This is a genomic window from Nonomuraea guangzhouensis, assembly GCF_019396345.1.
GTDB lineage: Bacteria > Actinomycetota > Actinomycetes > Streptosporangiales > Streptosporangiaceae > Nonomuraea > Nonomuraea guangzhouensis.
Genome location: NZ_JAHKRM010000017.1, coordinates 56,054 through 112,064, shown reverse-complemented (window position 1 = coordinate 112,064; position 56,011 = coordinate 56,054). Strand labels below are relative to the sequence as shown.

58 protein-coding genes and 1 tRNA gene (2 of these 59 cut by a window edge) are annotated in these 56,011 nt (G+C 70.4%); 32 read left to right on the top strand and 27 right to left on the bottom strand.

The window, feature by feature from the left end; genetic code table 11:
* On the top strand, positions 1-31 hold the final stretch of the coding sequence (locus KME78_RS32855; RefSeq protein ID WP_219533285.1) for an AfsR/SARP family transcriptional regulator. Its footprint begins 1,622 nt before the window's first position; the window shows 31 of its 1,653 coding nt (coding positions 1,623-1,653); its start codon lies beyond the left edge, outside the window; the stop codon is at positions 29-31.
* Positions 32-463: 432 nt separating this feature from the next.
* Here the strand turns inward: KME78_RS32855 and KME78_RS32850 are convergent, their stop codons facing one another.
* Complete coding sequence (locus KME78_RS32850) at positions 464-898, bottom strand: DoxX family protein (RefSeq protein ID WP_219533284.1); 435 nt, start codon at positions 896-898, stop codon at positions 464-466.
* Positions 899-1,035: 137 nt separating this feature from the next.
* On the bottom strand, positions 1,036-1,494 hold the full coding sequence (locus tag KME78_RS32845) for a carboxymuconolactone decarboxylase family protein (RefSeq protein WP_219533283.1): 459 nt from the start codon (positions 1,492-1,494) through the stop codon (positions 1,036-1,038).
* A gap of 188 nt (positions 1,495-1,682) precedes the next feature.
* Between KME78_RS32845 and KME78_RS32840 the strand changes: the two genes are divergently transcribed.
* A complete protein-coding gene (locus KME78_RS32840) occupies positions 1,683-2,576 on the top strand; it encodes a LysR family transcriptional regulator (protein ID WP_219533282.1) in 894 nt (297 codons plus the stop codon).
* Between the two features lie 770 nt (positions 2,577-3,346).
* Here KME78_RS32840 and KME78_RS32835 read toward each other — a convergent pair.
* A tRNA-Ile gene (locus KME78_RS32835) sits at positions 3,347-3,420 on the bottom strand.
* A 107-nt stretch (positions 3,421-3,527) separates the two neighbouring features.
* Between KME78_RS32835 and KME78_RS32830 the strand changes: the two genes are divergently transcribed.
* Positions 3,528-4,070 carry a histidine phosphatase family protein gene (locus tag KME78_RS32830; protein ID WP_219533281.1) on the top strand — a complete coding sequence of 181 codons (543 nt, stop codon included), beginning with the start codon at positions 3,528-3,530 and terminating at the stop codon, positions 4,068-4,070.
* Between the two features lie 107 nt (positions 4,071-4,177).
* Here KME78_RS32830 and KME78_RS32825 read toward each other — a convergent pair whose 3' ends face one another.
* Positions 4,178-5,110, bottom strand: coding sequence for a LysR family transcriptional regulator (locus KME78_RS32825; RefSeq protein ID WP_219533280.1), 933 nt, complete (start codon positions 5,108-5,110; stop codon positions 4,178-4,180).
* A gap of 97 nt (positions 5,111-5,207) precedes the next feature.
* On the opposite strand from KME78_RS32825, the gene KME78_RS32820 reads away from it, so the two are divergent.
* A complete protein-coding gene (locus tag KME78_RS32820; RefSeq protein ID WP_219533279.1) occupies positions 5,208-5,432 on the top strand; it encodes a DUF6158 family protein in 225 nt (74 codons plus the stop codon).
* A complete protein-coding gene (locus KME78_RS32815; protein WP_219533278.1) occupies positions 5,432-5,668 on the top strand; it encodes an IclR family transcriptional regulator in 237 nt (78 codons plus the stop codon). The genes KME78_RS32820 and KME78_RS32815 overlap by 1 nt, the downstream gene beginning before the upstream one ends.
* A gap of 54 nt (positions 5,669-5,722) precedes the next feature.
* On the opposite strand, the gene KME78_RS32810 is transcribed toward KME78_RS32815, so the two are convergent.
* Entirely contained in the window at positions 5,723-5,884 is a 162-nt protein-coding gene (locus KME78_RS32810; RefSeq protein ID WP_219533277.1) for a hypothetical protein, read from the bottom strand.
* On the bottom strand, positions 5,881-7,512 hold the full coding sequence (locus tag KME78_RS32805; RefSeq protein WP_219533276.1) for a sodium:solute symporter family protein: 1,632 nt from the start codon (positions 7,510-7,512) through the stop codon (positions 5,881-5,883). Before KME78_RS32805 ends, KME78_RS32810 begins: the two co-directional genes overlap by 4 nt.
* 75 nt (positions 7,513-7,587) lie before the next feature.
* Here KME78_RS32805 and KME78_RS32800 point away from each other — a divergent pair, with 75 nt between their 5' ends.
* A complete protein-coding gene (locus tag KME78_RS32800; RefSeq protein ID WP_219533275.1) occupies positions 7,588-8,367 on the top strand; it encodes a putative hydro-lyase in 780 nt (259 codons plus the stop codon).
* Here KME78_RS32800 and KME78_RS32795 read toward each other — a convergent pair.
* Positions 8,364-8,954, bottom strand: a complete 591-nt coding sequence (locus tag KME78_RS32795; RefSeq protein WP_246652506.1) for a P-loop nucleotide/nucleoside kinase family protein — start codon at positions 8,952-8,954, stop codon at positions 8,364-8,366. The genes KME78_RS32800 and KME78_RS32795 overlap by 4 nt on opposite strands.
* A gap of 88 nt (positions 8,955-9,042) precedes the next feature.
* On the opposite strand from KME78_RS32795, the gene secY reads away from it, so the two are divergent.
* Positions 9,043-10,332 (top strand): preprotein translocase subunit SecY, encoded by a 1,290-nt coding sequence (secY, locus tag KME78_RS32790; protein ID WP_219533274.1) that lies wholly within the window; start codon positions 9,043-9,045, stop codon positions 10,330-10,332.
* Here the strand turns inward: secY and KME78_RS32785 are convergent, their stop codons facing one another.
* The 4 genes from KME78_RS32785 to KME78_RS32770 all read right to left on the bottom strand — a co-directional run bounded on the left by KME78_RS32785 (position 10,333) and on the right by KME78_RS32770 (position 13,895).
* The gene (locus KME78_RS32785; RefSeq protein ID WP_214643784.1) at positions 10,333-10,983 is read right to left on the bottom strand and encodes a response regulator; all 651 of its coding nucleotides are present in this window, start codon (positions 10,981-10,983) and stop codon (positions 10,333-10,335) included.
* Positions 10,984-11,051: 68 nt separating this feature from the next.
* Entirely contained in the window at positions 11,052-12,527 is a 1,476-nt protein-coding gene (locus KME78_RS32780) for a sensor histidine kinase (protein ID WP_219533273.1), read from the bottom strand.
* 48 nt (positions 12,528-12,575) lie between these two features.
* A complete protein-coding gene (locus tag KME78_RS32775) occupies positions 12,576-12,965 on the bottom strand; it encodes a PPOX class F420-dependent oxidoreductase (RefSeq protein ID WP_219533272.1) in 390 nt (129 codons plus the stop codon).
* Positions 12,966-12,998: 33 nt separating this feature from the next.
* A complete protein-coding gene (locus KME78_RS32770; protein WP_246652505.1) occupies positions 12,999-13,895 on the bottom strand; it encodes a phosphotriesterase family protein in 897 nt (298 codons plus the stop codon).
* A gap of 173 nt (positions 13,896-14,068) precedes the next feature.
* On the opposite strand from KME78_RS32770, the gene KME78_RS32765 reads away from it, so the two are divergent.
* Positions 14,069-14,524 (top strand): TIGR02611 family protein, encoded by a 456-nt coding sequence (locus KME78_RS32765; protein ID WP_219533270.1) that lies wholly within the window; start codon positions 14,069-14,071, stop codon positions 14,522-14,524.
* 54 nt (positions 14,525-14,578) lie between these two features.
* Positions 14,579-15,583, top strand: a complete 1,005-nt coding sequence (locus KME78_RS32760) for a TolB-like translocation protein (RefSeq protein WP_219533269.1) — start codon at positions 14,579-14,581, stop codon at positions 15,581-15,583.
* Here KME78_RS32760 and KME78_RS32755 read toward each other — a convergent pair.
* Positions 15,580-15,900 (bottom strand): GroES family chaperonin, encoded by a 321-nt coding sequence (locus KME78_RS32755; protein ID WP_219533268.1) that lies wholly within the window; start codon positions 15,898-15,900, stop codon positions 15,580-15,582. The genes KME78_RS32760 and KME78_RS32755 overlap by 4 nt on opposite strands.
* A gap of 49 nt (positions 15,901-15,949) precedes the next feature.
* Positions 15,950-16,900 carry an endonuclease/exonuclease/phosphatase family protein gene (locus KME78_RS64900; protein ID WP_219533267.1) on the bottom strand — a complete coding sequence of 317 codons (951 nt, stop codon included), beginning with the start codon at positions 16,898-16,900 and terminating at the stop codon, positions 15,950-15,952.
* Positions 16,901-16,966: 66 nt separating this feature from the next.
* Between KME78_RS64900 and KME78_RS32745 the strand changes: the two genes are divergently transcribed.
* Complete coding sequence (locus KME78_RS32745; protein ID WP_219533266.1) at positions 16,967-18,220, top strand: ArgE/DapE family deacylase; 1,254 nt, start codon at positions 16,967-16,969, stop codon at positions 18,218-18,220.
* Here the strand turns inward: KME78_RS32745 and KME78_RS32740 are convergent.
* Together KME78_RS32740 and KME78_RS32735 are read right to left on the bottom strand one after the other, a co-directional pair.
* A complete protein-coding gene (locus KME78_RS32740; RefSeq protein ID WP_219533265.1) occupies positions 18,171-19,466 on the bottom strand; it encodes an FAD-dependent oxidoreductase in 1,296 nt (431 codons plus the stop codon). The genes KME78_RS32745 and KME78_RS32740 overlap by 50 nt on opposite strands.
* Positions 19,467-19,555: 89 nt before the next feature.
* Positions 19,556-19,870, bottom strand: coding sequence for a rhodanese-like domain-containing protein (locus tag KME78_RS32735; protein ID WP_219533264.1), 315 nt, complete (start codon positions 19,868-19,870; stop codon positions 19,556-19,558).
* A gap of 93 nt (positions 19,871-19,963) precedes the next feature.
* Here KME78_RS32735 and KME78_RS32730 point away from each other — a divergent pair, with 93 nt between their 5' ends.
* Positions 19,964-20,539: a TetR/AcrR family transcriptional regulator gene (locus tag KME78_RS32730; protein ID WP_219533263.1), complete on the top strand. Its 576-nt coding sequence runs from the start codon at positions 19,964-19,966 to the stop codon at positions 20,537-20,539.
* Positions 20,540-20,548: 9 nt separating this feature from the next.
* Here KME78_RS32730 and KME78_RS32725 read toward each other — a convergent pair whose 3' ends face one another.
* Genes KME78_RS32725 through KME78_RS32715 form a run of 3 tightly spaced genes read right to left on the bottom strand, consistent with a single transcriptional unit; the run spans position 20,549 to position 23,375 of the window.
* Positions 20,549-21,361, bottom strand: coding sequence for an ABC transporter ATP-binding protein (locus KME78_RS32725; protein WP_219533262.1), 813 nt, complete (start codon positions 21,359-21,361; stop codon positions 20,549-20,551).
* Complete coding sequence (locus tag KME78_RS32720; RefSeq protein WP_219533261.1) at positions 21,361-22,368, bottom strand: FecCD family ABC transporter permease; 1,008 nt, start codon at positions 22,366-22,368, stop codon at positions 21,361-21,363. The genes KME78_RS32725 and KME78_RS32720 overlap by 1 nt, the downstream gene beginning before the upstream one ends.
* The gene (locus tag KME78_RS32715; RefSeq protein WP_308127226.1) at positions 22,365-23,375 is read right to left on the bottom strand and encodes a FecCD family ABC transporter permease; all 1,011 of its coding nucleotides are present in this window, start codon (positions 23,373-23,375) and stop codon (positions 22,365-22,367) included. Before KME78_RS32715 ends, KME78_RS32720 begins: the two co-directional genes overlap by 4 nt.
* 128 nt (positions 23,376-23,503) lie before the next feature.
* On the opposite strand from KME78_RS32715, the gene KME78_RS32710 reads away from it, so the two are divergent.
* Positions 23,504-24,502 (top strand): ABC transporter substrate-binding protein, encoded by a 999-nt coding sequence (locus KME78_RS32710; RefSeq protein WP_219533260.1) that lies wholly within the window; start codon positions 23,504-23,506, stop codon positions 24,500-24,502.
* On the opposite strand, the gene KME78_RS32705 is transcribed toward KME78_RS32710, so the two are convergent.
* Together KME78_RS32705 and KME78_RS32700 are read right to left on the bottom strand one after the other, a co-directional pair.
* Positions 24,486-26,903 carry a helicase-associated domain-containing protein gene (locus tag KME78_RS32705; RefSeq protein ID WP_219533259.1) on the bottom strand — a complete coding sequence of 806 codons (2,418 nt, stop codon included), beginning with the start codon at positions 26,901-26,903 and terminating at the stop codon, positions 24,486-24,488. The genes KME78_RS32710 and KME78_RS32705 overlap by 17 nt on opposite strands.
* Positions 26,904-26,982: 79 nt before the next feature.
* Complete coding sequence (locus KME78_RS32700; RefSeq protein WP_219533258.1) at positions 26,983-27,489, bottom strand: ATP-binding protein; 507 nt, start codon at positions 27,487-27,489, stop codon at positions 26,983-26,985.
* Positions 27,490-27,665: 176 nt separating this feature from the next.
* Here KME78_RS32700 and KME78_RS32695 point away from each other — a divergent pair, with 176 nt between their 5' ends.
* From KME78_RS32695 to KME78_RS32670, 6 genes are all read left to right on the top strand, one after another.
* Positions 27,666-28,532, top strand: a complete 867-nt coding sequence (locus tag KME78_RS32695; protein ID WP_504740167.1) for a Sco1979 family transcriptional regulator — start codon at positions 27,666-27,668, stop codon at positions 28,530-28,532.
* Positions 28,533-28,769, top strand: coding sequence for a DUF397 domain-containing protein (locus tag KME78_RS32690; protein WP_219533257.1), 237 nt, complete (start codon positions 28,533-28,535; stop codon positions 28,767-28,769).
* A gap of 87 nt (positions 28,770-28,856) precedes the next feature.
* A complete protein-coding gene (locus tag KME78_RS32685; RefSeq protein ID WP_219533256.1) occupies positions 28,857-29,114 on the top strand; it encodes a hypothetical protein in 258 nt (85 codons plus the stop codon).
* 47 nt (positions 29,115-29,161) lie between these two features.
* A complete protein-coding gene (locus KME78_RS32680) occupies positions 29,162-29,920 on the top strand; it encodes a hypothetical protein (protein WP_219533255.1) in 759 nt (252 codons plus the stop codon).
* A 21-nt stretch (positions 29,921-29,941) separates the two neighbouring features.
* Positions 29,942-30,829, top strand: coding sequence for a maleylpyruvate isomerase mycothiol-dependent enzyme family protein (locus KME78_RS32675; protein WP_219533254.1), 888 nt, complete (start codon positions 29,942-29,944; stop codon positions 30,827-30,829).
* Positions 30,829-31,095, top strand: coding sequence for an RNA polymerase sigma factor (locus tag KME78_RS32670; protein WP_219533253.1), 267 nt, complete (start codon positions 30,829-30,831; stop codon positions 31,093-31,095). The genes KME78_RS32675 and KME78_RS32670 overlap by 1 nt, the downstream gene beginning before the upstream one ends.
* Before the next feature lie 21 nt (positions 31,096-31,116).
* Here KME78_RS32670 and KME78_RS32665 read toward each other — a convergent pair whose 3' ends face one another.
* Positions 31,117-31,701, bottom strand: a complete 585-nt coding sequence (locus KME78_RS32665; protein ID WP_219533252.1) for a histidine phosphatase family protein — start codon at positions 31,699-31,701, stop codon at positions 31,117-31,119.
* Positions 31,702-31,760: 59 nt separating this feature from the next.
* Between KME78_RS32665 and KME78_RS32660 the strand changes: the two genes are divergently transcribed.
* The gene (locus tag KME78_RS32660) at positions 31,761-32,729 is read left to right on the top strand and encodes a zinc-binding dehydrogenase (RefSeq protein ID WP_219533251.1); all 969 of its coding nucleotides are present in this window, start codon (positions 31,761-31,763) and stop codon (positions 32,727-32,729) included.
* Here KME78_RS32660 and KME78_RS32655 read toward each other — a convergent pair.
* Together KME78_RS32655 and KME78_RS32650 are read right to left on the bottom strand one after the other, a co-directional pair.
* Entirely contained in the window at positions 32,719-33,630 is a 912-nt protein-coding gene (locus KME78_RS32655; RefSeq protein ID WP_308127225.1) for a TIGR03621 family F420-dependent LLM class oxidoreductase, read from the bottom strand. The two genes, KME78_RS32660 and KME78_RS32655, sit on opposite strands and share 11 nt — an antisense overlap.
* A 929-nt stretch (positions 33,631-34,559) precedes the next feature.
* Positions 34,560-35,414 (bottom strand): hypothetical protein, encoded by an 855-nt coding sequence (locus KME78_RS32650; RefSeq protein ID WP_219533249.1) that lies wholly within the window; start codon positions 35,412-35,414, stop codon positions 34,560-34,562.
* Positions 35,415-35,529: 115 nt separating this feature from the next.
* Between KME78_RS32650 and KME78_RS32645 the strand changes: the two genes are divergently transcribed.
* A complete protein-coding gene (locus KME78_RS32645) occupies positions 35,530-39,888 on the top strand; it encodes a cation-translocating P-type ATPase (RefSeq protein ID WP_219533248.1) in 4,359 nt (1,452 codons plus the stop codon).
* Positions 39,889-39,893: 5 nt separating this feature from the next.
* A complete protein-coding gene (locus KME78_RS32640; RefSeq protein WP_219533247.1) occupies positions 39,894-40,067 on the top strand; it encodes a hypothetical protein in 174 nt (57 codons plus the stop codon).
* Between the two features lie 18 nt (positions 40,068-40,085).
* Here KME78_RS32640 and KME78_RS32635 read toward each other — a convergent pair whose 3' ends face one another.
* The 4 genes from KME78_RS32635 to KME78_RS32620 all read right to left on the bottom strand — a co-directional run bounded on the left by KME78_RS32635 (position 40,086) and on the right by KME78_RS32620 (position 44,619).
* On the bottom strand, positions 40,086-41,726 hold the full coding sequence (locus tag KME78_RS32635) for a hypothetical protein (RefSeq protein WP_219533246.1): 1,641 nt from the start codon (positions 41,724-41,726) through the stop codon (positions 40,086-40,088).
* The gene (locus KME78_RS32630; RefSeq protein WP_219533245.1) at positions 41,723-42,808 is read right to left on the bottom strand and encodes an exo-alpha-sialidase; all 1,086 of its coding nucleotides are present in this window, start codon (positions 42,806-42,808) and stop codon (positions 41,723-41,725) included. The genes KME78_RS32635 and KME78_RS32630 overlap by 4 nt, the downstream gene beginning before the upstream one ends.
* A 191-nt stretch (positions 42,809-42,999) precedes the next feature.
* Positions 43,000-43,893, bottom strand: a complete 894-nt coding sequence (locus tag KME78_RS32625) for a dihydrodipicolinate synthase family protein (RefSeq protein ID WP_219533244.1) — start codon at positions 43,891-43,893, stop codon at positions 43,000-43,002.
* A 48-nt stretch (positions 43,894-43,941) separates the two neighbouring features.
* A complete protein-coding gene (locus KME78_RS32620; protein WP_219533243.1) occupies positions 43,942-44,619 on the bottom strand; it encodes a GntR family transcriptional regulator in 678 nt (225 codons plus the stop codon).
* A 167-nt stretch (positions 44,620-44,786) separates the two neighbouring features.
* Between KME78_RS32620 and KME78_RS32615 the strand changes: the two genes are divergently transcribed.
* The 11 genes from KME78_RS32615 to KME78_RS32565 all read left to right on the top strand — a co-directional run.
* Positions 44,787-46,145, top strand: a complete 1,359-nt coding sequence (locus tag KME78_RS32615; RefSeq protein ID WP_219533242.1) for an MFS transporter — start codon at positions 44,787-44,789, stop codon at positions 46,143-46,145.
* A 134-nt stretch (positions 46,146-46,279) separates the two neighbouring features.
* Positions 46,280-47,167 carry a hypothetical protein gene (locus KME78_RS32610; RefSeq protein ID WP_219533241.1) on the top strand — a complete coding sequence of 296 codons (888 nt, stop codon included), beginning with the start codon at positions 46,280-46,282 and terminating at the stop codon, positions 47,165-47,167.
* Between the two features lies 1 nt (position 47,168).
* Positions 47,169-48,872 carry an outer membrane protein assembly factor BamB family protein gene (locus KME78_RS32605; RefSeq protein ID WP_219533240.1) on the top strand — a complete coding sequence of 568 codons (1,704 nt, stop codon included), beginning with the start codon at positions 47,169-47,171 and terminating at the stop codon, positions 48,870-48,872.
* A gap of 72 nt (positions 48,873-48,944) precedes the next feature.
* Positions 48,945-49,493 carry an RNA polymerase sigma factor gene (locus KME78_RS32600; RefSeq protein WP_308127224.1) on the top strand — a complete coding sequence of 183 codons (549 nt, stop codon included), beginning with the start codon at positions 48,945-48,947 and terminating at the stop codon, positions 49,491-49,493.
* Positions 49,486-50,595 carry a hypothetical protein gene (locus tag KME78_RS32595; protein WP_219533238.1) on the top strand — a complete coding sequence of 370 codons (1,110 nt, stop codon included), beginning with the start codon at positions 49,486-49,488 and terminating at the stop codon, positions 50,593-50,595. Before KME78_RS32600 ends, KME78_RS32595 begins: the two co-directional genes overlap by 8 nt.
* Positions 50,596-50,640: 45 nt before the next feature.
* The gene (locus KME78_RS32590; protein WP_219533237.1) at positions 50,641-51,402 is read left to right on the top strand and encodes a phytanoyl-CoA dioxygenase family protein; all 762 of its coding nucleotides are present in this window, start codon (positions 50,641-50,643) and stop codon (positions 51,400-51,402) included.
* Positions 51,403-51,418: 16 nt separating this feature from the next.
* Positions 51,419-52,375 (top strand): phosphotriesterase family protein, encoded by a 957-nt coding sequence (locus tag KME78_RS32585; RefSeq protein ID WP_219533236.1) that lies wholly within the window; start codon positions 51,419-51,421, stop codon positions 52,373-52,375.
* Complete coding sequence (locus tag KME78_RS67395; RefSeq protein ID WP_219533235.1) at positions 52,372-53,574, top strand: cytochrome P450; 1,203 nt, start codon at positions 52,372-52,374, stop codon at positions 53,572-53,574. The genes KME78_RS32585 and KME78_RS67395 overlap by 4 nt, the downstream gene beginning before the upstream one ends.
* Positions 53,571-54,392: an SDR family NAD(P)-dependent oxidoreductase gene (locus KME78_RS32575; RefSeq protein ID WP_219533234.1), complete on the top strand. Its 822-nt coding sequence runs from the start codon at positions 53,571-53,573 to the stop codon at positions 54,390-54,392. The genes KME78_RS67395 and KME78_RS32575 overlap by 4 nt, the downstream gene beginning before the upstream one ends.
* Positions 54,393-54,421: 29 nt before the next feature.
* On the top strand, positions 54,422-55,282 hold the full coding sequence (locus tag KME78_RS32570) for a Gfo/Idh/MocA family protein (RefSeq protein ID WP_219533233.1): 861 nt from the start codon (positions 54,422-54,424) through the stop codon (positions 55,280-55,282).
* A 199-nt stretch (positions 55,283-55,481) separates the two neighbouring features.
* Positions 55,482-56,011, top strand: the 5' portion of a protein-coding gene (locus KME78_RS32565) for an ABC transporter substrate-binding protein (protein ID WP_219533232.1). The gene runs 421 nt beyond the window's last position; the window shows 530 of its 951 coding nt (coding positions 1-530); its start codon is at positions 55,482-55,484; its stop codon lies off the right edge, out of view.

The following is a 56,011-nucleotide window of genomic DNA, read 5'->3' as shown; positions in this document are numbered from 1 at the left end:
TCATGTCCATCGTGGCTGGCGCCGGCGGTGACCCGACCACCGCAGGGTTCACCGCGAGGTGGTCACCGCTGGGCGTCCTTCCGAGGGCGGCCAGTCCGACATGGAAGGCCGCCCGCCATGTCTGGTCCGGGAATCCTGGTCCGGCCTGCGAACCTGATCATCACACCCCGCATGAAGTCATTTCAGCCAGCGAGCGCGTGGCTGGCCGCGTTTGTCATCGGCCTGCCCGCGCTGGGCTTCCTCGCGTTGATCGTCGTGACACGGGGACGGTCGTGGATGCTGTTCTCGCTGCTGTACCAGATACTGTTCGTGCTGGCCTGCCTCGCAGGCGCTTCGGCAGTTGGCACGTGGGCTGAGCGACGCCGAAATCGTCTGGGAACCGGTGACCGAAGAAGGCACGGTGAGGACGCACGTCGCCGGCGTCCTCACCAAGCCAAGCCTACGAGCACGGCCTGACGTAACCTCAAGGATGTGCGCCCGCCTTCGGCTTCTCGCTTCCGCGCGGGCTCAAGAGCTCACTCCATTCCTTGGGCCGTGACGCCCATGCGATGGCCGCCATGATCGTCAGATGTATCGGCGCCGAGATGCTGTTTACGAGCGAATCCTGGCTGACGATGTGCGTGGTGACCGCACCTATCAGGATGACTACCAGGAGCGCGGCGGCCAGGAACCTGAACCGCCTGCGTGGGATGACCAGGAGAACGGCGGCGACCAGTTCCGCCGCCCCGATCACGAAACGGAACCAGGACGGATAGCCCCAGTCCACGAACTTCACCGAATACGCTGGGCCGAAGATCGTCGGACCTGGCCAGAACTTTGTCACCGCACCGATGGCGAACTCCAGGGCCAGGAACAGGTACAGGCCGATCAGTAACCGTTGTCGCCATACGTGGGCCATGTTGCACTCCTTGAGTTGATCGAGAGAACGACGAGTTGCCGCCGGTCACCGGCGTGACACGGTGCGCCAGAAAAGGGTGATGTCAGGCGACGCCGTACCATGTGACTGTTTGTGGCACGCGCGCCGCCTGGCGTGGTTCAGCCCCAGGTGCCGCCGGCCACCTGCCTGGTGGTGGCGTTGAGGCGGTTGAACAGGTTGGTCACAGCGATCATCAGGATCAGGGCCGCGAGCTGCGACTCGTCGTAATGGTCGGCAGCCTCGTCCCAGATCTCGTCGGGGACCGGGTCGGGGCGGTCAGCCAGCCTGGTCGCCGCCTCGGCGAGCGCCAGCGCGGCGCGTTCGGCGTCGGTGAAGTAGGTCGTCTCCCGCCAGGCCGCCACCGCCCAGAGGCGCTCGTCGCTCTCGCCCGCCTTCTTGGCGCTACGGGCGCCGGAGTCCACACACGCGCTACAGCCGTTGATCTGGCTGGCCCGCAGGTGGACCAGCTCCAGCGTCTGCCGCGGTAGGCCGCTGACGAACGTCGCCTTGTACAAGGCCTGAATGGACTGCATTGCGTCCGGCAGGACCGTTGCAGGGCTCTTCATCCGTACTTCCATGACCGCTGTCCTTTCGAGGGTTTGAGTGATCATCGCCTTTTCGCGTGCCCGACCGCGGATATCGCGATCGAGTGGGTCGAAAAGGCGCTTTCGGACAGCCCAAGCCTCCGATACAGCCTCTAGTTGCATCAATGTCAGCCCGCTCAATGTGCGTTAATCTCTGACTTAACGTCCGAAAGGGGGCACTCGTGGAGCTGCGGGACATCCAGATCTTCCTGACGCTGGCCGAGGAGCTGCACTTCGGCCGCACCGCCACCCGGCTGCACATCACACCGGCGCGGGTCAGCCAGGTGATCAAGAAGCAGGAGCGCCGGATCGGCGGCGAGCTCTTCGAGCGCACGAGCCGCGCGGTAAGGCTCACACGCCTGGGCGAACAGCTCCGCAACGACCTGCATCCGATCTACCACGGGCTGAAAGAGAGCATGGAGCGGGCCAGGCTGGCCGCTCAGGGCATCACCCAAGTGCTCCGCATCGGGATGATCCCCAGCAACGCCCACGACCTGCGCCCCTTCTGGGACACCTTCCGTTACCGCCACCCGCACTGGGGCCTGCAGATCCGCCACAACACCTTCGTCAACCCGTTCGGCGCGCTGCGCAAGGCGGAGATCGACATACTGATCGCCTGGCTGCCCGTCGAGGAACCAGACATGACCGTCGGCCCCGTCATCTGCACCGAACCCAAAGTGTTAGCGGTGGCCACCGGCCACGAACTGACCGATCAGCGATCGGTCTCGCTGGAGGCACTCGCTGACTTCGGCGTCCTCGCGTCGGTCATGCCCGTGCCCGACTACTGGGAGGACGCGTTCGTTCCCTTCCACGCACCCAGCGGCCGCCCGATCGAGCGTCTCCCGATCATCAGCAACCTTGACGAGCTGTACACCATCGTCGGCGCCGGCGAGGCCGTCAATTCCCTGGGCAATCACGTCACCCGCTATCACGCCCGCCCCGGCATCACCTACCTGCCCATTCATGATGCCCCGCTTCTCAGATGGGGCCTGATCTGGCGCAGCGAGGCCGAGACCGGCCTCATCCGCGCCTTCGCCCAGGTAGTCCGCGATCTCGGCACTTTTCAGGAATCGTGACCTTAGGGCATCGGCTACGTTTCGCGCGTACGGTTAGCTCGCAGATAGCCCGCAAAACCGAAAGATATTCTTGGGCATTTTGAAAGCGGCATCATCGGCGACAGCGAGATAAGCCAGGCACAGGCGACCCAAAGCACGTCGGTGGCGAATGCATCGCCCGGCTGGGCTTCCAGGAGATCACCACCTACACCCCTCTCGGCCCCTCCGCCGTTGACCTATTTGATCGTGGAGGTGCCGGCGGGCCAACGCCGGTGGGGTGGGTTCCGTATTCCCTTGCGCAGCTTTCATCCGCAGCTCAGCGCCTCGCCGAACACCTGCAGAGCTCCCTGCCGGACACCCAAGTCGTCAAGACACTCGGTGACATCACCACAGCCCGCGGGCCCGAGGCGCTCGCCATGCTCGTGCCTTCCCTCATATGACGCCGCGGCCGCAAACCGTTCGCCCTGACTGTGGCCGCCTGAACCACATCCGACGGGGAATCTGACCAGGTCCCATTTCCTGTTCAGCCGTCCCAGCAGATTGTCACTGATCGACCGGTACACAGCGGAGGAAAGGGGCGCCCGGCTCATGGCCGAGCGCGGCACCGTCCGGTCGGCGGCGCGTGAGGACCTGTTCGGCAGCGCCCGCGTAGGTGGAGTGGCCACCGGGGATCTCCACATCAACACGGTCCGTACACAAGAGCAGCCATGGAGCAATCACTCGCGCTCTTCGGCTCGCGGCGAGTCGGAGAAGAACCGAGAAAACCCCAGGTCGAACGTGGTATTGGAAAGTAGGGCGGGTGGGACTTGAACCCACGACCCACGGATTATGAGTCCGATGCTCTGACCGGCTGAGCTACCGCCCCTTGCAAACATGCATCCTTCCACACCTGAGCCACCATGCCAGCATAGATCGTCCTCGTTCACTCAGCGCGTACGCCAACGGCACTGATCGGCCGGTACCGTCGGTGGCATGGCGGTCAGGCTGATCTACGAGACGCATTCCCTCACGGTCGACAACGAGACGGGCATCGCCACCGGCTGGTTGCCGGGGGAGTTGTCCCAGGCCGGGCGGGAGCTGGCCGTGGAGTTGGGGGTGCGGCGGCGGGACGTGGATGTGGTGTACGCGTCGGATCTGCGGCGGGCGGTGCAGACCGCGGAGGTCGCGTTCAGCGACAAACAGTTCAGAGACGAACAATCGATTCGGCTCGACCCCAGGTTGCGGGAGTGCGACTACGGGATCTACAACGGGCGGCCGGTCACTGAGGTGGCGAGGTTGCGGCGGCGGTTCGTCGATGTGCCGTGGCCAGGGGGGCAGAGCTATCGGCAGGTGGTGGCCGAGACCGCGGCGTTCCTTGAAGAGGTGATGGACAGGTGGCAGGGGTGTTCGGTGCTGGTCATCTCGCACTCGGCCAATCGGTGGGCGCTGCAGAACCTGCTTGAGGGGGCGGAGTTGGCCGAGCTGGTGGATGCTCCGTTCGCCTGGCAGCCGGGGTGGGAGTACACCCTGGCCTAGCCGCCAGGTACCGGGGGGAGCCGTTGGACGCGCTCCCCGGCCCTGTCCGTGCGCCAAGAACTGTCCGTGCGCTAAGAACTGTCCGTGCGCTAAGAACTGTCCGTGTGCTAGGAAGCGGTGCCGAATCCGGGGTTCCGCACCAGCCAGTCCTGGTAGACGGGGCTTCGCCGTACCACTTCGGCGTGTGTCTGTTTGGCCTGTTCCACCACCCAGGTGGCGTCGGAGGCGGCGGGGTGGTGGCCGAGGAGTTGCCGCCAGCGCAGTGGCGCGCCCGCGAGCGGGACCATGGCCAGGCCGGGAGCGGCCTGGTGGGTGGCCTGGCAGAGCGCCACGGCGCGGCCGACCCGCGCGAGGTGCGTGCAGGTCGCCACGTCGGTTTCGTAGATCGTTCCAGGGGTGAAGCCGGCGCGGGCGCAGGCCGTGGCGAAGCAGTCGGCGAAGCAGCCGTCGCCGGGGGTGACGGCCCAGCTTTCCGGTGCGAGTTCGGACAGTTCCAGCTCCTTCTCGCCGGCCAGTGGGTGGGTGTCGGCGACCAGGGTGAAGACCGGGTCGTAGCTGATCGTCTCCCAGCGCAGCGAGCCCATGGGCGTGCCGCCGTCGCCGCAGGCGCCGGTCAGCACGTAGTCGAGCCGGCCGAGCTCGGCCATGGTGGTGAGCTCGTCGGCCGACCATGAGGTGTACGTGCTCACCGTCCGTTCCGCGGCGAGCCGGTCGACGAGGCCGCCGAGTATCGGCCCGTTGGTGGCGCCGATGCGGAAGCCGGGGGAGGGGGCGTGAGCGAACCGTACGGCCTCGTCCTGCAGTTCCTTGGCCGCCGGGAGGAGTACCCGGGCCCGGGCGAGCACCAGCTCGCCGAGCCGGGTGGGCCGGGCGCCGTGCCTGTCGCGCTCGAACAGGGTGCCGCCGAGCACCCTCTCGATGCGTTTGAGCTGTGCGGTGAGGGCCGGTTGCGCCAGCCCGAGCAGGGACGCGGCCTTGCTCACACTTCCCGCGTCCGCGACCGCGCGAACGATCCTGAGGTGCCTGAGCTCAAGGTCCATAACGGGAAGGTAAGGCGGTCATCTCCTTCCGACAATGCCCTTATGTCATGAAATGTGACAGATATTGTCGGGTCTCTTCTGGGGTAGGGGGTAGCCCATGACGACGATGGGAATCGATCCAGCGCAACTCGAGGACGACGACCTGCTGCGTGAGCTGCGGCAACTGCACGCGACACGTACCGACGCCCTGCTGCACGGCTCGGCCGCCGCGTTCGCCCGCCACACCTCGCGGACCAACGAACTGGAGACCGAGTATCTGCGCCGTTACCCGGAACGCGACGTCGACCCGGGCCGGCTCAGGGACGGGGCAAGGCGGCGCTGATGGCCCGAGATCACGACGTGCAGGCACTGTCCGACGTCGACATCCACGTGTACGAGGCGGTCGCCTCGCAGGCGGTCGAGTCCGGCGGTACGGAGCTTCCGGCGCTCGTCCGCGCGACCGGTCTGGAAGAGGACGAGGTACGGCGGAGCCTGGCGACGCTGGTCGAGCAGGGGTACGTCGTGCCGAAAGGAGGGGGGTTCGGCCTGGGCGCCCATACGTTCGGGCTCGATTACTGAAAGTTTCACGACCGGGACAGGGGCGGCGGGCCGACGGGCCGGCCGCCCCCGGCGTCAGATGCGCTTGACGCGGGCCCAGATCACGAAGGCGCCGCCGAAGACCGCCATGGCCAGCCCGGTCCACAGGTTGACCGCCGCCCCCACCACTCCGGCGACGATGAGGATCACCCCGTAGATCAGGAACAGCCCGCCGATCACCATTCTGATGTCACTCACAGGATCGCCCCGTACAGCGCGGCGGCTATGACGATCGCGCCCGTCCCGAGGATCACGGGCGAGCGGTACCACTTCTTGTCACCGGCCATGGCATCGTCCGACAGGTCGACCGCGCTGAGCCCGTACACCAGCCCGCGCAGTTCCTCCTCGGGCTTGGCCGTAGTCACCAGGGTGACCAGCACCGAGACGATCACGTCGACGACGAAGGCCACGCCCGCGCCCCAGAAGCTGGCGTTCAGCTCGGTGCCGAAGTCCAGGATCCCGGCCTTGTACGCGATGTACGAGGCGAACGCCGACCCGATCCCCGCCAGCAGGCCCCAGAAGCCGGCCCACGGCGTCATCCGTTTCCAGAACAGCCCGACGATGAAGGTCGCGAACAGCGGCGCGTTGAAGAACGAGAACAGCGCCTGCAGGTAGTTCATGATGTTGGAGTAGCCGGCCGCGATGAACGCGGTGCCGACGCCCAGCGCGACGCCCGCGACGGTGGCGATCCTGCCCACCCGCAGGTAGTAGTCGTCCGGGCGGTCCTTGGCCAGGTGCGCCTGCCAGATGTCGTTGGTGAACACCGTGTTGAACCCGCTGATGTTGGCCGCCATCCCGGCCATGAACGAGGCCAGCAGCCCGGTCACCGCCACCCCGAGCACACCGTTGGGCAGCAGGCTCCCCATGAGCAGCGGGATCGCGTTGTTGTAGGCCTGGCCCTTGCCCAAGTCCTTGAACAGGACCAGGGCGATCAATCCCGGCAGCACGGTCACCAGCGGGATGAACAGCTTCGGGTAGGCCGCGATGATCGGGGTGAGCCGGGCGGCGTTGGTGTTCCTGGCGGACAAGGCCCGCTGCACCTCGGCGAAGTTCGTGGTCCAGTAGCCGAAGGACAGGATGAAGCCCAGGCCGAACACGATGCCGAGCCAGTGGGCCTCCATCGGGTTCTTGCCGGCGGTGTCGGCCCAGGTGTGCAGCCCGGCCTCGCCGAGCGCGCTCTGCCGTACCTTGTCGAACAGCCCGGAGACGCCGCCCACCTGGTTCAGCCCGATGATGGTCAGCGGGATCAGCCCGGCCAGGATGACGAAGAACTGCAGGACCTCGTTGTAGATCGCCGACGACAGCCCGCCGAGCGTGATGTACGACAGCACGATCACCGCCGCCACCACCACCGACACCGGCAGTGGCCAGCCCAGCAGGGCCTCCATGACCAGCGCGAGCGCGTAGAGGTTGACCCCGGCGATGAGGATCTGGGCCACGGCGAAGGAGATCGCGTTCAGCAGCTGGGTGGCGCCGTTGAAGCGCCGCCCCAGGAACTCGGGGACGCTGCGTACCTTCGAGCGGTAGTAGAACGGCATCATCACGATGCCGAGGAACACCATCGCGGGCACGGCGCCGATCCAGTAGTAGTGCACGGTCATGGCGCCGTACTGCGCGCCGTTGGCGGCCATGCCCAGGATCTCGATCGCACCCAGGTTGGCCGAGACGAAGGCTAAGCCGGTGATCCACGGGGGGAGTCCACGGCCGGCCAGGAAGAAGTCGAGGCTCGAACTGATCCGTCGCTTCGCGGCGAACCCGATGCCGAGCACGGTCGCGAAGTAGATCGCGATGAGCGCGTAGTCGAGGAGGTTCACATCAAGGCGCACGGCGTTCGCTACTACCCCGGTAGATCAAAGTATGCCGAAGATTGCGGGTCCGGTTTCCGGGCGTAATGTCAAAGCGTGGATGTCGCAGACCTGAGCCCGGCGCAGGCGCGGGAGCGCTTCCGCGCGGGCGAGCGGGTGCCGACCGCAGGTTGGTGCAGCGGGTGGACGCAGGCCAACCTGATCGCCGTGCCCAAGGAGCTGGGGTACGAGCTGCTGCTGTTCGCGCACCGCAACGCGCAGGCGTGCCCGGTGCTGGACGTGGGGGAGCCGGGGGCGTGGTCCACCGCGCTGTTCCCCGGCGACCTACGCACCGATCTGCCGGGATACCGCCTCTATCGCGAGGGGAAGGCCGTCGCCGATCTCGACGACGTGGTCGCCGAGTGGCGTGACGATCTCGTGGCGTTCCTCATCGGCTGCAGCTTCACCTTCGAACAGGCGCTGCTGCGGGCCGGGGTGCCGATCAGGCACCTGGACATGGGGACGAACGTGCCGATGTACCGGACGAGCGTGGCGTGCCAGCCGTCCGGCACGCTGTCCGGCCCGCTCGTCGTGTCGATGCGGCCGGTCCCTGCGGCGCTCGTGGACGTCGCGATCGAGGTCACCCGCCGCTACCCGCAGGTGCACGGGGCGCCCGTGCACGTGGGCGACCCGGCCGCGATCGGGATCGCCGACCTCGGCCGTCCCGACTTCGGCGATCCGGTGGAGGTGCGTCCCGGCGAGGTGCCGCTGTTCTGGGCATGCGGGGTGACGCCACAGGCGGTGATCATGGCCAGCGGCGTCGACTTCGCGATCGGCCATCTGCCGGGTCACATGGCCATCCTCGACGCGCGTGACGACGACTATCGAGTGCCTTAAGTGGATATCGGGCTGTTTCGCGGCGGCAGACCCGCCGCCGTGAGCTGCGCGCCGACCGGCGGCGCGCCACGCCGGTTGTCGATCTCCAGGTACGGTACGGCCGGCGGCTCCGACACCCGGATCGCCGCCAGGTAGGCGTCGAACGCCCCCAGCTTGCCCGCGTCCTTCTCGAACCCCCTGGCCACCAGACGCTCGCGCAGGGTCGGGCCGTCGGAGCGGACCCAGATCAGCCTGATCGGCGGGCCACCCAGCTCATCGGCCCACCTGTCCCACAGCTGCGCCGAGTGCACCTGCGTGGTGAACGGGCCGTCGAGCAGCACCGGGCAGCCGTGCTCGCGGATCTGCCTGGCCGTCCTGGTGAGGCCGGTGTACTCGTGCACCTTGATGTGCTCGTCGTACCACGGGCCCTCGCGCTCGCCGTGGTGCCGGCCGTACCCCTGGAGGATCTCGGCGGCGAAGTCGCCGTACACGGTGTCCTTGTCGAGCAGGGCGGGCGTTGGGTCGAGGCGGGCGAGCAGTTCCGCCGCGACGGTGGACTTGCCGGCGCCGGGCGGCCCGCTGATGATCCATAGCGTGCTCATGCTCATGTGATCAGTCTCGCGTACGCGGATTTGCGTACGTGGGTGCCGCTCCTCGGCGGACGACCTCCGGCGGGGGCGCCGACAGACTCGGCTCATGCTGACCGTGCTGTTCAGGGCGTTCCGGGTGCCGGATCTCCGGAAGAAATTGTTGTTCACGCTGGCCGTCATCGGGCTGTTCCGGCTGGGGCAGATCCTGCCGTCGCCGGGGGTGGACGTCGTGGCGGTCCAGCAGTGCCTGGGGTCGGCGCGTGGCGGGTTGTTCGACATGGTTCAGCTGCTCAGCGGGGGCGCGATGCTGAAGCTGTCGGTCTTCGCGCTGGGCGTCATGCCGTACATCACCGCCAGCATCGTGATGCAGCTGCTGGCCGTCGTCGTGCCGCGACTCGAAACACTGAGGAAGGAGGGGCAGGCGGGGCAGGCGAAGATCATCCAGTACACGCGGTACCTGACCGTGGGGCTGGCGGTGCTGAACTCCACCACGGTCGTCGCGCTGGCGCGCGGCGGGCAGCTGCTGCCGGGGTGCGCGCGGCCGCTGCTGCGTGACGAGAGTCTGCTGGGTGTCGCGGTGGTGGTGTTCACCATGGTCGCGGGCACCAGCATGGTGATGTGGCTGGGCGAGCTGGTGACTGACCGGGGGATCGGGAACGGGATGTCGATCCTGATGTTCACCCAGACTGTGGCGTACTTCCCGTCGTACATGTCGACCATCTTCCTGCTCAGCCCGTTCGCCTTCGCCGTGATGCTGGTGACCGGGGTGTTCCTGGTGGCGGCCGTGGTGTTCATGGAACAGGCGCAGCGGCGCATCCCCGTGCAGTACGCCAAGCGGGCGGTGGGGCGGCGCGTGTACGGCGGGACCAGCACCTACATTCCGCTGAAGGTCAACCAGGCGGGCATCGCGCCGGTCATCTTCGCCACGTCGCTGCTGTACCTGCCGACGCTGCTCGCGCCGATGCTGGGTGACGAGGTCGGCGGGTGGCTGTCGCGGAACCTCACCGGCGGGACACACCCGCTCTACATGATGGGATTTTTCCTGCTGATCGTGGGATTCGCGTACTTCTACGTGTCGATCACCTTCAATCCCGTCGAGGTGGCCGACAACATGAAGCGGTACAGCGGGTTCGTGCCCGGGTTGCGCCCGGGCAAGCCGACCTCGACGTACCTGGCGTACGTGCTGTCGCGGCTGACCGCGCCCGGCGCCGTCTACCTGGGGGTGCTGGCGCTGCTGCCGCTGCTGGCCTTCGCGATCCTGCGGGATCCGGGTACGCAGCAGAACTTCCCGTTCGGCGGGACCAGCATCCTGATCATGGTGGGGGTGGGACTCGACACGGTGAAACAGATCGAGGCCCAGCTCCAGCAGCGCAACTACGAAGGCTTCCTCAGATAGTCACGTCGGTACGGCCAGCCCGGCCCGCATGGCGAACACCACCAGCTGGGCGCGGTCGCGGGCGCGCAACTTGACCATGGCCCGGCTGACATGCGTACGGACGGTGTCGGGGCTGATCACCAGCTCCTTGGCGATCTCCTCGTTGGATCTTCCGGTGGCCACCCAGGCGACGAGTTCGCGTTCGCGTGGCGTGAGGGTCTCGAGGCCCTCGACGGGCTCGGTGCCGTGCCGGCCGAACAGGCCGATGACCTTCCTGGTGATCGCGGGCGACAGCAGCGCCTCGCCCGCGGCCACCACCCGGACCGCACCGGCCAGCTCGTCGGGGGCGCTGTCCTTGAGCAGGAACCCGCTGGCGCCGGCCTGGAGCGCGGCGAAGACGTACTCGTCCACCGCGAACGTGGTCACCACCACGATCCTGGTGCCGCTCAGCTCGCGATCACCGGCGATGGCCCGCAGGGTAGCCAGGCCGTCCATGCCGGGCATGCGGATGTCGAGCAGCAGCACGTCGGGCCGGGTACGGCGGATGAGCTGGAGCGCCGCCGCGCCGTCGGCCGCCTCACCGACGCACTCCAGCCCCGGCTCCCGCTCCAGCAGCGCCCTGAGCCCCATCCGCACAACGGCCTGATCATCGGCCACGGCCACCCGGATCACCGGTCCGACGGCCTGCTCGGCTGACGGGTCGGGCTGGGCGGGGGGTGGGGGATCGGAGTATGGCACGGTCACGTCAGGTCTGCCGGGGAGTCGGCGCCGGTGAGGCGATCTGACGCGTCCTGGCGATCTACGGCGCTCTGGGGTGCAACGCTTGGGCGTGCGATGTTCTGGGACGGCACGCTCTGGAATGCGGCGCTCTGGGGCGTGGTGTTCTCGGGGAACGTGGCGAGGACCTGGAAGCCGCCGCCGTCCCGCGGTCCCGCGGTGAAGTGGCCGCCCGCCGCGGCCACCCTGGCCCGCATCCCGGCCAGCCCCCGCCCCTCGACCGTCCCTGACCAGCTGTGCCCTTCGGCCGCCCCACGCCGGCCATGCCCTTCGACCGTCCCTGACCCGCCGTGCCCTTCGGCCGTCCCTGGCCGGCCGACGCCGCGGTCGGCGATCTCCAGGACGAGCCCGGCCGGGTCGCCGGACAGCCGTACGAGCGCTCTGGTCGGCCCGGCGTGGCGCAGCACGTTGGTGAGCGACTCGCGCACCACCCCGTACACGGTCGCGCTGAGGTGGGCGGGCACAGCGGGATCGGCGGGCTCCATATCCACCGGCAGCCCCGCGGCCCGAACCCCGTCGATCAGACTCGGCAGATCGTAGGCACCGGCGCCAAGGCCGTGGGTGCTGTCGCGCGGGTCGAGCCGGTCAAGCGCGGCACGTAGCTGGGTGAGCGCCGTCGTGCTGGTCTCCTTGATCGCCAGCAGCGAGGCACGCGCCTGCTCGGGGTCGTCGTCGAGCGTGATGAGCGCGAGCCCGGCCTGCATGGCGATGGCCGCCAGCCCATGCCCGGCGGCATCGTGCACCTCTCCGGCGATCCGCGCCCGCTCAACGGCGAGCACATCCGCCGGTGATGCGCCTCGTTCGCGGAACGGCCGGCGGACGGCCACATCCTCGTCGTGGAGCGGCTGGACGTCGGTGGCGTCGTTGTCGTGGAGCGGCCCGACCGCGGTGACGGTGCCGTCGTCGCAGAGCGCCCACCCGAGCTCGTCTGCCTGGCCCCCGTCACCCGGTGCGTCACCACGGGAGACGCGGACCGTGCGGGGCGCAGGAGCGACGCTGTGGGCCGGGATGCCCCAGGCCATGGCGGGCGTCGCGCTCCCGAGCGTGCCACCCCGTACGGCGTCCGCGGCCGTGGGCGTGCCACCCCGCAAGACGTCGGCGGTCGCGGACGCGCCACCCCATAAGACATCGGCGGTCGCGGACGTGCCAGCCCGTACGGCGTCGACACCGCCGAGCCTGCCGGCCCCTGCAACGTCGGCGCCGGCAAGCGTGCCGCCCCGTACGGCGTCGGCGGAGACGACCGGTGGCGGCTCGGCCTCCGCGGCGGCGGCGGCCGCGGCGGCGCGGGCCTGGGCCAGGCCGCTGAACGACCACGGGACGGCCAGCCAACCGGCCCAGGCCAGCATGATCACGACCGGGACGTCACCCAGCCGGGCCATCCGGGACAGCGCCTTGAACGGCCTGCGACGGCCGCCGCCGCTGTGCGTGTGCTCGGTCACCGTCCCCCCACCTGGCCTGGCTGGCTCAGCCCCTAATCCTAGCCAGTTTCAGACCTTCCGGTTGGTGGGCGGCCCGCCCAGACCCCACGAAATGATCTTGTTGGGGGTGATCCGGATCAGTTCGGCGCTGAAGCCGGGGAACGGCGGCTTCTGGTCGGCGAGCGCCTGCGCCGTTCCCCTGATCTCGACCCCGCGTACCACCCACGGGTCGGTGGAGGCCAGCTCGTCCACGACGAAGGCGACCGTGCTGCCCGCCGCGATGTTCCGGTACTTCTTGGACTTGCCGAGGTCGTGCCCGCCGATCGTGATCGCGCCCGCATCGGCGTCCACGAAGAAGCCGACGGGGCTGTTCTGCACCTGTCCGTCGGGCGAGATCGTGGCCAGCCGGCCGAGTTGCTGGGTGGCGAGGTAGTCCAGCTCTTCCTGAGTGAAGGTCATGAGAGGAGGGTGCTACCTCAAGTGCGGTTCAGGTCAAGCTGAACCGCTGGTGAGCCAGCGCAGCGGGTTGTCGCGGGTGACGAGGGCGATCGTGTCCTCGCCGACCCCCGACTCGCGCAGGCGCGGCAGCAGCGTGTGGAACAGGTGGGCGTAGCCGGGCCCGCCGTACCGGTTGACCTGCGCGATCCGGCTCACGCCTGTGCTGAGCAGGAGGCGGTCGGCGTGGCCGTCCTCGATGAGGTCGAGTGCGATCCTGGCCGACTGGTCCGGGCCGGAGCCGAGTGAGCCCAGGCTGACGTACGCGCCGGTTTCGGCGATCTTGCGGGCGATGGCCGGTTCCGCGTCCGCGTAGCCGACGCTCACCCGGGCGCCGGGCAGGCCCTCGCCGAGGAGGATCTCCAGCATGGCCAGCCCGTTGTGCCCGTACGTGGTGACGGGCAGGCGGGAGGCCAGCGCGGCGCGGGCGGCGGCGATCAGGCCGCGTTCCTCGGCGGCGGTGGGCTCGGTGCCGCAGCAGCCGACCTGAGCGATCACGCCGGGGAACACGCCGACGCCGTCGAGACCGTCGGAGATCTCGCTCATCAGCCGTTTCGTGAGCGTCTCGACGTCCGCGTCAGGGGAACCGGCGAACGGTCCGGCGAACAGACCGGTCGAAGCGATCACCGGGACCCGGCTGTCGACCGCGATCCGGGCCAGGGCGGCGGCGTCGCGGCCCATACCCAGACAGGTGAGGTCGACGACCAGGCCGAGCTGGTCGGACTGGCGCAGCTCGAGAAGCTCGGCGGTGACGGTCTGATCCTCGTCGAGCCAGCGGTAGGGGTCGGAGTCGATGCCGACCGCCCAGCGCATGTCGGTGCGCAGGTGCTCACGGGATAGGACGGGACCGTCGATGGCGGTCGCGGGAACAGGACCGGTGACGGTACGAAGCATGGCCTCGGGCATAGGAGACGTTAACCGATTTTTGCCCGAAGTCACCTGCAAAAACACGAAACTTTACGTTTGGGATGGTTTGTGGAGTGGGTGGCTGGTGGGCTTGGTATAGGAGCCTATAACGGGTTCTGGGGCCGTATCCTGGGGGCACATCGACCGTGCGGGGGAGTACGTTGCCGATCCAGGACTCCGAGACCGGAGACGCCGACGCGATCAAGGGCGAGTCAGCCGATCGTTCCAGCATGCCCGAGCGCCGTTCGGGCATCCACGGCTGGCTGGACGGCGTCCGGTCCACCCGCGCCGGCCGGCTCACGCTGAAGATCGTCATCGGCACCATCGGCGCGATCATGGTGGTGGGCGGGCTGATCATGGTGCCGTTCCCCGGTCCGGGCTGGCTGATCGTGTTCGCGGGCCTGGCCGTGCTGGCCACCGAGTTTCACTGGGCGCGCCGGGCGCTGGAGTTCGGCAAGCGGGTGCTGCACGACTGGACCGAATGGTACAAGCGGCAGGGCTGGCCGATCCGCGTCATCGTGCTCATCGTGACCATCGCCGCCGCAGCCGTGATCGTCTATGTCGGGCTCAGGACCCTGGGGATCGATCTCATCGAACTGGCTCAGCGCTTTATCTAGATCGGGTGGTTATCGCTGCCGGAAACGGCGCCGTCCACGGCCTATTCTGCGGGCGTGATCGCCCACATCGCCGTCGCCGTGTCGCTCACCCTGCTCGCTCCCACCGCTCCGATCGCTGAGCTCCCGATCGCCGAGCCGCCGATCGCCGAGCTCCCGGCAGCCGCGAAGCTCCCGGCCGCCGAGCTCCCCACCGTCCAGGCGGACACACTGCCCCTTCCCGGCGTCAGTGTGAAATATCTGGAAAAAACGGGTGATCCTGTACGGCTCAGCAGCTACGGCCTGGGCACCAAGAGCACGTACCTCAGGGCCAGGACCGGCAGCACGTTCGCCCAGCAGCCGACCCTGTCGGAGGCGGCGGTCTCGCCCGACGCCGCCACGGTCGCCGGCGTCCCGAAGTCCTACCGGGACGGCTACGACTCCCTGCTCCTCACCGACCGCGCCAGCGGCAAGGGCAGGCGGGTGCGCACGGTCAAGAAACCGCTGGCCGCCTCGTACATCTCCTGGTCCCGTGACAGCAAGCGGGTGGCGCTCACCGTCGAGCAGAAGGTCGGCGGGAAGTGGCGCGCCGTCGGCTTCACCGTCGTCGACGTGGTGACGAGCACCGCGCGCACGGTCCGTCCCGCCGGGCTCGACGGGGCGGCGGACTTCTGGTGGAGCCCCGGCGGCGACCTCGTCGCCAGGTTCGGCGACGGCCTGCGGACCTATCGGGCCAGTGACGGCGCGACCCTGCGCACGTTCGCGGGCGTCGGGCTGCCGACCGGCCCGGAGGACGCCTACTCGCCGTCGGGCGCCCGCCTGACCACCTGGTGCCCCGCACGCTTCAAGGAACAGCTCTGCCTGGTGAACCCGGCCACCGGCAAGATCGCGAGCCGGGTGGCCGTCAGTCCGGAGATGCTGTTCGGCTGGTGGGACGAGAGCCATGTCATCGCGGTCATGGCCCATCAGAGCGCCTACCGGCTGTCGGTGGTCGACCTGACGGGCAAGGTGACCCGGGTGCTGGCCGTCATCCCGTCCCAGACGTGGAAGGCGAACCTCTGGCTGACCTTCCATCGGGGCTAGAGGTAGAGGCCGGTGCCGTGGTCGGTCTCCTGGGTGGCGACGGCGTGCAGGTCGCGCTCACGCATGACGAGGTAGACCTGCGCGTGCAGCTCCACCTCGAACTGGTCCTCCGGGTTGAGCAGCACCTTGTCGCCCACCTTGACCGCGCGTACGTTCGAGCCGACCCCGCAGACCTCGCCCCATGCCAATCGGTTGGCCATCTTGACCGTCGCGGGGATGACGATCCCGGAGCCGCTGCGCCGCTCCTCGGTCTCTTGCTCCAGCCGGATCATCACCCGGTCGTTCAGCATCTGTATCTCGAACTTGGGTGCTACCACGCGCCCAGTTTACGGTCAGCCGGGCCCCCGCTGCCCGGCAACTGGGCCGTCAGGGCAGCGTGAGCTCGGCGAAGACCGGCCGGTGGTCGGTGCGCTCCAGATGCTCGACCGTGAACGCGCGTACCCCCATCCCGGCGGAGGCCAGCACGTGGTCGATCACCACACCGGGAGCCCGCCCACCCTTGGGCCAATATGTCGCGGTGAACCCCCGTCCGGTGACGTCCGCCGCGTCGCGGTAGCCGGCGGCCAGCAGGTCGCGCATCGGCACGTGGTCGAGCGTGGCGTTGAAGTCGCCGGCCAGCACCCGCGTGACCCCGCCGCCGCGCGGCAGGGCGACCAGCCCTTGCCGCCAGCAGAGCGTCGGCCCGACGTACTGGGGCGCGCACGGGTGCACGGACACCACCTCGACCTTCGTCCCGCCCGGCTCCGTGAGCACTGCCCTGGCCTGCCCGAACGCCCCGAACTGGATGGCCGGCCCCGCCGTCAGCGGGTAGCGCGAGTAGACGCCGGAGCCGCCCACACCGGGCAGTGGCCGGACCACGGCCTGCGGCAGCACCTTGCGCAGCCCCGCCTGGTCCAGGGCCGCCGCGGCCTTCGGCGTGAGCTCCTGCAGCGTCAGCACGTCCGGCCGGAGCCTGGTGACCAGCTCCATCAGCCCCGCCGGGTCACCCGAGCCCACCATCAGATTGGCCGCCAGCACCCGCAGCGTCCGCCCTCCCCCGACCGGCTCGCCGCCCGCGACCCGCTCGCCGCCGGTGTCGGCGAACCAGCGAGGCAGCACGGCCAGCGCCAGCGCCGCCACCGTGACGAGCGCGACCGCCCCCGCCACCCACCGCCGCAGCGCTCCGGCCAGCACGAGCGCGAGCACGGACGCCGCCGCCGCGTACGGCGTGTACGCCACGATCGGCACCCATGGCCACAACCCGTCGTACGGGCTCCACCGCAGCCCCGCCCATACCGCGAACGGAGCCACCACCAACCACACCAAAACGCTTCGCACCCGCACCTCCTCCCTTGTATCGCCACGAATCACCAGATGGGTTCACGCCATGAGATCGTGTGCTTCATGCGCGACGCGGAAGCCAGGGTCCTCCAGGCCATCGACGACACCGAGACCGTGAACCTGCTGGCCGAGACCGTCAAGGTGCCCAGTGTGACCGGGACCGACGCCGAGTCCGACCTGCAGCACCGCCTCGCCCGCCTGCTCACCGAGGCGGATCTGGACGTGGACGTCTGGAAGCTGGACCTCGACGCACTCGGCCGCCGCGCGGGCTTCCCCGGCACCGAGGCCCCCAGGACCGAGGGCTACGGCGTGGTCGCCGTGACCGGCGGCGAAGGCACCCCGGCACTGGCCCTGCAGGGCCACGTCGACGTCGTGCCCATCGGCGACCCCGCCCAGTGGGCGGGCAACGACCCGTTCGCCGCCCGGATCACCGGCGACACCCTGCACGGCCGCGGCGCCTGCGACATGAAGGCCGGGCTGGCGGCCAACCTCGCCGTCGTCCGCGCGCTCAAGAAGGCCGGAGTACGACTGGCCAGGCCGCTCGCCGTGCACTGCGTGATCAGCGAGGAGGACGGCGGCCTCGGCGCGTTCGCCACGCTGGCCAGGGGCCACACGGCGGAGGCGGCGGTCATCACCGAGCCGACCGGCGGGGCCGTCATCACGGCCAACGCGGGGGCGCTGACGTTCCGGATGGAGGTGGCGGGCCGGGCCGCGCACGCGGCCACCCGGTACGAGGGCATCAACGCGATCGAGGTGTTCTGGCCGGTGTTCGAGGCGATCCGGCGCCTGGAGGCCGAGCGCAACCGTGACGTGCCGGCCCTGTTCGACGGGAATGCGCTGCCGTACTCGATCGAGGTCGGCACCGTCCGGGCGGGTGACTGGGCGAGCAGCGTGCCCGACCTGCTGGTCGCGGAGGGCCGGATGGGCGTCAGGCTCGGCGAGGACCCGGCGGCGGCGCGGGCCGCGTTCGAGGCGGCGGTGCTGTCGGTCGCGCACCCGTGGCTGCGCGACCACCCGCCCGCGATCACCTGGCCGGGCGGGCAGTTCGCCAGTGGGCAGCTGCCCGAGGCGCACCCGCTGCTGGCGGAGGTGGCCGGGGCCGTCGCCGACACGACGGGCACGCGGCCGATCGAGAAGGCCGCGCCCTACGGGAGCGACCTGCGGCTCTACGCCGCGGGCGGGATCCCGGCGCTGCACTACGGCCCTGGCGACGTGCGATACGCGCACGCCCCCAGGGAGCAGGTCGAGCTGCGGGAGTTGCGCGAGGTCACACGAGCGCTGGCAATGCTCGTGGTGCGCCGTTGCGGAACACTCTGAGCAGCGCCCCGGGACTCATCAGCGACGGCGGCGCGTCCATCAGGTTCGCCACCCGGAGGAAGCGCCTGGCCAGGTCGGCGTCGTGTGCCGCCGCCGCGTGGAAGCGCTCCAGGTAGGCGTTGACCATCCGGATCTTCGGCGTGAGCTCGCCTTCCACGCCGGGCAGCCGCAGGTCACCGCCGACCACGATGTCCCAGGGCGCGTCCAGCAGCTTGGTGATCCGCCTGAAGAACGGCAGCGGACGCAGGTCGGGGTCGAGCAGGGCCCTGGCCTCCAGCGCGGCGACCGACATGCCCTGGCCGTAGAACGGGTTGAACGCGCAGAGGGCGTCTCCGACGACCAGCAGGCCCTCCGGGAAGCGGGAGAGCCGCTCGTAGCGATACCTGACGCTGGCCGAGGTGTGGTACGAGCGCGGCTCCCCGATCGGCTCCGCGACGGTGATCAGCCGGTGCAGGTCGGGGGCGGTCAGCGTCTCGGCGAACGCGGCGAACTGCCGGAGCGGCAACTCCGGCCCGGCACCGCCGTACCCGGCCATGGTGACGACCCAGCGGTCGTCCTCCAGCGCCAGCGCCACCCCGCCGCGCGGGATCTCGGGCGTGGGCACCACCACGAGGACCAGATCGCCGTCCAGCTGGTCCGGCCGGCGACGGAACTCGCGCGTGCCGTACCTCAGATCGATCGTCACCCGATCCTCGGCGGGCCGCTCGTAGCCGAGCTCGGACAGCCAGAACGGCGTACGCGAGCCCCGTCCCGAGGCGTCGACGACCAGGTCGGCGGGCATCGGGTCGCCGTTCGCCAGCCGCACGCCGGTGACCCGGCCCTGCTGGGCGAGCAGGCTGGTGACGGCGCGGTCGGCCAGCACGCGCACGCCGGGCAGGGCGGTGACACGGCGGCGGATCTGGCCTTCGAGCAGCGTCCGGCTGAGCGACAGCCCGAGCAGGCCGCTCTCCCCGCGGGCGAGCGGCTGCCCGCCGTGGATCCAGCGGGCCTGGCTCTGCAGGTCGCCCAGGAGCGCGCCCTGCGCGACGAGTTCGGCGGTGAGCCCTGGCAGCAGCTCGTCCATGACCTCACGGCCTCTGGCGAGCAGTCCGTGCGCGTGGCGGCTCTGGCCGACGCCCTTGCGATGGACGTCGACGGTGGGCAGCGTGTCGCGGTCGATCACGGTGACTCTGGCGTACCTGCGGTGGAGCGCGGCGGCGGACAACAGGCCCGCCATGCTCGCGCCGATGACGACGGCGTGGTCCATGGTTGGTTCCCCCCTGAGAAAAGCTCTGGCTTCCAGAGGGTCACCCGGGCCGGAGGTCCGCTTCCACGTCCTTTGGCACGCTCCAAGAATTACGAGGATTCCACGGGCAGGCCCGCCCCGACCCAGTCCTCGATCCCCTCGACGTACCTGCGCACGTTCGTGTAGCCGAGCGCGGTCAGGCGGCGAGCTACGGCCTTGCTGTTGTTGCATGCCGGGTTCGAGCAGTACGTGATGATCGGCGCGTTCTTGTCGGGCAGCAGAGCGGGCGCCTGCTCGGCGACCTCGCTCTCGACCAGCGCGATGGCGCCGGGCAGATGCTGCTGGGCGTAGTAGGCGCCGCCCAGCGTGTCGAGCACGGTGACCGTGCCGAGTGCGGCACGGAGCTCTTCGCGAGTTATGGTCATTGTGGGCTCCGGTTCAAATGGACTACAGTCCGGTTTGTGGATCGCTCGAAAGCTAACGGACCGCGGTCCGGTTCGTCAAGGCAGCCGCTGGAAATGCTCCACGGCCGCCAGATCAATGAACGCGCGGACGCGGCGCGCAACAGGGGGAAGATCTTGTCCGCCGCGGCCAGGCTGTTCGCCGAGAAGGGGGTCGAAGCGGTCTCCATGGACGCGATCGCCGCCGAGGCAGGGGTGGGGAAGGGGACCTTGTTCCGCAGATTCGGTGACAAGTCCGGGCTGGCGGTGGCGCTGCTCGACGAGCGCGAACGGGTGCTGCAGGAACGCATCCTGAACGGCCCGCCGCCGCTGGGTCCCGGCGCGCCCGCACGCGACCGGCTCACCGCCTTCGTCGACGCCTATCTGGACTACCTGTTCGCCCACCTCGACCTGGTACGCATGTCCGAGACGGCCAGTCCGGGCGCCCGCTACCGGATCGGGGCCTACCGGTTCTGGCACCGCCACACGGCCATCCTGCTGGCGGCGTCGCGTCCGGGGTCCGACGCCGATGTGCTGTCGCACGCGCTGCTCGCGGCCACCGCCGCCGAGGTGGCGGGCGTGCTCAGGGCGGAGTACGGCGAGGCCCGCGCACGCGACGCGATCACCGCCCTGGTCGGGGCTCTCGTGGGATGAGGGGGAGCGTCAGGCGGTGGTCGCCGCCCGGCGGCGCGCTTCGGGGATGATGAGCGGGGTGCCCGACTGGGGATCCTCGATGATCTCGCATCGCAGGTCGAACACCTGGGCCACCAGCTCGGGCGTGACGATCCCGGTGGGCTCGCCCTCGGCCACGATGGCGCCGTCGCGCATGACGATGAGGTGGGTGGCGTACCGGCACGCCTGGTTGAGGTCGTGCAGGACCGCCACCATCGTGCGGCCCGCCTCGTGCAGGTCGGCGCAGAGGTCCAGCACCTCGATCTGGTGGGAGATGTCGAGGAACGTCGTCGGCTCGTCGAGCAGCAGGATCGGCGTCTCCTGCGCCAGCGCCATCGCCAGCCACACCCGCTGCCGCTGGCCGCCGGACAGCTCGTCCACGATCCGGTCGGCCAGCTCGGCCACGTCGGTGGCGCGCATCGCCTCGGTCACCGCGGCCTCGTCCGCGCGCGACCACTGCCGCATCAGCTTCTGGTGCGGGTAGCGGCCACGGGCCACCAGGTCCGTCACGGTGATGCCGTCGGGCACGATCGAGCTCTGCGGCAGCAGCCCGAGCCGCCTGGCCACCTCCTTCGACGGCAGTGAGGTGATCACGCTGCCGTCGAGGTGGACCGCGCCCTTCCTGGGCTTGAGCATCCTGGCCAGGGCGCGCAGGAGGGTGGACTTGCCGCAGGCGTTCGGCCCGATGATCACGGTGAACGACTCGTCGGGGATCGTCACGTCCAGCTTGGCCGCCACGACGCGCTGGTCGTAGGCGAGGGTGAGGTCGCTGCCCGACAGCCGGGCGGACGGGGGGAGTGCCATCAGTGACGGTCCTTCCGCAGGAGCAGGGCGAGGTACGCGCCGCCGATCGCGGCGGTGAGCACGCCGACGGGCAGCTGGGTGGGGGCGAGCACGCGCTGGGCGGCCAGGTCCGCGCCCGTCAGCAGGACGGCGCCCATGAGCGCCGACGCGACCATCGTCACCCCGGGCGAGCGGGTCAGCCGCCTGGCCAGCTGCGGAGCCGACAGGGCGACGAAGATGACCGGCCCGGCGGCGGCCGTGGCGACCGCGCACAGCAGCACGCCCACGGCGATGGCCGTGGCCCGCACGGCCTCGACCCTGATGCCCATGGCCTTCGCCGCGTCGTCGCCCATCTCGATCATCCGCATCGGCCGAGACACGAACGCGCAGACCGGCAGCAGCACCGCGAGCGTCACCGCCACCGGGATCGCGTGGTCCCAGCCGCGCCCGCTGAGGCTGCCCGTGAGCCACGCGCCCGCGGTCGCGGCGTCGTTGATGTTGGCCCTGGTCAGCAGGTAGGAGTTGGCGGCCAGGAGCAGCGCGTTCGCGCCGATCCCGACGAGTACCAGCCGGTACCCCTGCACGCCCCCGCGATGGGCCAGCGCGTAGACCAGCACGGCGGTGCCGACGCAGCCCGCCAGCGCGCCGCCCGCGATCTGCAGCGCCGTGCCGCCCGCGATCACGCCGAGGATGCCGCCGGTCGAGGCGCCGGCGGTGAAGCCGATGAAGTCGGGGCTGCCGAGGGGGTTCCTGGTCAGGCTCTGGAAGATCGCCCCGCTCACCCCGAACGCCGCGCCCACCAGCAGCCCGGTGACCACCCTGGGCGCGCGCAGCTTGCCCACGATCAGCTCGGCGACGGGCGTGCCGTGGCCGAACAGCGCGGTCAGCACATCGGGTACGGACACGGTGAACTCGCCGGTCGAGATCGCCGCCACGGCCACGGCGAACGCGACCAGAACGAGGACCAGGCCGACGACGAGGGCCCGCGGCGCCAGCCGTACGGACCAGGGGCCGAAACGCAGGCTCATAGCGCGGCCAGCCTCCTGCGCCTGACCATCAGGATGAAGATCGGCGCGCCGACCACGGCGCACATGATGCCCACCTGCACCTCGCCGGGCCGGGCGATGAGCCGCCCCGCCACGTCCGCCGCCAGCAGCAGCACCGGCGCGGCCAGCATCGTGTACGGCAGCGCCCACCGCTGATCCTGACCCACCACGGCGCGTACGGCGTGCGGCACGGCCAGCCCGACGAACCACAGCGGCCCGGCCGCGGCGGTGGCCGAGCCGCAGAGCAGCGTGACCGACACGGCCGTGAGGACCCGGGTGCGGGTGACGGCCACGCCCAGCGCCTTGCCGGCGTCGTCGCCCAGCGCCAGCATGTTCAGCGGCCTGGCCAGCAGCAGCCCCACCGCCAAGCCGATGATCATGAAGGGCGCGAGCCGCAGCAGCACGTCGGAGGTCTGCCCGGCCAGGGATCCGGTCAGCCAGAACCGCATCCGGTCGAACGTCTGGGAGTCCATGCGCAGGACGGCCGAGGCCACCGCCGTGAAGACCATGCCGACGGCGATGCCGGCCAGCGCCAGGCGTACCGGACCGGCGCCCGAGCGGCCGGACGAGCCCAGCGCGTAGACGACGACGGAGGCCAGGGCGGCGCCGCCGAACGCGAACCACACGTAGACGGCCGGGTCCGAGAGCCCGAACAGCCCCAGCGCGAGGGTGACGCCCAGCGCGGCGCCCTCGTTGATGCCGAGCAGGCCGGGGTCGGCCAGGGGGTTGCGGGTCAGGCTCTGCATCAGCGCCCCCGCCAGCCCGAGCGCGGCGCCCACACCGATGCCCAGCAGGGTCCGCGGGACGCGAAGCTCGCGGATGACCGTGTGGTCGCTCGACCCGTTGGGGGCGGTCAGCGCGTCCAGCACCGTGGACAGCGGCACCGACCGCGCCCCCAGCGCCACGCTCGCCATCGCCACCAGCACCAGCACGCCGAACGCGACCACCAGCCCACCGGCCAGCGCAGCTGGACGCCCCCGGGACGCCACAGGTGCGTCCACAACCGATGTGACCTGCTCACCCACAGGCAACCCCACCCCCTTTCGTCACGGCCAAATTTAGGCGAGGCTAATGTAAAGCCCCAGTAGCAAGGCAAGCCTAACCTTAGGAGATGGACATGTCGGGACCGGTACTGCCTCGCAGGGGTTTCCTCGCGGCCACGGCAGGTTTCGCGGCGGCCCTGACGCTGGCGGCCTGCGGTGACGAGGGCACCCCCACGCAGGCGGCCCCGACCGCTGCGGCGGGCGGATGGACGTTCACCGACGACCGTGACAAGAAGCTCGACCTGCCCAAGCGCCCCGCCCGCGTGGTCGCCCAGGTCGGCGCCGCGGCGGCGTTGTGGGACTTCGGCGTGCGCCCGGTCGGCGTCTTCGGCCCGCACAAGCTCAAGGACGGCACCCGAGACCCCCAGGTGGGCAACGTCGACATCACCAAGGTGCGGGGACTGGGCAACGTCTGGGACGAGTTCAACGTCGAGCAGTACATCGCGCTCCAGCCCGACCTGCTGGTCAGCAGCATGTACATCAAGGGCACGCTCTGGTACGTGCCGGAGAAGTCGAAGGCCACGATCGAGCAGGTCGCCCCGACGGCCGGCATCATGCTCACCGGGCGCAGCGCCATGCAGGTGATCGGCAAGTACGAGGAGCTGGCCAAGTCGCTGGGCGCGGACCTGCAAGGGGTGCCGGAGGCCAAGGCCCGCCTGGAGGCGGCCGGCAAGGAGCTGGCGGCGTTCAAGGACCTCAAGATCCTCATGATGTCGGCGGGCCCCGACTCCATGTGGGTGGTGAACCCGCCCGAATACCCGGACATCGTGCACCTCACCGAGAACGGCCTGAACGTCGTCAAGCCCTCCAAGGTCGACGAGGGCGGCTTCTTCCAGACGCTGAGCTGGGAGAACGCCGACACCTACGACGCCGACGTCATCCTCTACGACACCCGCACCCAGTCGCTCAAGCCCGCGGAGATGATGAAGAAGCCCACCTTCGCCAAGCTGCCCGCGGTCAAGGCCGGGCAGCTCTACCCGTGGAGCGCCGAGGCCCCCTACAGCTATCAGGGCTACGCCGACTTCGTGGAGGGCCTGGTGGCCAACCTGAAGAAGGCTAGTAAGCTCCCGTGACCTCGACGATCTCGGCCAGCGGGAACTCCAGGTAATCGCCGGCCTCTTCACACCAGGCGTCGAGGGCGCCGCCCTTGAGCTCGCCGTGGCTGATCGTCGCGGTCAGGCCGTCGGTCAGCGTGATGCCGGCGCGTACGCCCCGGTCGACGACGAAGCCGAGCAGTGACTGCTGCGCCGTCGGCAGCCTGGTCGCCATCCGGCCGATGACGGCCCAGGTGCGCCCGCTGCGCTCGTTCGCCGCGCGGTCGGCGGCGATCAGGCGGGCGGCGTGCTCGTGCGGGTCGGGGACCGGCTCGGCGAGGTTGTGCGGCATCGCCTCGAACTCCGCCGCGAACTCCGACAGCTCGGCCACCTGGCCGCCGGGCAGCAGGATGAGCTTGCCGTTCTGCGGCTCCTCGACGCGGGTGCGGCGGATCGTGATCTCGCCGCCACCGTCGACGACCGGGACCGGCGAGTAGCCGGCCTCCCGCAGCGCGCCGAGCGTGCGTTCGGGGCCCGCCGAGCTCACCAGCACGGTGGGGGCGAGCAGCCGCAGGCCGAGCCGGGTCAGCCGCCGGTGGCCGGCGATCTCGGCGAGCAGGGCCGGGTCGGAGGCCTGCACCACGCAGCCCACCATGGTCACCGTCACCTCGCCGTGCCGGCGGGCCACGTCGCGTACGAGGTATTCGAGCGGCTGCGGGATGGTGCCGACGCCGGACAACTCCGTCAGCAGCTCGTCGGCGTCGTAGCCGTGGTCCAGCGCGCGGCGCACGCTCTCGGTGGTGAACCGCCACACCGAGGCCGCGCCCCGTGACTCCCGCTCGGCCACCCGGTCGAGCAGCGCGGCCAGCTCGGCGGACGGCGGTCCCGTCACCACCGCGGTCAGGTCGGGTCCGAACAGCGCGCTCCTGCGGACGCTGGCCAGCGCCCTGGTCGAGGCCTCCATGAGCATCGGGTCGTGCTCGACCAGCGGCACCGCGTCGTCGCTCTCGTCGCCCGCCTTGGCGGCCAGCCCGGCCAGCGCCCGGCCCAGGTCGGTGAGCGAGTCGTTGGCCAGCAGGCCGAGCAGCCGCGCCTCGTCGAGCACCGCGGACGTGCACTCGGCCAGCAGGGACTGATCGAGCAGCGGAGAGTGCCAATGAACGTTGCGGACCAGGCTGGCGCGGTCGGCGAAGGCCGTGCCGGACGGCAGGTGGGACAGGACCGACAGCACCGCCCGGCGCACGCGCGCCACGGCGGCGCCCGACTGCTCGTCGCCCAGCACGGTGCCGTACTTGCCGTCGATCTTGCGCAGCGACGAGCGCTCCATGCGCCACCAGGCCGACAGCAGCACCCGCAGCCTGGCCGAGCCCTCGTCGAGCCGCCAGCGGTCGAACCGCTCGGTGGGGATCATGCCGCCGGACGGCTCGTCCCAGGCCAGCAGCCTGGCCACGGTGCAGACCTCCAGCAGCAGCCGGGTCTCGTCCTCGTCGCAGCCGGTCTCCTTGGCCACCCTGCGTACCTCGCGCACGCCCACGCCGCCGGTCTTCAGCAGCGGCAGCGGCGCCTTGGAGGTGTTGTCGAGCAGCGCCGCGCACCGTTCGACCACGTGCGGGGCGGCCAGCGTCATCAGGTGATCGACCTCTTCCGGGTCGATCGGGATCGTGACCACCTCGGGCGGCTCGGGGGTGAACGGCGGGTGGTAGCCGGGGCCGCGCAGACCGAGCGCCACCTCGCGCGGCATCTCGGCGACGTGCCAGCTCGGCCGGTAGAGCAGGCCGTGGTCGGCGGACCACTTCTCCGGCGTGCCGGGCAGGACGAACCGGCCGCCGTCGACGTCGCGTACCGGGCCGTCCCAGGCGAAGCCGTCGAGCAGCTTGACCGTGCCCTCGGGGGCGTGACGCAGCAACGCGTCGAGCCGTGCGCGGTCGCCGAGCACCTCGCTCGCCCGGCTGATCGTGCGGCGCTTGTTGCCGTGGGGCGGGAGCCCCAGGTTTCGGGCGAGCGAGCGCAGCGTGTCGGCGCTGATCGTCCAGGAGTTGAGGTAGTGGTCGAGCGGCTCGCCCAGGCCGAGGGGCGCGGTCCACCACCGGGACACGGCCTCGGCCAGGCGGATGACGCCCTCGCCGTCGGGCCAGGCAAGCGCGTGATCATGGAGGAGGTCGAGCCAGGGGGTCATCTCCTCGGCCGGCACGCCGAGGAAGGCCGCCAGCCGCTCGGGAGTGGCGTGCCGGACGACCAGGCACGCCTGAGCCAGCTCAAGGCAGGGAAGAGGCAGGCCGCGCAGGGCCTCCATCACGGCGAATCCGTTGCCGAGCCGTTGGGCCAGGGTGTCGAGCCGCCGCGGCCACGGCGCCGCGATGGCGTCGGGCCGGGTCGCCAGGATGCGTCCCAGCCTGTCTTCGTCAAGTGTTCGTAGCCAGCCGAGCAGGTGATCATCCATCTGTCAGCACTCTCATGGGGTCGCACGCAGGGACTCACCGTGAGCCATGAGCATCCACGGTAATGCAGATCACCCCCGGTCAGGAGAGGACTGCCCAGACGATCTTCCCGTGGGGCGCGAGTGCGGACCAGCCCCATCGATGGCTGAGCGATTCGACGATGTGGAGTCCGAGGCCGCCGGTGTCGAGAGGGCCAGGGTATCTCAGCGTGGGCACCGAGGAGCCTGGATCGGTGAAGGCGCTGGTAACCAGCGGGCCGCGGCGCACCAGGGACATGTGGACCGGGCGCTGGCAACGGCCCTCGGCCAGGTGTAACCCGTGCCGCAGCGCGTTGGTCGCCAACTCGGAGACCACCAGCTCCATGTTCTCGACCAGCTCGCCGAGCCCCCACGCCGTCAGGGTGCCGTTGGTGTAGCTGCGGACGGCGTGGATCGAGGACGGCGTGGGCGGGAGCACGAACGTGGCGCTCCTGGCCGGCCCTGGAACCAGCAGGTCACGCGCGGCCTCCGGCCACCACCCGACCGGGGGCCACCAGTCGAACGTGGTCCACTGGCCCTGCGTCACCGTGGTGGATTGCACATTGATCATTCTGGAGCAAACTCTCGTGCAGGTGCAAGAGCGAATGCACGTGCAGACACCGCGTGCAACCGCTACCTTTGCCTCAAAAGGTCAATCGGTGGGAAAGGGGATCTTGTCCGCGGCATATGATCTTTCGGCCGTGGAGTGACAGACTGTGTGCTAAGGAAACGACCAAGGAGCAGCACGTGTCCCTCGATCCGCCCGGTTCAGGTTCGACCGTTCGGCGCATCATGCTTGGCGCCAGTTTGCGGCGGCTGCGTGAAGCCAGCGAGCTCACCCGCGACCAGGCCGGATTCCACATCCGGGCGTCCGAGTCCAAGATCAGCCGTATGGAACTCGGTCGCGTCGGATTCAAGACACGCGATGTGGAGGACCTGCTCACCCTGTACGGCGTCGTCGACGACGCCGAGCGCCGTGCCCTGCTGGAGATGGTCCGCGAAGCCAACACCCCCGGGTGGTGGCACAAGTATTCAGCCGTTCTGCCCGCGTGGTTCACCACGTACGTGGGGTTGGAGGAAGCAGCCAGCGTGATCCGTACCTATGAGGTGCAGTTCGTGCCTGGCCTGCTGCAGACGGCTGCTTACGCACGCGCGGTATACCGACTCGGCAACCCCGATGAGACCCCTGGGCAGATCGAGCGCCGCGTGCATCTGCGCATGCAGCGACAAGAGCGCTTCACGCAGAAGGACGGCCCGCGACTGTGGGCGGTCATCGACGAAGCGACCCTCAAGAGGACCATCGGCGGGCGGGAGGTCATGTCCGAACAGCTTCAGCATCTGCTGGAGGTCGCCGCCCTTCCCAACATCACCATTCAGGTGATGCCCTTCAGGTACGGCATGCATGCCGCTGAAGGTGGCGCTTTCAGCATCTTGCGATTTCCCGAGTCCGACTTGTCGGACGTTGTCTATGTCGAGCAGCTCTGGGGTGCCCTGTACCTGGACAAGCGTGAGGACATCGATCCATATCTCACGGCTATGGAGCAGTTATGCGTGGAGAGCACCACGCCAGGGGGCACAGTCGAGCTCATCGGCGGTCTTCTCAGAAAGATGTAGATGAAGCAGACCTATAACGGCATGCCCGCGGCCGACCTCAAGCAGGTCGCCTGGCGCAAGAGCCGCTACAGCAACTCACAGGGGAACTGCGTCGAACTCGCGAAGCTCCCCGACGGCGGGGTGGCGGTGCGAAACTCGCGCTTCCCCGATGGCCCGGCCCTGATCTACACCCGCGACGAGATCCGGGCCCTCGTGCTCGGAGTGAAGGATGGGGAGTTCGACGGCCTGATGGTGTAACAGGCTGTTAACCTCCGGCGCGGCTCCTTAACGGAGGCGCGCCGGAGACGTAACCGCCCTGCCTCCTCCGGCCTCCATGATCGAGACATGCTCGACCAAATGACCCTCTATCCGATCGCCGACGACGTGCTCTTCGCACCCGGCGGCAAGGTCGTGATACGCACCTACGGCGTCGCGCCCGCGGCCTCCGGCGGTGCCGTCTCCTATCGCACCTGGGTCACGGGCGTCCGTGACCAACCGCGTTACTGGCACTGGGGACACTTCGAGGACGCCGCCTCCGGGCACCGCAGAGTGCTGGAGTGGCTGACGGGGAGGGGGCCGCAGCCTACCCAAGCGGTCGCTTGATCAGCTAGGGTGGGGGCCGAGCAATCGCTTGGTCAAAGGAGCCCTGGATGCGGCGTGGGATCTACCTTCTCGAAGAGGTCGACTTCCGGCCGATGAACTCGCGCCGGCCGATGGAGTACCTGACCTGGCTGACCCGCTACAAGCGCGAGGACGAGGCCCGCCAGGCGCCCACGCTGACCTCCGGCATGTCCATCAGATCCCGCGAGATCGACCTGGCCGGCGCCTTCTACGCCGTGGGCATCACCGGCCACCCGCAGTTCAAGGCGGTCACGTTATGGGACTGCCACGGCGGCTGGGACGGCGGCTGGCGCCAGATGATGGAGATCTATCAGGGGGTGGACGAACGCCTGTTCCTCTCCGACATCGATGACCTGCGCTTCTCCGCGTTCTCCCGCCCGCTCGGCGCCGTGCCGGGCTGCCCGGACCTGAGCGAGGTGGACACCGCCGAGTTCTACGTGTTCGAGAGCGCCCGCGTACGACCCGGCGCCGCACTCGACTACCTGGAGGCGGTCCGCACCGAACGCGCCCCGCTGCTGGCCGAGCACGGCCATCACCTGGTCGGCCTGTACGAGGTCCTGTTCTGTGACACCGAGGCCGTCACGGTCTGGGGCGTGTCGCTCGACGACCACCTGAGGACGCAGCGGGCCCGTGACGCCGCCCTCGGCCTCGACGACGAGGTGCCGCCCGACCCGCGCCTGCTCGACTGGGCACGGCGGGCCCGCGACTTCCTCGACGGGCCGTGGCGCGAGACCCTCCTGTCACCCTTCCCCGGCAGCCGTCTGGCGCCCGGAGGCGCATCGAGTTAGCGTCGTGCTGCGGAGGTAGCCATGACGGACTCGTACCTCTCTAACGGACAGAGCTCCGACGACCACGTCGCCTCGTGCCCGGACTGCAGCGCGGCCATCGCGCTCCTCGACGCGCCGGGTGAGGCGATCGCCCCACCTCCCAGACTGCGCGAGTCGATGCTGTCCAAAGCGCGGCTGCGACGCAGCCCCGCCGAGACCGCGGTCGCCGCCGTGGCCTTCCCCTACGCCCAGCAGGTGGCGCTCATGGACGAACTGCTGGGCGAGCTGAGCGTGGCGCAGTGGGAGGCGCCGCTGGCCAAGCACGGCACCGTACGCGGCATGGTCGAGCACCTGGCCGCCAACGACGCCAGGGTCGCGGCCTTCATGGGCCTGCCGGCCGTCGCCCGCCTGCCGGTCCACCGGCGCTGGCGCGAGCAGGCCGGATCCCTGCTCGAACGCGTCTCCGGCAGCCCCGGCCTGCTGCTCGGCGTCGAAGTGGAGCTGGCGGGGACCGGCACCCGCCCGGCGCGCGGGCCGCTGCGGCACGCGATGATCCAGCGGACGTTCGAGACCTGGACGCACGCCGACGACATCAGGAGCGCCACCGCCAGATCCGCGGCGTCCCCGGACGGCGAGCACGTGCGCATGATCGCCGAGTTCGGGCTGGCCCTGCTGCCCAAGGCCGTCAAGGGACCGCGCCGCGACGTGGCCGCCACCGTCGTGCTGACGGGTGCCGGCGGCGGCACGTGGACGGTCCCGCTCTCGCCGACGCCGGACCGCGTCGCCGTGCTGGTGTCGGCGGACGCGGTCCACTTCTGCAAGCTGCTGGCCGGCCGGTGGCCGCCGGGCTCCTTCCCGTACGCGGCCGAGGGCGATCCCGCGCTCGCCCGCGAGCTGATGCGGGCCGCGGCCACGCTGGGGTGTGACTGATGGCCGCCGACCTGGACCTGCACGCCCGCCTGGTCGCGGGCGACCTCGACGCGCTCGCCGCCGCCTATGACGAGCACAGCCCGTTCGTGTACGGGGTGGCGGTCAAGATCACGGGGAGCCGGGCGTTCGCCGAGGAGATCACCCAGGACGTGTTCGTCGCGCTGTGGGAACGGCCGCTGTCGTACGAGCCCCGGCACGGCTCGCTGCGCGGCTGGCTGGTGAGCAAGGCGCTGCACGCGTCGGCCGTACGGGCTGAGGTCGGCTGACCGGCGCTTTCCTGTGCTGGGTCAGGTGACCGGGGCGTTCCAGGTCGTCACCACGGGTTCGGCGTGTTCGAAGCCGAGCCGTGAGTATGTGCCGGTGTCGAGCTTGAGCAGGCGGCCGTCGGCGGGCGGCAGGCCCAGCCAGCGGGCCGTCAGCACGCGCAGGAAGTGCCCGTGCGCCACCAGTGCCACCCGTCCCTCGGCCGCCTTCGCCCTGGCGATCACCCGGTCGGCCCGCGCCCCGACGTCGGCCGCGCTCTCGCCGGGGTGCTCGGCGTCGCCGGGGATCACGCCGTCACGCCACAGGTACCAGCCCGGATGGGTCTCCCGGATCGTCGGCGTGGTGATGCCCTCGTAGCCGCCGTAGTCCCACTCCCACAGATCCGCATCCACCTCATACGTCTGCAGCCCGGCCAGCTCCGCCGTGCGGCGGGCCCGCTGGGCGGGGGACACCAGCACCAGATCGAACGGCACCTCCTTGACCAGCGGCGCCAGCGCCCGCGCCTGCTCCTCGCCGGCGGACGTCAACGGCACGTCGGTGCGGCCCGTGTGCTTGCCCGCCGTGCTCCACTCTGTCGCGCCATGCCTGAGCAACACCATCTCATCCATGCCCCCCATCATCCGGCACGGTTGACCTCAACCATGGTTCAGGTAGCAGGCTGGGAGGCATGCACACGATAAGGCTCCATTCCTACGGTCCCGCCGAGAACCTCCGCTATGAGTCCGTCCCCGACCCCTCCCCAGGCCCCGGCGAGGTCCGCATCGCCGTACACGCCATCGGTGTGCACTTCATCGAGACGCTGTTCAGACGGGGCATCCCCGTCGGCCCGCACCCCGCGCCCGACCTGCCCACGACGTTCGGCAGCGAGGTGGCGGGGGTGGTCGAGTCGGTGGGTGCCGGCGTCGACACCGGCCTGGTGGGCAGCCGTGTGGTGACCGGCGAGGTGACGTCGGGCGGCTACGCGTCCCTCGCCGTCGCGCCCGCCGCCGGGCTCGTGGTGCTGCCGGACCGGCTGGAGTACGGTGCGGCGGTCGCCATGCACACGACCGGCGCCACCACGCTGGGCGTGCTGGAGGTCGCCCCGGTGACCGCCTCGGACGTGGTGCTGGTCATGGCCGCCGCCGGCGGGATCGGCACCCTGCTCGTCCAGCACGCCCGCCGGGTGGGCGCGACGGTCGTCGGCGCCGCGGGCGGCCCCGCGAAGGCGGCCCGGGTCCGCTCGCTGGGCGCCGACCTGGCGGCCGACTACGACGCGCCCGATTGGGCCGACGTGGTGCGGGAGTCGATCGGCGACGTCACCGTCGTCTTCGACGGGGTGGGCGGCAAGCTCGGCCGGGCCGCGTTCGAACTCCTCGGCGAGGGCGGGCGGCAGGTCGTGTTCGGGCAGGCGTCGGGGGAGTGGTTCCACCCTGAGGAGGCCGAGTTGAAGGCCCGCGGTGTGACCTCGTACGACGGCATCGGCTACCTGCTCAGCCGCGAGGGCGGCCGCGCCGACCTGCGGGACCGGGCCCTGGAGGCGGCGGCGAACGGCGAGCTCACGCCCGCGGTCCAGTCTTTCCCGCTGGCGGAGGCCGCCGCCGCCCACGCGGCCTTGGAGAGCAGGAACACCATGGGCAAGGTGATCCTCATCCCGTAGCGAGCTCCTCGACGATCGGGGTGAAGGCGTCGAGGTCGCGCTCGTGATGCACCACGAAATACGAAATATCGTGCTCATCCCGCCAGTGGCGGAGTTTGTCGACTATGTCGTGATGGGTTCCGAGGAGTACCTGGGGCGTCTCGTCCAACTGCGAGGTGTCGGCGGCGCTCCAGGTCTCCTCCGGCTTGCGCACGCCCACCTGGACCACGCTCGTGCCCAGCTCTAGCCGGTCGTAGCGGTCGCCGGCGGCCGCGCGCACCGTCTGGAGCTTGTCCAGGAACGCCTGCCGCCCGCCGTCGCTCCCGTCGGGGCCAGAGCCGTCGGCGCGTACTCGCATCCCCAGGTTCACCACGTCGGCCTCGCGCGCGGCCAGCCGCAGCATCCGCGGCCCGCCCCCGCCGAGCAGAAGGCGCGGATGCGGCCGCTGCACGGGCTTGGGCTGCTGGTCGAGCGCCTGTAGCTGGTAATGCTTTCCATCGAAGCTGAACGGCCCGTCACCCCACAGCCCCTTGAGCACGGCCACGGCCTCACCCAGCCGCTCCACCCGCACCCCGGGCGACTCGAACCGCAGACCCGCCCGCTGATAGTCCTCCGCCATCCAGCCGGTCCCGAGCCCGACGTCGAGCCGACCGTCGGACAGCACATCGAGGGTCGCCGTCTCCTTGGCCAGCACGGCCGGATGCCGGAAGTCGTTCGCGAACACGAGGGTCCCCACCCGCAGGCGCGTCGTGGCACTCGCGGCGGCGGCCAGCGCCGCCACGGGAGCGAACCGCGGCCCGACCAGGTGGTCGGGCACGAGCAGTACATCGAACCCGGCGCCCTCCAGCCGCCTGGCCCTGTCCGCCCACGCCTTGCCCGACTCCGCCCGCCGCACCACCGCCCCGAACCTGAACCGCCGCACGTGCCACCTCATTTACCTTGATTTGAGCAAGCGCTTGTATGTGTGATGTCGCCAGCTTAAAGCCGATCACCCCACACGGCACCACCCGCACCCCCTTCGCACCCGTCCGCGCCACCTATCCGCGTCCGCCGCCCGCGTCCGCTGTCCGTGTGCGCTGCCTTGCCCGCCACTCGCGTCTGATCCGCGTCTGTCGTCCGCGTTCGGTGTCGGGTCATCGTGGTGGCTCGTGCTTGCCGACGGTGCCCGTGGCTGATCCGCCGTTCGCCGCCCTGTCGTGCCTGCCGTGCGTGCTCGCCGTGTCTACCTGAGGTTCGGGCCTTTCTTTCCTTTACGGCACGGCCTGGCCAGCCGCCACCCGCCGTTCGTGGCTGGGGGCCTCCAGGAAAACGGCCGCTGAACCCGCACGTGGCCGGGCGCCGTTACGTGCGCATCGTTGACCGTCTGCGGGGTTTTGGTGCCGAGCGCTACCTCGTTGGCGGCTGATGCCCCGGCCCTCCGGTCGAGGGTGTTTTGCGGAGTCGTGCCGTCTAAAGCGGATGGAGTGTCACAAAGCGGATATATGACCATAAAAGTAGGTGCGAGGCTCTTGTTTGTCGTATGAGGCTTCGCGAAGGATCGAAGGATGAAGGTTGTCTAGGTGCTCGTAGTGCGTCGGTGGGGGCCGGAGTACGCAAGGGGCGTCTGACGTCCTCAAATGGGGGAGGAATCATGGCCGTTGCCCAGGCTCGAGCGAGCTCGTCCAAAGAGCTTTCGCTTGACATGCCGGTGTTGAGCATCAAGGTCCGCCCATCGGATCTGCGGATGCCGCACGTCGGGATGCCACACATCGGGATGCCGCATCTGGAAATGCCGCGCATTTCCCGGCAGGAGGTTGGCCATGCCGTGGACGTGGCCCGGACGCTCCTTCCTCCGCCCGAGCGCATCGCCTACTACGGCGCGCTCGGCGTGCTCGCGGCGTTCGGGGTGCTCGAGTGGCCGGTGGCCGCCGCCATCGGCACCGGGACACTGATCGCGCGGCGCGGATGGCAAGGAGGGAGCGGGTCACCCGCCCGCAGGGCGCAGGGATCCCAGGCCGCCGAGCGACCCCGCACCGCGACCGCCGAGACCACCACGACCACGGCGCCGAAGCGCACTGCCGCATCGAAGGGCGGCACCACGACCGCAGCGCCGAAGCGCGCCACCGCGTCGGCCGCCTCGTCGAGGCGTGCCACCGCGTCCGCCGCATCGAAGCGCACTGCCGCGTCGAAGGGTGTGACCTCTTCCACCGGCCCGTCGAAGGGCGGCACCTCGACCGAAGCGCCGAAGCGCGCCACCGCGTCAGCCGCCTCATCGAGGCGTACCACCGCGACCGCCGCATCCAAGCGCACTGCCGCGTCCAAGGGTGTCACCTCTTCCACCGCCGCGTCGAAGGGCGCCACCACTTCGGCCGCCACGTCGAGGCGTGCCACTGCGTCGAAGGGCACCACCTCGGCCGCTACGTCGAGGCGTGCCACTGCGTCGAAGGGTGCTACCACTTCGGCCGCTGCGTCGAGGCGTACCGCCGCGTCGAAGGGCACCACCTCGGCCGCCACGTCGAGGCGTGCCACTGCGTCGAAGGGCGCTACCGCTTCGGCCGCTGCGTCGAGGCGTACCGCCGCGTCGAAGGGCACCACCTCGGCCGCCACGTCGAGACGCGCCACTGCGTCGAAGGGCGCCACCGCCTCGGCCGCCGCGTCGAGGCGTACCGCCGCGAGCACCGGCGCCTCGACGAGGGCCTCCCGGCGTACGGCCGCCTCCTCCACCACGTCACGAGGCGGTCGGAAGAGCGCCGCCGGGCGTGCGCGGTCGGGCGGGTGAGGTCCGGGTTGCCCCGAGATCTGAGCAGCCTGCGTGCCTGGACGGGTCCGCCAAGGAGGCGACATGTGGCCGTTCTCCGTTGACACCGTCCTGAGCATGCTCCCCGAACCGGTGCGGAGCATGCTCCCGCGCCCACGCCGGATACAGAAGTGCGCGGGCGGAGTCCGCGTGGAACTGCGGCACATCGGCGGCCCTGGCACGGACCGGGTCGCGCGGGCCCTCGAAGACCGGCTGCGCGCGGTCGGCATGGACCGGGCCGAGGTGAACGGCGCGCTCGGCTGCGTGTTCGTGGGCTGCGACGCGGACACGGCCGATCTGGACAAGCTCGTGACCATCGTCGACGAATTCGATGTGGACGGCGGTCAAGCCGGTGGCCCACTGGCGCTCGACGGCGTGGAGCAGCAGGCCCGCGCCGCGGTGAGTCTCAGCCTGCACCTCGTCGGCACCGGGCTCGCTCTGGCCGGGCAGGTCGCCCGCCTGCCGAAGCTGTCGCCGGCCGTGCCCGCCGTACTGTCGCTGGCCGAGCACGCCCCGCGGATCCGCCGGGAGCTGGAGCGGCACCTGGGCAGGCCCGCCGCGGACGCGCTGGTCGCGTCGTCGCGCGTCGTCACCCAGACGCTGGCGATGCGGCCCCTGTCGATGTTCATCGACTCCGTCGCCGCGGCCGGCCGCTACATCGACTCGTGCGCCGGGCGCCGGGCCTGGGAGCTGCGCGAAGAGGAGTTCGCCGACGCCGACGGCGCCTACCGCCACACCCGGGTCGCCGGGCGGCCCCGTCCTGTTCCGCTGCCGCACGGGCCCATCGAGCGGTACGCCGACGCCGCGAGCGCGGCCACGGTGGCGGGGGACGCCGTCGTCACCTTGGTCAGCCGCGATCATCAGCGCGGGCTTTCCACGCTCGTCACGGGAATCCCCAAGGCCGCGCATGTCGGCAGGGACGCTTTCAGCAGCGCCTTCGTACGTGCCCTCGCCAAACGCGGCGGGATGGTGCTCGACCGCCACGCGCTGCGCCGCATGGATCGCGTCGACACGGTCGTCCTCGACGCCGCCGCGTTGACCACGGGCGCGTGGACGATCGACGGTGTCATCCCGTTCGACGCGGACCAGGACCTGGACGAGTTGCACGCGCGGCTCTACACGCTGGTCGACCTCACCGATCCCACGGCTCCGCGCGAGCGTGACGGATGGGCGGTCAAGCCGTACTCGGCGCCGCGCGAACCCACGGAAGTGCGGAAGTGGCGCCGGCAGGGAGTACGGCCGGTCAGCGTCTCGCGGCAGGGCGTCCCGATCGCGCTGGTCGGGCTGGCACCCGAACCCCACGCGCTGGCCGAAGCCGTGGCCGCCGCCGCGAAGGGCGTGGGCACCGTGATCCTGGCCGGCGGGGAGGCGAGCCTGGGCCTGCGACTCGGGGTCGACCGGGTTGTAGACGGCGGCTCCCGGCTGGTCGCGTCGGTGCGGGCGCTGCAGTCCGAAGGACACATCGTGGCCGTGGTGTCCCGTACGTCGAGGCGTGGCCTGCGTCAGGCTGACCTCGGCATCGGCGTGCTCAGGGGAGCGCGGCGCGTGCCGTGGGACGCCGACGTGATCAGCGATCTCGACGGCGTCCACTTGCTGCTGCGCTGCGTGCCGTACGCGAAGAGCGCGAGCAGGCGCAGCGTACGGTTGGCCGCCGCGGCGGGGGTCGTCGGCGCGGGCCTGGCCGTTCTCGGCCCGGCCGGGACGGCGGTCGCACGGGCGCACCTGATACGCGACTGCACCTCGATGGCCGCCCTGGTCACGGGGGAGTGGGCGGGACGCGAGGTCAGGCGGACGGCGCCGCCGGTGGACGCCGACCGTACGCCGTGGCATGCGATGGCGGTGCCTGACGTCCTCGACCTGCTGCGCACCTCGCCGCACGGGCTGAGCGAGAAGGAGGCCGCGCGTCGCAGGACGAAGCCGGCGCGGCCGGATTCCACCGGGCCCACGTCCTTGGCCATGGCGTCGATGGAAGAGCTCGCCAACCCGTTGACACCGGTCCTGGCCGCGGGCGCGGGCCTGTCGGCCGCGGTCGGTTCGGTGCTGGACGCCGTGCTGATCGGTGGCGTGATGGTGGTCGACGCCGTCATCGGCGGGGCGCAACGGCGCGGCGCCGACCGGGAGCTGCACCGTCTCACCGAGATCACCGCCGTGCGGGTACGGCTGCGCAGGCCCGGCGGCGGCGTCTCCGGCGTCGCCGACGACCTCGTGAAGGGGGACGTGATCGAGCTGCGCGCCGGCGACGCCGTACCGGCCGATGGCAGGCTGATCCAGGCGTTCGGCCTGGAGATCGACGAGTCCACCTTGACCGGCGAGTCGCAGCTCGTGGTCAAAACAGAGACGCCCACCGCCGCTGCCGCCATCGCGGATCGCCGATCGATGGTGTACGAGGGCACCACCGTCGCGGCCGGTCACGGTCTGGCAGTGGTGGTGGCGACAGGGGAGGAGACCCAGGCGGGCAGGACCGCCAGACTGGCCCCCGACGGGCCGCTGGTGAGCGGCGTGGAGCTGAGGCTCCGCAGACTGAGCCGCAGGATCCTGCCCGCCGCGATCGGGTCGGGCGCGTTCCTGATGGTGCTGAACCTGCTGCGCGGCTCACCCCTGTCCGCGGCTGTCGCCCCCGCGGTGAGCCTGGCGGTCGCCGCGGTCCCCGAAGGGCTGCCGTTCATCGCCACCGTGGCCGAGCTCGCCTCGAGCAGACGGCTCTCCAAACGCAATACGCTCGTCCGCAACCCGTCGACGATCGAGGCCCTGGGCCGGGTCGACGTGCTCTGCTTCGACAAGACGGGGACCCTGACCGAAGGCCGCATCAGCCTGCGCCAGGTGTCGGACGGAGACCACGCCCGGCCACTTGAGACATTGACGCCGGAGCTGAAGGGGATCGTCGGCGCGGCGCTCCGGGCGGGACCCCGCTTCGAGGGCGGGCGGGCCATCCCCCATCCCACGGACCGCGCCGTCGTGGAGGGCGCCGCCAAGCTGCACATCGCGCCCAAGGACGGCCTGCGGGAGTGGCACCGGGTCGACGAGCTGCCCTTCGAACCCGCGCGCGGCTACCACGCGGTGCTCGGCCTGTCGGAGTCGGGCCATCTGCTGAGCGTCAAGGGAGCCCCCGAGGTCGTGCTCGACCGTTGCACCCACCTGATCCGCGGCGCCCGGCCCGTCCCCATGAGCGCGAAGAACAGGCGCGAGCTGGAGAAAGAGGTGGACAGCCTGGCGTTGCAGGGGTTCCGCGTGCTCGCCGTCGCCGAGCGCCGGGCGTCCAGCCGCGCCGATCTCGACGAGGCCCGCATCGAGCGCCTGTGTTTCCTGGGGTTCCTCTGTCTGGCCGACCCCGTCCGGCCGACGGCGAAGCGGAGCGTCGAGGGACTGATGCGAGCCGGCGTACGAGTCATCATGATCACTGGCGACCATCCGAGCACGGCCGAGGCCGTCGCCGCCGAGATCCACGTTCTGAACGGCCAGCGGGTGATGACGGGACCCGAGCTGGAGCGGCTGGACGACGACGCCTTGATCGCGGTGCTGCCCGAGGTGGCGGTGTTCGCGCGGACCACGCCCGAGCACAAGGCCCGCCTCGTCTCCTGCCTGCGGCGCATGGGCAAGGTGGTGGCCGTCACCGGTGACGGGGCCAATGACGTCCCCGCGATCCGGCTCGCCGACGTCGGCATCGCCCTCGGGCCGCTGGCCACCCCCGCCGCCCGGGCCGCCGCCGACATCGTCGTGATCGACGATCGCATCGAGACGATCATCGACGCGATCTCCGAGGGCCGGGCGATGTGGGGCTCCGTCCGCGACTCGCTCGGCATCCTGCTGGGCGGAAACGTCGGAGAGATCGCCTTCACGGTCGGCTCCAGCCTGCTGTCCAGGCGCGGCGCGCTGAACGCCCGCCAACTGCTCCTGGTCAACCTGCTCACCGACATGCTGCCCGCCATGGCCGTGGCCGTTCGCCCACCGGACGACGAAAGCCCGGAGCGGCTGCTCGCCGAGGGGCCGGAGGTCTCGCTCGGCACCGCCCTGACCCGCGACATCTACGTACGCGCCGTCACCACCGCCGCGGCGGCGACCGCGGCGTGGCTGCTCGGCCGGATGACCGGCACGCAGGGCCGCGCGTCCACCGTCGGGCTCATCGGTCTGGTGGGAGCGCAACTGCTGCAGACGCTGACCGTGGGGGGCCGGGATCGGATGGTGTTCCTCGCGGCAGTGTCGTCGCTGGCCGCCCTCATGGTGATCGTCTCTGTCCCCGGCCTCAGCCAGGTCTTCGGCTGCCGTCCCATCGGCCCGTTCGGCTGGACCATCGGCCTGGGCTGCGCCGTCGTGTCGGCGCTGGTCGCCACGCTGATGGAGCGGGCGAGCGCCGGGGAGTCACCAACGGTTCACCAAACGGACACCATGTTTACGACTGAATCGTAACATTTATGGCGAATTATCTCGCTAACGGTGGATTTAGTGATGTGAGGTACTCGGTGTCCGAATTTCTGGCCTCTGTGCTCGCGAAGGCGGCCATGATGCTCCTGCAAGCGTTGATCACGCGTATCGTCCAGGCCCTCGTCACGTCCCTCATCGGCCGCGCCGCCTTCTCCCCGGCCTGAGCCCCGCCCTGGTGGGGCCTAGAGGTTGACGTCGCCGCACAGGTGCACCTCGACGCCCAGGCGGTGGAAGAACGCCGCCTTCGCGAGGAGCGCCTTGTCGGCCGTGGCGGCGTCGGGGGCGTAGGCGATCTGGACGTGGTTGGCCTTGTGCCGGGCCATGAACTGGTCGCGGGTGACCCCGTGGTGGACGACGTGCGCGATCGGCCACTCCGGGTTGGTCGCCGCCCACCGTCGCTCGGTCTCCTCCTCGGGCAGCTCCACGACGGAAGCGCGGCCGATGTCGAGCTGGAGGCGGGCTTCGGCGATGTAGAGGCGAGACCAGACGATCTCCCCGGGCCTGCTCACCCCCTTGATCGTGCCGCCGCCCGCCGGGAAGTACATCGGGTTCTGCCGCAGGCTCACCGCGCCCGTGTACCCGCCCTTCAGATGGGACGGCGGGACGGAGCCGGAGATCTCGTAGACCCAGACGAAGTCGTCACCGTAACGCTCACCCCAGCGGACGTCGTGCAGCGTGGTCGCGGGGTCGAGGCCCATGGCGGTCCACACCCGGTTGGTCACCAGCGCGTCCGCGGCCACGCCCTCGTCCGCCTCGTTGAAGTGCGGCAGCGGGGCGTCGTCGTAGAGCACCCGAGTGCCGTCACGGCTGGTCACCGGCGGGCGGACGACGTTGTTGAGCAGCCCTTCCGGCAGGTCGGATGCCGGGGTGAGGTCCTTCAGCCCCTGCTGGTACTGGATCCCGACGGCGTCCAGGCCGAAGTCGTCGGCGATCCGCAGCGCGGCGACGTACATCTTGCACTGCTCACGCAACTGCCGGTCGGTGAGCTCCGTGGCCTCGTCCGTGCCGGTGGCGAACCGCATTCCGGCGGCGGCGAGCCAGTCGCGCACGGCCGTCGCCTCGGTGTCCGGCACCTTGAGCATCTCGGCGTACAGGGCGCTCTGGGACAGCCGCTCCTTGTAGATGCCGAGGGGATTGAGCAGCTCATCGTCGATGATCGCGTTGTACATGCCCATGCAGCCCTCGTCGAAGACGCCGATGATGGCCTTGTCGCGCAGCAGTTCCTCGGCCAGCGCGACGCCGAGCTCGGCTTCCGGGCCGGGCGGCAGCGGCGGCAGCGGGCGGACGTGCGAGGCGTCGTGGTCGATGTGGCCGGCCTGTACCCAGCTCGCGATGCCGTCCAGGAAGTAGCGGTCGGTGAAGTCGACCGACCAGATCGTCGAGTACGGGCGGCCCATCTTGGTCAGTCCCGCGTTGAGGCCGAGCAGCCCGACCAGGCCGGGCCAGGTCCCGTCGAAGTTGGCGACGGTGAGGATCGGGCCTTCGTGGGTGCGGAGGCCGGCCAGCACGTGGTGGCTGTACTGCCATACGGCCTCGGCGACGATGAGCGGCGCGTCGGCCGGGATGGTCTTGAAGACCTCCAGGCCCATCCGCTGGCTGTCGATGAAGCCGTGCCCCTTGGCGGGATCCGCCTCGTTCGCGCGGACCACGGTCCAGCCGAGGTCACCGAAGGCCGAGGCGACCGCCTTTTCGAGGGCTTCCTGGGCGGGCCAGCCGGCGACGTTGGCCGCCAGGCGCAGGTCGCCGCTGGCGATCAGGTAGGCGGTGCGCGGCGCGGCGGAGCGCTCCGGGCGGGCGACAGGCCGGCGGTACGGGCTGGTCATGGCGTGTTCGGCTCCAGGTCGGCGAGAGGCAGCCGGGCGAGGACGATTCCCCGGCGCTGCCAGGTGTAGGTGAAGAGCAGGTGTTCGGAGGTGACGACCGCGGCCGGGTAGCTGTACTCGGCGACGCCGCTGGTGACGACCCCGGCGTCACCCGGCGTGAAGCCGGTGCCGGAGCTTGTGCCGGGGGCGGCGCCTGCGCCCGTGCTCCGGGCGGGGCCGGGGTTCAGGAGTCGCGGGACGGCCGGATCGATGGAGACGGCACCGTCGTCCACGATCGGTCCCGCGTGCCAGGTCAGTCCGTCGTCGTCCGACAGTGAGATGACGAGCGGGCAGCGGCTGCCCCACGACTCGGTGGCCGGGTTGTGCACGCAGGCCACCCGGCCTGACGGCAGCGTGACCGCGGTGAGGCCGCTGTTGTTGTTCGGCAGGCCCGTGGGCTCGGCGGGTGTCCAGGTGCGCCCGCCGTCGGCGGAGACCGAGCGGTACGCCCGGCCCTCGGTGCTGCGCATCAGGGCGACAGGACCGTCTGCTCCCCACCACAGCGTGGGCTGGATGTGCCCGGCGCCGGTCAAGGCGGCGTGCTCGACCGGAATCGGGCACTGCGTCCAGCTCAGCCCGCTGTCATCGGACACGTCGACGAACGGATCCCAGCGGGGCCGCTCGCCCCACTGCTCCGTCGAGCCCGGCGCCAGCCAGCGCAGGCCGCCGGGAGCGAGCAGCGGCGGGTTCTTGACCGGCCCGCGGCCGCCGGACCGGTCTCCCGGGACGAGTTCGCGGACCGGCTCCCACGTGGCGCCGCCGTCGTACGACCGGGTGACCAGCGTGACCCACTCGGAGATGCGCGCACCCGCCTTGCAGAACAGCCACAGGGCACCGTCCGGCCCCACCGCCAGCACCGGGTTCCAGTGCGCGACGGCCCTGCCGGTGTCCAGGGTGTGTATCCGGCCGTCCCTGGCGATCCGGATGCGGTTGTCGGGCGTCCCCTCCCTGGTCCCGGCGAACCACGCGACCACGGGAACGCCGTCCACGACCGCGAGCGTGGACGCATGGCACTGCGTCCAGCGCGGATCATCAACGGTCACGAACTCCCGGCGAACCCCGGCGGCTTCCCTGAGGGTCCCTGCGTCTTCGCGGCGGATGTGCGCGTCTTCGCGACGGGTCCCCGCGTCTTCGCGACGGATCCCCGTGCCCTCCCCGTGAAGCCCCGGCACCTCCCCGTGGGTCCCTGCGCCGTCGGCCGAGCTCACGTGATCGTGGTCCATGGAGGCGCGCTTCATCCCGCGTGGGACGCCGACGCCGTCTCGGCCAGACGTGCGATGTGCTGCCGCTGGTCGGGGCCGATCTCGGGGGCGGGCATGCGGAGGGCGCCGGTTCCGTGACCCAGGTGGCTCAGCGCCAGTTTGATGCCTTCCACGGTGCCGCCCAGCGCGGCCAGCACCTCGTCCACCCGCGCCTGGGCGGAGCGTTCCACGGCGGCGTCGTCGCCGGTCACGGCGTCGGCGAGCATCGCGAACGGCTCGGGGAAGGCGGCCGACAGTCCGGACACGACTCCGGCGCCGCCGTGGCGGACGACCTCGGCGAGCTTGGTGTCCGCGCCCGACCACAGCCGAGCCTGCGACGGGAGCGCCGCGCGGTACTCCTCGAACCGCTCGGCCGCCAGGCCGCTCAGCTTCGCGCCGGCCAGCCCGGTCTCGGCGGCGATCATGGCGAATTCGGCGGGCTCGACCACCACGCCAGAGCGTTCGCTGAACAGGTAGCCGTAGACGGCGGCCGGGCCCGCGGCCGCCGTCACCGCGGCGAAGTGCCGGAGGACGGCGCCGGTGTCGGCGGGCAGGTAGTACGGAGTCAGCGTGGCCAGCCGGCGCGCCCCCAGGGAGACGGCGTCGCGGGTCAGCGCCACCGCCTCTCGGGTGGCCGCGGCGCCGACGTGCACCACGACCCGGTCAGGGCCGAAGACGGCCAGCGCGGTCTCGGTCAGCGTACGGCGCTCCGCACGGTCCAGCGCCGGGAACTCGCCGGTGGTGCCGCAGACGAAGACACCGTCGACGTGACGCGCGAGATCGGTGAAGTGCGCCTTGGTGGTGGCGTGGTCGAGCTCGCCCGCCTCGTCGAAGAAGGTGGGAACGGCGGCGAGGACCTCCGCCCGGCGTCGGGTATTTTCTGGCATGGCAAAGCCTCGGTTCGTCATGGGTGGCCGGCGGACGGGTGACTGGGGTCAGAAGGCGGGCTGCGGGCGCGGTCGCCCGCTCAGCGCCGCGCAGATCCGGCTGCAGGAGCCGTCGAGATGAGCGGTGAGCGCGGCCAGCGCGGCGTCGACGTCGCCCGAGCGGATGACATCCCTCAGGTAGACATGGTCGTCGGCGACGGGGACCAGGTCCCGGTCGGTGTTGGTGATCTCCAACACCGTCGCGAACAGCGGCCGGTGCAGCGCCCAGGTGGCGGTGAGCCAGCGATTGTCGCCGAGCGTGTAGAACCCGCTGTGGAAATCGAGGTCGGCCGCGGCGAACTTGGCGGCGTCGGCGGCCACGGCCGCGGACTGCATCTGGTCGAGCGCCTCGTCGATCGGGGCCCAGTCGGCGGCGTCGAGCCGCGCGATGGCCTCCCGGATGGCCAGGCTCTCCAGTGCGCCGCGCAGCGAGTAGAGCTCCAGGAGATCTTTGTCGGACAGCCCGCGTACGGAGACGCCCCGCTTGCGCGTCTCGACCAGCCCCTCGATCTCCAGCTGGCGAAGCGCGTCGCGGACCGGCCCGCGGCTCACCCCGAAGCGCTCCGCGATCTTGCCCTCGACCAGATGGGTGCCCACGCTCAGCTCGCCGCGCACGATGAGCGAGCGGAGCTGGACGAGCAGCTGATCTCCGAGCGGTGGATTGCGCAACGGATTGATGATCGTCACCAGCTCTCCTCCCGTGTTGTCCGCCCACGGTATCTCTGCTTACTGCAGACGGTCAACGTTAACCGATAACAGGTGACCGTTGACGGTTAACCGTTTCCCGAGACATAGTGTGCGACAACCGAATCCCTGCGGAAATGTTCAAAGCCGCCGGCAGAAAGGGAGGCGCCATGGTTGCGACCCTTCCGGAGACAGACCGCCGCTACGCCTGGAAGGTCACGGCATCCAGCTTCCTCGGCAACACGCTGGAGTACTACGACTTCCTCGTCTACGGGACGGCGGCCGCCGTCGTCTTCCCCAAGGTGTTCTTCCCCGACGCCAGCGGCTTCGTTGGCACACTCTCGGCCTTCGGCACGTTCGCGGTCGGCTTCCTCGCCCGGCCGCTGGGCGGGCTCTTCTTCGGCAGCCGCGGGGACCGGCACGGCCGCAAGTCCACCCTGATGATCACGCTCACCGTGATGGGGCTCAGCACCATCCTCATCGGACTGCTGCCGTCCTACGGGACGATCGGGATCTGGGCCCCGATCCTGCTGGTGGTGCTGCGGCTGCTCCAGGGATTCGCGGTGGGCGGCGAGTGGGGCGGCTCCATGATCATCGTGCTGGAGTCGGCACCACCGAACCGCCGAGGTTTCTTCAGCGCCTGGCCCAACACCGGCGGGTTCTCGGCGCAGATCCTCATCACGCTGATCTTCGCCTACGTCTACACGCTCCCCGATGATCAACTGCTGGCCTGGGGATGGCGGATCCCGTTCCTGCTGTCGGCGGCCGTCCTCGTCGTGACGTTCTGGATGCGGCGCACCCTGCGGGAGACCCCGGTCTTCACCGAGGCCGTCGCCGCCGCGTCGGCGGCGGGCGACGGGGGCGAGGCGGCCGCGAAGCCGGACCGCCCGGCTCGTGGTCCGATCCGTTCGATCTTCGTTGACGACTGGCGCAACCTGCTGCTGATCATCGGGCTGCGGTTCGCCGAGGCTCTGCCGTACTTCCTGCTCACGGTGTTCGCGCTGTCGTACGGCACGGGCACGCTCGGCCTGCAGAAGGGCCAGTTGAACAACGCGATCCTCGTCGCGGCCGTGCTCTCCTTCGTCAGCCATGGCGTGTTCGCCGCGATCTCCGACCGGATCGGGCGGCGGCCGGTCTACTTCTTCGGCGCGGTCGTGGTGTTCGTGATGGCGTTCCCGTTCTTCTTCATGCTGCGCAGCGGGTCGATGGTGCTGATCGTGCTCGGGTACGTGCTGGTGCTCAATCTCGGGCACAACGCCATCAACGCCATCCAGCCCGCGTTCTTCGCCGAGTTGTTCCCGGCGGATCGCCGCTACACCGGCGCCGCGGCGGGCCGCGAGATCGCCTCGATCTTCGCCGGCGGGCTGACCCCGTTCGTGGCCACGGCGCTGGCCGGATCGGACGGCAGCCGGTGGCCGCTGGTCGCCGCGTACGTCATGGTCGGTGCGCTGATCACGATGGTGGCCGTGTACAAGGCGCCGGAGTCCTTCCGCCGCGACCTCAGCGTCACGGGCACGACGGTCCGCTGACGGCGGGTGCTCGGCCGGCCGCGAAAGCGGCGGCACGGTCGAGTTCCGCGCGGAAGCGGGACAGAAGACGGCATGAAACGCGATGATGGGCTCGGACGTTTCCCGGCTTTTCCCCAAGCTGGAGAGGGCTGCCTATGCCCAGAGCTCGTCGTACAAAGCGGGACAAGTCCCCCGCGAGCGGCAAGAAGTCCCCCGAGTTGAAGCCGAACGAACCGAGCGAACCGGCCGGGGAAGGCGCGGGCGGGGCGAGACCGGGTCGAGCCGTGCTGGCGTGGGTGGCCGGGATCGTCGGCGCGGTGATCGTCGCGGCGGCCGGCGCCGTGTTCACCGGCTGGTTCGGCTCGCTCGGGCCCGGCGCCTTCGATGAGATCAGCCGAGAGGCGCCCGTCACGGCCGCCTATGTGAAGATCACCACGGACAATGTCGACCTCGCTCTGCGCGAGCCGGTGACCGCCGCGCAGGACCGGGCGATCCTGCTGGGCAGGCCCGACGAGGCGCAACACGAGGCTTTCCTGGAGCGCTACCGGGCCGCCCAGGTCGGGGCGACGAAGGTCATGGTCGTCCTGAACGGCAACCGCGCCGGCCTGCGTATCGCCGACATCAGACCGCGCATACTGACCCGCGAGCCGTTGCCCGACGGCGCGCTGCTGAGCCCCGCGAGCGCCGGCGAGCAGGGCACCATCGAGGTCGCGGCCGATCTCGACCGGGCGAAGCCGCGCTTCACCTCGGTCAAGGATCGCGACACCCCGTACTTCGAGACCAAGCAGATCGATCTGGTCCGGGACGAACGGGTGACGTTCATCATGACGCTCACCGCCTGCAAGGCGTACTACGAGTTCGAACTCGTGGCCACGGTCATCAGCAACGGCCGGGCCGAGCAGGTGGTGGTCCGCAGACCGGGCGGGCTCCCGTTCCGGCTGACCGGTCCCGCACGGGCTTACCGCACCGTGTACGACGAGTCCCCAATGGGTGGCTGGAGCGTCCGGAGCAAGCCCGGCAAGTACCGGATCGAGGGGTGCTGACGTGCGACGACTGGTCGGTCTGCCCCTGCTGGCGCTGGTGACCTGCTTGGCTCTCGTGTCCGACGCGCCGGCCGTCGTGCGGAAGGCGGTGGGCTGGCAGGCCGTGTGGTCGGCGGCGTTCGACAACCGCTCGTTCGGCTTGGCCGACAGCGTCTACGTCTCCAGCCACACCCTCGTGTCGTCCGAGCGTGCCCTCGCGGTGGCGCCGCCCCTGGGCCGGATCCTCATCCTCGACCCGGTCACGGGGCACGTCCTGAGCACCGTGCCGGGCGAACCCCGGCTCGGGGAGGTGCACGAGCTGTGGGTCGCCGACGAGGTCCTCGTCGTCCTGCGCGAGCAGCCCGGACGGACGGGAGACGAGTTCGAAGGTGTGCTCACCGGCTACGACCTGGCCACGGGGGAGCGGCTGTGGGGCTCGAGACTGGCCCGTGAAGCCGTGGTGACCCGGCGAGCCGTGGCCGCACTGACCGCGTCGGACGTCCAACTGCTCGACGCCAGGACCGGGGCGACCCGAGCGGTCATGCCCCTTCCGCAGGGCTGCACCGCGGCCGCGGCGGCCGCCGACGAGCTCGTCGCCGTGCTCGAACTCTGCGCGAACGACCGCGTCCACCTCGCCGCCGTGGATCCGGAGACCGGCCGGCCTCACTGGACCCGCGACCTGACGTACCGGCGGCCACAGCAGTGGCCACCGGACGACGAGGCGGACTCGCGAAGAAACGTGGGCGTGGCGACCGCCGCGGACGGAACCGTCCTTGTCCACCTCAACGACACCTCCTTCCTGTACGCGCCGGACGGCAGGCAGTTGCCCGCCGACCTCCATGCCGCCAACTGGGCATATTCCACCCGGTCGCCGATCGTCACGGGGGCTGGGGTCGTGGCCCACACGTCGATCCCGTACGGAGGTGGAGCAGGTCACGTTCAGGGAATCGATCCGGCCACCGGCGGCACCCGCTGGACCCGGGAGATACCGGGACTGACGTCGTTCATCGCGACGGGGGATCTGTTCGTCACGGAGGGCGAGAACTACCCTGGTCTGGACTTCTGGCCGCTGAACGCCTACCTGCTGGCCATCGACGCCGCCACAGGTGAGGCCAGCGAGCTGCCGTTGCCCGCCACCTACGGCGCCACCAATCTGGAGGGAGGCGTCGGGGGCCTGGTCTTCGTACGCACCCCGACGCAGGACGACGACAGCCGGGGCGTCAAGAACGGCACCCGGATCACCGCCTACCGCCTCGTCCGTGCCAACCGGCCCCCGGCGAACCCGCCCGGCGTCGCTCCGGCGGCGGACTGGCCGGACGCCTGCGGCCTGCTCACCGACCGCGACCTGAGCCCGCTGGCCCCGGGCTACCTCGCCAGCCCGCACGCGCGCACGCTGGCGGGCCGCCCGCTGCCCAAACCCGCCGTCTGCGACTGGATCCCGCCGACCGACAAGGGCGACGTCGTCTCCGTGTCCGTCGCCTGGACGGCGTCCTCGACGTCCGAGGCCCAGCGCCTGGCGGCCGAGGAGACCCGCTACGCGCTCGACGCCGTCATCAAGGGCCGTGACGGACCGGACATCGTGTACTACCAGCTGGGCCATCCCGCCGGCAACCAGTACGGGGCCCTGGTCAGCGTGGGACCGGTCATCACCAAGCTCGTGGCCTCCACACCGGAGACGGTGCGGCGGCTCGCGCCCAGATTGCGAGACAACCTGCGGACTCTTTGATCCGCGCACGTCCGGGCGTGAATCCGCGCGCGTGAAAGCATTCTCGCCGTCGCGGCAAGAATGGGTGTGATCGTGTACAAGACGCGTAGCGGGAGGGATCAGCCGGCGGTTCCGGCCGATCTCTTCGACCGCTACTACGCCGAGATCCACCGGTACATCGCCCGCCGCCTGCCCGTGGACGACGCCGAAGACCTGGCCGTCGAGGTCTTCGTCGCGGCACTGCGCGGCGGATACGACCCGGCCGTGGGGGAGGTCAGGCCCTGGCTGTACGGCATCGCCACCAACCTGGTCGCGCGGCACCGCCGTACCGAGACCACGCGGTGGAAGGCCCTCAGCCGCGCTGCGGAGCGCGAGTGGGACGGCCACGAGGACGCCGCACTGGATCGGGTGCTCGATCGGGTGGACGCCGCGCGCTTCACCGGCCCGCTCGCGGGGGCGCTGGCCGCACTGAAGCAGCGCGACCGAGACGTGGTGCTGCTGATCGTGTTCGGCGGTCTGAGCCACGCGGAGGTCGCCGCCGCCTTGGACATTCCCTATAGAACCGTCGCGTCCCGGCTCAACAGGGCACGCAAGCATCTGCGCGCGGCGCTCGGCGCGCTGAAGGAGGACCTCGATGGATGAGCTCGAACTGCTCGCCCGGGCGCTGCCCGACGCGCCCCCGCTCTCGCCCGACGCGGTCTCTCGGGCTCGCGCCCGCTTCGTCGCCAAGGGTGCGCGCGTCCGCCCCGCCACCGGTCGTTCCCGCCCGCGTGTGTGGGCGTGGACGCTGAGCGCGGCCGTGGCCACGGCCACGATGGTCATAGCCGTCACACTGGTGGCCAACCTGGTTTCCGCGCCTGCTCAGGTGCTGGTCCAGCCACGGAACAACGAGCTGCTCGCGCTGGCCGACCGGGTGGAGCGCCTGCCTCAACAGAGGGGTGCCTACTGGCGGGAGGTGATCATCACTGGTACACGGTTCTCAGCGGGCGGCTACGACCTGTTCGCGCGGCAGCGCCGTGAGCGAACGGTGCCGCTGGACACCGCGCAGAGATCCATACTGCAGGCCTCCACGCCGAGCGCGTTTCCGGCCTCCGCGGTAGACGAACGCGCATGGCGTGCGGCGGGCGCGCCGACCCGGATCAAGCTGCCCTGCTCCAAGGGCGGCACCCCCGCCGAGTGCGAACAGATGCGCATCACCGACCAGCTCCATGTCTGCGAATGGCACGACGGGGACGACGCTAAGGTAGGGGACCGCTCCGTCGCGGACCTCACACTCGCCGATCTGGCCGCCATCCCCGCCGACCGCAACGGCCTGCTCGCCAAGCTCCGCGACTACCACCGCATCTGGGAGGGCCGAGGGTTCAAGCAGCCGTTCGCGGACTTCGTGCCGCTCGCGGGCAATCTTCTGTCCATGCCGATCCGACCGCAGCTCCGTGCCGCGATCCTGCGCCTGCTGGCAGAGCTTCCCGGCACCAAGGTGTACGGCACGGCGACCGACCCGCTGGGCAGGCAGGCGTTGTCGGTCACGTTCACCCGTGACACCGGGCAGTCACAGTCTGTGGGATCGAAGTCGATCCCCACGCACTCGCGCACCTACCTGGACATGGAGACCGGCGCCGCGCTGGCCCAGACCAGCTGGGGCGGTTCCCGAGGCGACATCCTGACCTACTACGCCGCGCAGGCGCCCGGGACGGGGTGGACCACGAACCGGCCCACCCCGCCGAAGTCCTGCAAGGCCAAGTAATCAAGGCACTTACCAAGCGCTTGCTCAAGATGCCAGACTGGGGGCATGGAGATCCCCGTGCGCGCCGCGTCGGACGACGAGGCGGGCTTCTTTCAGGAACACGGATGGGTGCGGCTGCCCGCCCTGGTGCCCCCCGACGCCGTGGCCGAGCTCAGGCGGCGGGCGACCGGCTACCTCGCGGCGCGCGAGAAGCAGCGGCGGACACTGGTGGACCAGGCGTTCGGGCAGTCGCGTGACATCGCCGAGAGCGACGAGGCGTTCCGCGCGCTGGCGCTGAGCCCGGCCATGGGCGCCAACGCGACCCGGCTGCTGCGCGGCGTGGAGGCCGTGCGCGTGCAGGTCACGAACCTGCTCGTCAAGGAGCCGGGGGAGCACGCGGCGACCGAGTTCCACCAGGACTTCCCCTGGATGCCGATGGACCGCTCGGCGATGCTGACGGTCTGGCTGGCGTTGGTGGACGTGCCGGCGGACATGGGCTCGCTGCGTTTCTTCAATGGTTCGCACCGGTACGGAGTCCTCGGGCGGAGTTTCACCCGGGCGGGCGACGACCAGCTCAGCCAGCATCCGTGGATCAAGGAGCTGGAGCTGTCGCCACCCCTCGACCTCGTGGCGGGCGACGCGACCGTGCATCACACCCTGACCGTGCACGGAGCGCCCGCCAACCACCGCGACCAGCCGCGCCTGTCGTTCACCGTCACGTACTTCGACGCCGCCTCCCTCTACACCGGCACCCCGTACCAGCAGACGGACGGGCTCGGCCTAGAGGTGAACCGGCCGTTCGACCACCCGAGGTTCCCGTGCGTGTGACCGTGGAAGGGGGCACATGCCCGAGACCGTAAGAGGGCCGGTGGGCGAGCTGGGCGCCACGCTCATGCATGAGCACGTGTTCGGGCTCAGTCCGGAGATTCTCTGGAACTGGCCGGACATCCCGGAGAACTGGGACCTCGAACAGCGGGCGAGGGAAGCGGCGGCCAAACTGGACGACCTGCGGGCCGAGGGCATCGACACGATCGTGGACCTGACCGTCATCGGGCTCGGCAGGTACGTCCCCGCCGTCCAGCGGGTGGCCGAGCTGACCAGCGTGAACATCGTCGCCGCCACCGGCCTCTACACCTACGACGCCCTGCCCCCGTACTTCGGCAACCGGGGCCCGGGCTCGTTGTTCGGCGGGCCCGATCGGCTGGCGGAGTTCTTCGTGCGGGACATCGTGCACGGCATCGGCAGGACCGGGGTCAAGGCGGGCATGCTCAAGTGCGCCACCGACCATCTCGGCATGACCAAGGGGACCGAACGGGTGTTCCGGGCGGTCGCCGAGGCGCACCTGGAGACGGGCGTGCCCATCACCACCCACTCCCACAGCGCCTCCCAAGGTGGCCTGGCGCAGCAGCGGCTGCTCGGCGAGCTCGGCGTCGACCTCACCAGGGTCGTCATCGGCCACGCGGGCGACTCGACCGACGTCGCCTACCTGGAGGAACTCGCCGCCAACGGCTCCTACCTCGGCATGGACCGGTTCGGCATCGAGACGATCTCGCCGTTCGAGGACCGGGTGTCCATCGTGGCGACGATGTGCGAGCGCGGCCACGCCCGACAAATGGTGCTAAGTCACGATTCTTACTGCTTTAACGACCGGTTCGATGCCGACGTCGTACGGCAGCGGCACCCGAACTACCACCTCCTGCACATCTCCCGCGACGTCCTGCCCGAGCTGCGCAAGCGGGGCGTCACCGAGGAACAGATCCACCAGATGCTCGTCGACAACCCCCGGAGGATCTTCTCGTGAGCAACGGCATGATCGAGGACTTCGACGTCGGCTCGGACTGGCACGTCGCCGCGCCGTACGAGTTCCTCGCCGGGCTGCGCCGGGAGCGGCCGGTGTTCCACAGCGAGCACCTCGGCGCCTACGTGCTGACCCGGCACGCCGACGTGCGCGCGGCGTACGGCGACCCGAAACGGTTCTCCTCGGAGGGCTCGCTGACCATTTCCCGCAGCCTCACCCGCGAGACACGCGACAAGCTGGGCGAGCACGGCTCGTTCCTGTCGAGCTTCGTGGCCAACGTCGATCCGCCCGACCACACCAGGCTGCGGCGCTCGGTGTCGAAGGCGTTCACGCCCCGGGCGGTTTCGGCGATGGAGCAGCACTTCCGGCAGCTCAACGAGGACCTGCTCGACCGCGTGGCGCCGAAGGGCGAGGCCGACTTCGTCTCCGAGATCGGGCACGAGCCGTCGATCAAGCTGACCGCGCGGTTCATCGGGGTGCCCGAGGCGGACGAGGGGTTCGTGCAGGCTCATGTGAAGGACTGGTTCCAGCTCTTCCTGTCGCCGCAGCCGCCCGACCGGCAGCTCGAACTCGCCGACAGTTTCCTGACTTATCTGGATTACGTGGATCGGCTGGTCGCGTCCCGGGCCAAGGAGCCGCGCGACGACTTCACCTCGCTCATGACCTCGCTGATCGGCTCCGAGCTCAGCCACCGCGAGGTGGTGGAGCTGATCTCCACGATCCTGCTCGGCGGCAACGACACCGTGCCGAACCAGCTCGCCAACAGCGTCCTGCGCCTGCTGCGCGAGGACGCCTGGCCGGTCCCGCCGCCACTGATCCAGAACGCGGTCGAGGAGTGCATGCGCATCGACGGCGCCTCTCTCGGTTCGTTCCGGTATGCCGCGACGGATATTTCGCTACATGACGTGATAATTCCGGGAAAGTCGTTGGTGCTGCTCTCCACCGACTCCGCCGCCCACGACGAGACCGTCTTCCCCGACCCGGAACGGTTCGTCATCGACCGGCCCAACGCCGACGCCCACATGGTGTTCGGCTACGGGATCCACTTCTGCGTGGGCGCCGCGCTCGGCCGGCTGCAACTCCGCACCGCGCTCGACGTGCTCGGCCGCCGCCTGCCCGGCCTCAGGCTCGCGGACGAGCCGATCGTCTACCGCAAGTCGATCGTGGGACGGGGACTGACGGCCCTGAGGGTGACGTGGTGAGCGCCGCGCCGGGCCGCTTCGACGGACGGGTCGCCCTGGTGACGGGCGCGGGTTCGGGCATCGGTGCCGCCTGCGCGGCGCGCCTGGCCGCCGAGGGCGCCTGCGTGGGAGTCCTGGACGTGCACGCGGCCGGCGCCAAGTCGGTCGCCACCACGATCCGCGCCAAGGGCGGCACGGCCACCGCGCTCACCTGCGACGTGTCGGACGAGAAGCAGGTGGCCGGGGCGGTCGGCGACCTGATCGCCTCGTTCGGCCGCCTGGACGTCGTCCACTCGAACGCGGCCGCGCTCGGCCCCGGCACCTACGGCCGCGACCAGGACCTGGAGGACCTCGACGTCGCCGTCTGGGACCGCACGATGGCGGTGAACCTGCGCGGCGCCCTGCTCATGGTCAAGCACACGGCCCCCGCGATGGCCGACGGCGGCGCCTTCGTCCTCACCTCGTCGGTCTCGGGCCTGCTCGGTGACGTGGCGCACGTCGCCTACGGCACCTCCAAGGCGGCGCTGACCGGTTTCGTGCGCTACGTGGCCACCAAGTACGGCTCGCGCGGCATCCGCTGCAACGCCGTCGCCCCCGCCCTGGTCCTGACCGATGTGGCCGCTCAGGCCCTCGGCCGGGACCGGCTGGCCGACAAGGCGGCCGAGCGCCTGCTGCCCTGGGCCTGCACCCCGGAGGACGTGGCCGACCTCGTCGCCTTCCTCGCCTCGGGCGAGTCGCGGTGCATCACGGGACAGACCATCGTCATCGACTCCGGCACCCTCGCCCACCGCCCTGAGCACGCCCTGCGCCAATGGCGCGCCGCCGCTGAATCACTCTAGGGTGCTTGAAGCGGATCAAAGGGGGCGGAATGGAACCGGTGTCGGTCGGTTTGATCGGAGCGGGGCCGTGGGCGGAGCGCGCGCACGCGCCGATGCTGGTCAAGAGCCCGTATCTCCGTTTCGCCGGGGTATGGGCGCGCCGCCCGGAGGCCGCCGCCGGGCTGGGGGCGCCGGTGTTCGAGCGGGTCGAGGAGCTGTTCGACGCGTGCGAGGCCGTGGCGTTCTGCGTGCCGCCGGCCGTACAGGCCGAATTGGGGGTGCGCGCGGCGCGGGCCGGAAAGGCGCTGCTGCTGGAGAAGCCGCTCGCCGACTCGCTGGAGAACGCGCGGCGCCTCGCGGACGCCGTACGCGAGGCCGGAGTGGCCTCGCAACTGGTCCTCACCATGCGCTACACCACGCAGGTCAGGGCGTTCCTGGCGCGCTGCGCCGACATCGAGGCGTTCGGCGGCCACGCCGCCAACATCTCCAACGTCCTGCTGGGCGACCACCCCTTCGGCACCCCGTGGCGCCTCGAGCGCGGCGCGCTCCTGGACGTCGGGCCGCACGTGATCGACCTGCTCGACGCCGCGCTCGGCCCGGTGACCGGCGTACGCGCGCACGGGCACCCGCTCGGCTGGACCGGCCTGCTGCTCGACCATGAGGGCGGCGCGGTCAGCGAGGCGTCGCTGAGCATGTCCGCCGCCGGAGACCTGCCGCCGTCGAGCATCGCGGTGTATGGCAGAACGGGCAACGCGGTGCTGCTGCCCGGCGACGACGATCCGTTCGCGACCATCGCCGAGGAGTTCGCGCAGACCGTACGCCAGGGCGGCGGGCACCCGCTGGACGCGGCCCACGGGCTCCGGCTGCAGCGGATCATCGCCGAGGCGGAGACGCAGTTGGGTACCCCTTGACTTAGTCGCCATCTGGAGCATTGATAACGTCTGTCCGACGCGCAGAGTTGCAGCGAAGTCCGGTGCGAGTCCGGCGCTGTCCCGCAACTGTCATAGCCAGGTCGCCTGCCTCCGCGCTGACGTCATCAACCCTCGTGGAAAAGGGTGATCCGTCGCTCTCAGCGGGTCTCTCGGTTCCGACAGTGTGAAAGGACTTCTCGTGAGGCCCGTACGCACGGCCTTCGCGGGCGCGCTGCTGGGAACGCTCGTTCTGACCGGATGCGGCCAGAACAGCACTACCACCACCGCCCAGCCCCCCGCGAGCTCAGCCACCTCCGCCGGCTCCGCCGCCTATCCCGTGACGGTCGAGGCGGCCAACGGCAAGGTCACCATCGCCAAGAAGCCGGAGCGGATCGTCTCGCTCTCCGCCAGCCACACCGAGACGCTCTTCGCCATCGGCGCCGGCCCCCAGGTCATCGCGGTGGACGACCAGTCCAACTACCCGGCCGGCGTCCCCAAGACCGACCTGTCCGGCTTCAAGCCGAACGTCGAGGCCATCGTCGCCCAGAAGCCCGACCTGGTCGTCGTCTCCAACGACATCGACAAGGTCGTCGCCGAGCTGGGCAAGCTGAACGTGCCCGTCCTCCTTGAACCGGCCGCCACCAAGCTCGACGAGGCGTACGACGAGATCACCGACCTCGGCGCCGCCACCGGCAACACCGACAAGGCCGGACAAGTCGTGACAGACAT

Bases quoted from the DNA above. Each gene is read 5' to 3' on its own strand.
- KME78_RS32850 (WP_219533284.1), bottom strand. From the start codon at position 898: ATGGCCCACGTATGGCGACAACGGTTACTGATCGGCCTGTACCTGTTC.
- KME78_RS32845 (WP_219533283.1), bottom strand. From the start codon at position 1,494: ATGGAAGTACGGATGAAGAGCCCTGCAACGGTCCTGCCGGACGCAATG.
- KME78_RS32830 (WP_219533281.1), top strand. From the start codon at position 3,528: ATGGCGGTCAGGCTGATCTACGAGACGCATTCCCTCACGGTCGACAAC.
- KME78_RS32825 (WP_219533280.1), bottom strand. From the start codon at position 5,110: ATGGACCTTGAGCTCAGGCACCTCAGGATCGTTCGCGCGGTCGCGGAC.
- KME78_RS32820 (WP_219533279.1), top strand. From the start codon at position 5,208: ATGACGACGATGGGAATCGATCCAGCGCAACTCGAGGACGACGACCTG.
- KME78_RS32815 (WP_219533278.1), top strand. From the start codon at position 5,432: ATGGCCCGAGATCACGACGTGCAGGCACTGTCCGACGTCGACATCCAC.
- KME78_RS32795 (WP_246652506.1), bottom strand. From the start codon at position 8,954: ATGAGCATGAGCACGCTATGGATCATCAGCGGGCCGCCCGGCGCCGGC.
- secY (WP_219533274.1), top strand. From the start codon at position 9,043: ATGCTGACCGTGCTGTTCAGGGCGTTCCGGGTGCCGGATCTCCGGAAG.
- KME78_RS32775 (WP_219533272.1), bottom strand. From the start codon at position 12,965: ATGACCTTCACTCAGGAAGAGCTGGACTACCTCGCCACCCAGCAACTC.
- KME78_RS32770 (WP_246652505.1), bottom strand. From the start codon at position 13,895: ATGCTTCGTACCGTCACCGGTCCTGTTCCCGCGACCGCCATCGACGGT.
- KME78_RS32745 (WP_219533266.1), top strand. From the start codon at position 16,967: ATGCGCGACGCGGAAGCCAGGGTCCTCCAGGCCATCGACGACACCGAG.
- KME78_RS32740 (WP_219533265.1), bottom strand. From the start codon at position 19,466: ATGGACCACGCCGTCGTCATCGGCGCGAGCATGGCGGGCCTGTTGTCC.
- KME78_RS32735 (WP_219533264.1), bottom strand. From the start codon at position 19,870: ATGACCATAACTCGCGAAGAGCTCCGTGCCGCACTCGGCACGGTCACC.
- KME78_RS32730 (WP_219533263.1), top strand. From the start codon at position 19,964: ATGCTCCACGGCCGCCAGATCAATGAACGCGCGGACGCGGCGCGCAAC.
- KME78_RS32725 (WP_219533262.1), bottom strand. From the start codon at position 21,361: ATGGCACTCCCCCCGTCCGCCCGGCTGTCGGGCAGCGACCTCACCCTC.
- KME78_RS32720 (WP_219533261.1), bottom strand. From the start codon at position 22,368: ATGAGCCTGCGTTTCGGCCCCTGGTCCGTACGGCTGGCGCCGCGGGCC.
- KME78_RS32710 (WP_219533260.1), top strand. From the start codon at position 23,504: ATGTCGGGACCGGTACTGCCTCGCAGGGGTTTCCTCGCGGCCACGGCA.
- KME78_RS32705 (WP_219533259.1), bottom strand. From the start codon at position 26,903: ATGGATGATCACCTGCTCGGCTGGCTACGAACACTTGACGAAGACAGG.
- KME78_RS32700 (WP_219533258.1), bottom strand. From the start codon at position 27,489: ATGATCAATGTGCAATCCACCACGGTGACGCAGGGCCAGTGGACCACG.
- KME78_RS32690 (WP_219533257.1), top strand. From the start codon at position 28,533: ATGAAGCAGACCTATAACGGCATGCCCGCGGCCGACCTCAAGCAGGTC.
- KME78_RS32685 (WP_219533256.1), top strand. From the start codon at position 28,857: ATGCTCGACCAAATGACCCTCTATCCGATCGCCGACGACGTGCTCTTC.
- KME78_RS32680 (WP_219533255.1), top strand. From the start codon at position 29,162: ATGCGGCGTGGGATCTACCTTCTCGAAGAGGTCGACTTCCGGCCGATG.
- KME78_RS32675 (WP_219533254.1), top strand. From the start codon at position 29,942: ATGACGGACTCGTACCTCTCTAACGGACAGAGCTCCGACGACCACGTC.
- KME78_RS32670 (WP_219533253.1), top strand. From the start codon at position 30,829: ATGGCCGCCGACCTGGACCTGCACGCCCGCCTGGTCGCGGGCGACCTC.
- KME78_RS32665 (WP_219533252.1), bottom strand. From the start codon at position 31,701: ATGGATGAGATGGTGTTGCTCAGGCATGGCGCGACAGAGTGGAGCACG.
- KME78_RS32660 (WP_219533251.1), top strand. From the start codon at position 31,761: ATGCACACGATAAGGCTCCATTCCTACGGTCCCGCCGAGAACCTCCGC.
- KME78_RS32645 (WP_219533248.1), top strand. From the start codon at position 35,530: ATGTGGCCGTTCTCCGTTGACACCGTCCTGAGCATGCTCCCCGAACCG.
- KME78_RS32640 (WP_219533247.1), top strand. From the start codon at position 39,894: ATGGCGAATTATCTCGCTAACGGTGGATTTAGTGATGTGAGGTACTCG.
- KME78_RS32635 (WP_219533246.1), bottom strand. From the start codon at position 41,726: ATGACCAGCCCGTACCGCCGGCCTGTCGCCCGCCCGGAGCGCTCCGCC.
- KME78_RS32625 (WP_219533244.1), bottom strand. From the start codon at position 43,893: ATGCCAGAAAATACCCGACGCCGGGCGGAGGTCCTCGCCGCCGTTCCC.
- KME78_RS32615 (WP_219533242.1), top strand. From the start codon at position 44,787: ATGGTTGCGACCCTTCCGGAGACAGACCGCCGCTACGCCTGGAAGGTC.
- KME78_RS32610 (WP_219533241.1), top strand. From the start codon at position 46,280: ATGCCCAGAGCTCGTCGTACAAAGCGGGACAAGTCCCCCGCGAGCGGC.
- KME78_RS32595 (WP_219533238.1), top strand. From the start codon at position 49,486: ATGGATGAGCTCGAACTGCTCGCCCGGGCGCTGCCCGACGCGCCCCCG.
- KME78_RS32590 (WP_219533237.1), top strand. From the start codon at position 50,641: ATGGAGATCCCCGTGCGCGCCGCGTCGGACGACGAGGCGGGCTTCTTT.
- KME78_RS32585 (WP_219533236.1), top strand. From the start codon at position 51,419: ATGCCCGAGACCGTAAGAGGGCCGGTGGGCGAGCTGGGCGCCACGCTC.
- KME78_RS32570 (WP_219533233.1), top strand. From the start codon at position 54,422: ATGGAACCGGTGTCGGTCGGTTTGATCGGAGCGGGGCCGTGGGCGGAG.